This is a genomic window from Syntrophomonas palmitatica JCM 14374, from assembly GCF_001311885.1.
Classification (GTDB): domain Bacteria; phylum Bacillota; class Syntrophomonadia; order Syntrophomonadales; family Syntrophomonadaceae; genus Syntrophomonas_A; species Syntrophomonas_A palmitatica.
Genome location: NZ_BBCE01000001.1, coordinates 173,015 through 220,486, shown reverse-complemented (window position 1 = coordinate 220,486; position 47,472 = coordinate 173,015). Strand labels below are relative to the sequence as shown.

Here is a 47,472-nt window from a genome sequence, read left to right as displayed (position 1 = left end):
TTACTTCCCGGTAGGGCTGGGATACCAGGCTCATAAGATACGGAAGAGGCTGATTTTCTATAGGCAGCGATTTATCCAGCAGGATCAGACGTTTGTCATATCGTGCCATTTCACAGGCCAGATTCAAAGCTTGCAGAGTCATGCGGTTGGACTCATTGCTTCCCAGGTGGCTTATACAGTAATAACTATAAGGTATAAACTGGCAGGCTGCCAATAAAACAACCAGACTTAGACTTAGAGGCGCCAAGTATTTTCTGTCTCCGAGATATTGCGGCATCTGCCTAAATATGTGCGCCGCCGCCTGGCCTGCCAGAAGCATGCAGCAAATCAGAACCGGCATAGTATATCGGGTGGCCAGGTAAAAAACAAAACGCTTATTAACCAGCGGCATTATAATCAGAGTACCGGCAATAATCCAAACCGGAAGCAGAGCAGGGCTTCCTTTTTTTGCGGCCAGGCTTATGCCAAAAACAAGCAATAAAACAGCCAGCAGGAAAGTAGGGTGGTTAAGGTATTGCCATAAATGTTCATGGCTTCCGTAATTAGAACCCAGGCTGCGTAGTATTTGGGTAATCATATTTAAAACATTGGTCAGGTAGGATGATAAACTCAAATGCTGCTCCAGCGCATAACCCTTGTTGCTCAGCCAGCGAATACTTCCGCCATGACTGGTCAGGTTAAAATAAATCATATTGGCGTAACCCAGCAAAAAAAGTACGGCAGACAACCAGTACCACTTGAGATTTAAACCAGTATAGCTGCGGAAAGCGGGACGTGCCACATAAACAGAGACAATGGCGATATATATGATTACCGAAGAATGGGTTTGCAGGGAGCTGCCCATAATAAACCGGCTGCGGCCAGCCACCAGCCGTTTCTTTTTTGTTCCGCCAGAATGGTTGAAAGCATTGCCAGCGTGAAAAAAAACGGTGTAGTGCAATTAGCCCAGGCCATATGGCTAGTCAGGATGTTCATTCCGTTGAACATTAAGAAAACTGATGTCAGCAGCCCGGTGGTTCTTCCAAATAGTATACGGCCTAGAAGGTATACCACTATCACTGTCAAAGCCGAGCAGCAGGCCACATAGAGCCGGGGCCAGTATATTCCCGGCCCGAGCAATTTGAAGATAATGGCCAGGATATAGTTGTGCATGGCGCCTATGTCATGAGCGGCATTGTGCAGGGGCAAGGCCTGTCCGGTGAAAATAAGGTAGCTTAAACGTACTTCCTTCAGCTCATCGATAAAGCGAGGAATTTCCCAAAGCCACGGCAGCCGTAATGCCAGGGCAGCGAAAAATAGCGTCATGATCGTAGCGGCTTCACGTAAAGGCTGATAGCCTCCTGGCAGTCTGTACTCATTAATAAAAAAGGCCAATTTTAGATAAATGATGTCCACCGCCATTTGCAAAGGCGTTAAGATCCGGTTTACCGTACTGCCTGGACAATCCTTTACTCGAAGCGGCAGTTCTTTAATCGGTATTTTTAGAGCCCGTGCCAGGGCAAGTACTTCCACATCAAAGGCAAAACCATTCAAACGCTGACGGGAAAAAATTGGCCGCGCGGCCTGGTAATGAAAACCCTTTAAACCGCACTGGCTGTCCCGGATGCCAGGCAGTACCAGAGCCTGTACCATTAAATTGAAGGCTTTTCCCATTAGACGCCTAATAATCGATTCCCCGTCTGCACGTCCCAGACCTGCGGCCAAACGACTGGCAATTACCACGGAATGGCCTGATGGAGACATTCTGCCACTTGTTTTATATGTTCAATATCAAACGTAGAGTCCGCATCTGTGAAAATCAGAAATTCGCCCCGGGCGGATTTCATGCCGGTGCGCACCGCTTTGCCCTTGCCCTGATTGGGGAAATAAGAAAGGCATGATATGCAATCATAATGATGCCTGATCGCTTCGCAAAGCTGCCAGGTATTATCGCTGCTGCCATCATCAACAATGATTATTTCGACCGGGAAATAAGAGGGGAGTATGCGGGCCAGTTGTTCTAAACGGGCGGGAAGACGCTGGCTTTCGTTGTAGGCAGGAATGATGATGCTGGTCAGTCCCTCTACGGTCTCCTGTTTCCCCCAGGAAGCTTCGCTTCCGGCTGTTTGAAACACCCAGAAACGATAAGTCAAGAAGTTCCAGGATGCTGATAATATTGCCCCTAAAATTTTGCTGAGATTAAGGACTATATAGTTGGGATACGGGAATAGGTGCAGATTATGGGTCGCAAAGATGACAACCAGGGTGTTTATGAATAAGCCCATTATAGTTGCGGCGGCAAAACGCAGGCCCTGTGAGAAGTGGGATTTAGTCTTAGTTTGAAATGTGAAGCATTGATTTAAGAAATAGCTGTTAACAGCTGCCATACCTATTGCCACAATGTTAATGAGGCCAATGGCCAAACTGCTTGCAGCTCCGGTAAAAAACAACAGAATATTAAATATACCGAAATCCATTAACGTATTAATTAAGCCGGTAAGGCCAAAGCGAAGTAATTGTCCTGGCATGCTCCTAATCCTCCCTGGTTATAGGACAAGTATCTCCTGATTTTGGGCATCTAATGCTCCAGGGATGATTTTTTAGAGTGAAAATGGGAGGACTTTCAAAGCCGGTGACGAATAAAAATAAGTAATAATGTTCAAATACAAAATCAGGGGGCGGCTCTATGGCTCTTCCTCTCCAAGGAATCAAGGTATTGGATCTGTCCAGGGTGTTGGCCGGGCCTTTTTGCACACAGGTGCTGACTGATTACGGGGCTGAGGTTATCAAGATAGAAGATCCGCACGGCGGGGACCCTGCAAGATACCAACCCCCTCTTATTGAAGGGGTGGGGGCGCTTTTTTACCTGCTAAACCGCAATAAAAAGAGCATCAGCCTGGATTTGCGCCAAAGAGAAGGTCAGGAGATTTTTAAGAAGCTGGCGCTTGAAAGCGATGTGGTAATCGAGCAGTTCAGGCCCGGGGTGATGGACAGGCTGGGTCTGGATTACGAAACCCTCAGACAAATTAATCCTGGTTTAATCTACTGCGCATTGAGCGGTTTTGGGCAGAATGGTCCGTTAAGAGAATCTCCCGGACATGATTTGAATTTTCAAAGCCTTGCGGGAATGGCTCTGTTAAACGGGATAAAAGGCCAGAAACCAGTTGTTCCGCCTCTTACCATGGCTGCTCTGGCAGGTGGTTCAATGTATGCTGTAACCGCGATATTGATGGCGTTATTTCAGAGAGAAAAAAGCGGTCAGGGCCAGTTCTGCGATGTGTCAATTTTGGATGGGGCTATAAGTTTTATGGTTCAACCCCTGGCAGACTGGGCCGCTAACGGCAATATGCCTCAGCGGGGTGAATCTTTGCTGGGGGGAGCCTATGCCTGTTACAACATTTACCAGACGCAGGATGGCGGCTATGTTAGCCTGGCAGCGGTAGAAGGCAAGTTCTGGCAGGAATTCTGCATACGCATGGGTTATCCTGAATATAGTGAACAGCAATGGAATTTAAGCAGACAGGAGGGGATATATGCAGATATCCAAGCCCAGTTTTTAACTCGTAAGCGTGATGAATGGGAACAGCTTTTTTCTGATTCTGGTTTTTGTTTTAGTCCTTTATTAAATCTTGAAGAAATTTGTGTTCATCCGCAAATATTAGCACGGGACCTAATTAAAACCATACCCGATTTTCGTTCTTCTAACCATTCATTGCATCTTACCGGCCTGCCTTTCGTAATGTCTGAATCTCCGGGTGAAATTCATCTTATCTTTTCCGAACTGGGCCAGCACAATCAAGAAGTCCTAGGGGCTCTGGGATACAGAGAGAGTGAAATTCTAGACCTTAAAAGCCGCGGTATTATTTAACCTCGCTGTTACAGAATCACAGGCAAAGGAAGGGTAGATATTCTGGCCTTTAAATTGTCTATAAATTCATACAACTCATAGAAAGATAAAATTGATGGTTATGCGTACAGGTTTTGCCACGCATTCCATATAGAAAAATATTTTGGGGGGTTAGTATCATATGTATTCACAAGAGTATAAGCAAAAACTGGTCAGTGCAGACGAAGCAGTCAAAGTGGTCAAATCAGGAGACATTGTAGATTACGGTTTTTTTGCGGCAAACCTGTAGTTGTCGACCAGGCCCTGGCTCGCAGAACCGACCTCAGAGATGTGCAAATTTATTCAGCGGTTACCGTCCCTCCAGTCCCGGAAACCGCAAAGGTCAAGGACAGTTTTATCTACAACGACTGGCAATTCAGCAAAATTTCCCGTGTACTTCAATCCTATGGCCTTTGTAATTATGTCCCCATCCTCTATCATGATGCCTGCCGCCTGTACAGGGATGGTATAGCTCCGCACCGTAATGTGGCTATTGCCCAGGTTTGCCCTATGGATAAATACGGCTATTTTAACCTGGGACCTCAGAATTCTGAGACCCTTGCCAACATGGAAGTTGCGGATACCGTTATAGTAGAGGTAAACAAGAACCAGCCGAAATGTTTGGGAGGCGCTGAAGAATCGGTGCATATTTCCATGGTTGACTATATAGTAGAAGCGCCCGATGATCAAATGCTGCCCGATCTCCCAGGCATAAAACCTAATGAGGTTGACTGGGCTATTGCCAAACATATTATGGAGTTTATTCATGACGGCTGCTGTATACAATTAGGAATAGGCGGCATGCCCGGCGCGGTTGGAACCGCTATCGCTCAATCAGACTTAAAGAAGCTCGGCGGACATACGGAAATGTTTGTTGATGCTTATGTAGATATGATGGAAGCTGGACGCATGAACTGCATGGCCAAGAACATTGACCGGGGGCGCGTCGCCTACACCTTTGCCATCGGCAGCCAGCGTATGTATGATTTCCTGAACGAGAATCCCGCTTGCGCGTCATATCCCGTAACATATACCAATGAACCCAGGGTAATAGCGCAATTAGACAACTTTATTTCAATTGTAAACACGGTGGAAGTTGATCTGTTCAGCCAGGTAAACGCGGAAAGCAGCAATACAGCTCAGATTTCGGGTAATGGCGGAATGTGGGACTTTGTGCTCGGCGCCCAGTGGTCTAAAGGAGGAAAGAGCTTTATTTGCCTGGCTTCTACTTACAAGGATAAAGAAGGCAACCTGCGTTCGCGTATAGTGCCAACCTTTGCCCCGGCATCCATAACCACTGTTCCCCGTCAAATGGTGGATTATATCGTAACCGAATACGGCGCGGTCAGAATGAGAGCCAAACCTACCTGGTGGAGAGCTGAAGAACTGATAAAAATAGCCCACCCGCAATTCCAGGATGAATTAGTTAAAGAAGCCGAGAAGTTAGGTATCTGGAGAAAAACCAACAAGATCGAATAGGTTTCATATTTATAGAAAATTAAAGCCTGTGCCGCGACTTGAAAAGTCAACGCACAGGCTTTTTGTTTTTATCCAAAGGGCCGCTCTCTGCCTTTGTCCATGTTGTGCATAACCAGCAAGACCTGGTTGCGGTTCTCCATATCAAGAGCTCTTTCCAGACCTGCGCAGTCCAGGTTAGCGTTGATGGCTTCCTTGGTGAGCCTGATTTGAATAAATTCTTTGGCAACGATATCTTTGGCCATATCCAGGGCGGTGTCCAATAATTCTTCTTTAGGAACACAACGGGAAGCAAAGCCTAAATTCATAGCTTCTTCAGCGTTCATAAATCGCCCGGTGAGCAAGAATTCGTAAGCGCGCCCGGTACCGATATGACGGGGCAGGAAATAGCTCGAACTCATATCTGCTCCGCCCAGACCCACATTAATATAAAAAGCCGAGAACCTGGCATCAGGTGTGATTATTCTTATATCGGACGCCAGGGAAAAACTGAAACCGGCTCCGGCCGCCGCCCCGTGAATTAAGGCAATTATAGGCTGGGGAATCTTGCGCATTAGCAGCTGCAGTTCAGCCAATCGCACCTGGTATTCATAAAAGCCCGGCAGATGCATGAGATCTGGAGTTAAGCCTTCTTTCACATCCACCCCGCCGCAGAATCCTTTTTCACCTTCACCGCGCAGGATAACCACACGGGTTTTAAAATCGTTTCGTAGTTTTTTCCACAAATCCTCTAAGTCATCAAGCATCTGTTTGCTGACGGCGTTAAGTTTGCCCGGGCGGTTAAGGCCAAGCAGCATAATGTCATTATCCAGCATCTCGATCTTCAAAGTTTCATAGCTGTCATAGGACATTTTCTCATCTCCCCCGTAAATGTTTAATTAGGATATTCGACGTTTGTATAATATTACCTTTATCCATTCAACTTATTACTCTTCAGCCACGTCACGCCATCGGGATTTCAGGGAACGGACTTCGGGCAATAGTACAATCAAGGTAATTAAAGTGGCTATACCATCGGCTACCGGACCGGCGAACCATACCCCGTTCAGCTGAAAGAAACGGGGAAGTATTATCAATGCGGGAATCAGCACTATTACCTGCCGCAGCAGAGTCAGTATTAAAGCTTTGCGCGCCTTGCCGATGGCCTGAAAGAAGTTGCCGCTGATTATTTGAAAACCTACCACGGGCAGCATAGCTACAATAATACGCATACCATGAGTTCCGATTGACAGCAACTGCGCGTCCCTGGTGAAAAAACCTACGAGATGGCGGGGGAAGAGTTCCATTATTATAAAACCAGCGCTGGTTATCAAGGTGCCGGCGATAATCGCATCTTTTAAGGTTTCTAAAACGCGGTCGTAGCGCCGGGCTCCGTAATTGTATCCGATAATTGGCTGCGCGCCCATATTAATGCCTATAACCGGCATAACCAGAAAGACAATAATCGCATTGATGACACCGTATGCACCGATGGCGGCGTCTCCGCCATAACGCGCCAGATCCTGGTTGAAAAGGGTATTAACGATGCTGGCGGCCAGCTGCATAGCAAAAGGCGCCATGCCAATCGAGATTATTCCACGTATAATTTCAGGCTTAATTTTCATATTCTTCAACCGCAAGCGCAGAACGCTGCGGGAACTGCGAAAATGCCATAATACGATAGACCCGGAAATTGCCTGGGATATGATGGTGGCAATAGCCGCGCCGCGAACCTGCCAACCCAAAAAGAAAATAAAAACAAAATCTAATATAATATTAATTCCGGCGTTGATTAAGACTACATACATAGCCATGCGGGGATTGCCTTCGGCGCGAATAACACTTGACAGGCCAAAACTGATATACTGAAAAACCGAACCTAAAAGAACAATGCCTATAAACTGCCTGGCGTAAGGGAGAATGGCGGGGCTCGCGCCAAACAGGGTTAAGACCTGATTCAGAAACAGTAAAAACAGGCTGCTGACGACTACCGCAATAATTAAAACTAGAGAAAACGCATTACCCAGGATAGATTCAGCTTCTTCACGTTTGCCTTCGCCCAGGCGAATCGAAATAAGGGCTCCCGAACCTATTCCCACCAGCATACCAAAAGCCATTAATACAAAGGATATGGGCATGGTAACCGACATACCGGCAATAGCGTCAGCGCCTACCACCTGTCCCACAAAAACCCGGTCTATAATCACATATGCGGAACTGGCCAGAGTACCAACAATAGACGGCAGTGAAAACTGCCATAATAAATTCGATACTTTTTCTTCCCCTAAACGGCGCGTTTTTTCGTCCATAAAATTTACCTCGATTATAACAATTTAAATACCTGCAGTTTAACAGTATTATCAAATATTTCAACTGCGGGATAAGACAAAACGTTGCAGATTAAAACCAGATTTCAGCCCCCCTTTACCCAACGATACCGGACAGGGTTCGAGGCCGGCTGATAAAAAACGAAGCCCCCAGGTTTATAAGGGCAATTACCGCTGCAGCAATAAATACCCATTGATAACCGCAAACCGCCCACAGCAAGCCTCCCGCAAAAGGCACGCTCATGGAAACAGCGTGATCCAGGGTAAGACCCATCGATATGGTAGGACCCAAATCACCGGGGTCATCCACGATACGATTTAAAAAAGTAGTACGGGCAATAGTAACTGCCATCAGTACCTGATCGGTAACAAAGCAGACCATGATTATCAAGAGCCCGGTTTGGTGGCCGAAATAGCGAGGAGCGAGAGCATATAACAGGCAGATGGCAAACAAGAGCAATGATTCAATTGCAATTATAACCCGTTCTCCCCAGGCATCTATAGCCCGGCCCAGCAGGGGACGGAAAAACAGACTCAGGCCGGTTCCTATCAAGCCCAGGAGGGCGAAGGTCTTGACTCCCGAACCGAAAAGCTTAATCAAAACCCAGGGACCAAAGGTAAGAAAGACCTGTTTGCGCGCCCCGAAAAGCATACTCAGCAGATAATACAACCCATATTTTTTCTTAAACATCAGGTAACGCGGCGGACGTTTAATAGGTTGGGGATGGATGAAAAACAAGGCCAGGGCCGCCAGCAAGGCGCAGGTTCCCGAGATGCCAAAAATAACAGAAAAATCAAGATGAAACTTTGATACTCCCCAGTAGACCACCAGCATACCCGTCAGGGCCCCCCAGGATTCATAGCCTCCCAAACGACCCAGCAAGCGTCCTTCGCTGCCTTTATCCGCCAGGCGCAATCCGATGGAGGATTTTAAAACCATAAACAGATGTGTGCCGCAGCTCCATAAGAACATCCAGAACACAACGCTTTTTATCCCAGGAGCCAGAAAACCCTGCCCCCACAAAGACAATCCTACCAAACCCGCTGCCAGCAGGGCCAGGCGTGTATCGGGGAGAAAAGCCAGGGCGGAAAAAATGAAAACCACCAAAAAACCCGGCAGCTCACGGGGAAATTCCAACCCTCCGCGGGCTACTTCGCTGATATTATGCACTTGAGCCAGGTAGTTATTAAAAGAAGGATCATAAAGCCCCGAATACAAGCCCATAAAAAGACTGGCAATCACAAAAAGCCCCAGCGGTCCCAATAGTTTGTTATTTAGGCATGACATGGTCATTCTCCTCGGGAAAATCTTCAGCTGATAAGGTTTGCATTTTGTTATTGTAGTATTTATTGCAATAAATAGCAAAGAGTCATAATATAATGTTTTAATCAGCCTGCAGGTAATAATGACGGCAAAGCTTCAGCTATTAGCCATGCACAGTTAAACACCCTGGTGTATAATAATAATGCTGAACCTGTGATGATACGTGTTTGCTGGTTATCTAACGGGGAAGGGAGAGTACTATGGGTAAGATACGCCTGTATGCTGACAATGCCTGTGATCTTGACCGGGAGTTAGTCGAAGGGCTTGGGGTAAAACTTTTTTACATATCAACCACTATTAAAGATCAGGTTTATTATGACCGTCTGGATCTGGAACCGCCCGATTTTTATCAGATGATCGCCCAACCCGATATTATTCCTACCACCGCTCAAATACCGCCAGCCATTTATCAAGAGGAATTTGAAAAGGTTATGAGTGATGGCGATGATGAAATTATTTATATCGCTTTTTCTTCAGGTTTGAGCGGAACTTACCAATCAGCCTGCCTGGCCCGGGATATGGTAAACCCTGAACGGATTACGGTAATAGATTCCTTGAGCGCCTCGGTAGGTTATGGCCTGACAGTGGTGCGGGCAGCCCGAGCCCTGGCTGCGGGCAGGAACAAAGATGAGATTATAAACGAAATTCAAGATAATATCAGTCATATGCAGCACATTTTCATTGTAGGTAATTTTGAGATGCTCAAGCGCGGGGGAAGAATAAGCTGCTGCCGCGGCATTGGGCAGCCTGTTAAACATTAAATTGATTTGTCATTTTGTTGATGGGAAAATACATCCCCTGGAAAAGGTACACGGGGAGAAAAAGGCCAAAAAGAGACTTCTGGAGATAATGAAGGAGCGGGGCAGGAACCTTTCCGATCAGCTGATTGGCATCAACCATTCCGATGATTACGCCGGAGCTATGGAGATAAAGCATTTAATTGAGGAAAAGTTTGGGTGCCGTGAATTTTTGATATCAGAAATTGGGGCGGTAATCGGATCGCACGTGGGTGCCGGAACTTATTCGGTCTTTTTCCTGAGTTAGGGTAAATAGATGCGGATAACACGGACTGCTTGTGATTTGAATCATTGTTGGGGACGGTTAAAGTTCGTTGCATTGATCATACTGTTGACCGGGGCATAATAATGATGTGGCCGGGCAATATTTTCGGTCAGCAAATGCTCGTAGATATTTAGATAGTCATCGACCATACGTTCACGGGAAAAACGTTCTTCTACATGACGGCGGCAGTCTTCTCTCCTGATACCAGCTATAGCATCTATCATGGGGCAGGCTTCCTTAACATTGTTTACCAGGAAACCACTCTGCCCGTTTTTGATAACTTCCGGCATTGAACCTCGGTTAAAAGCTAAAACCGGAGTCCCGCAGGCCATCGCTTCTATAACCGACAATCCAAAGGGTTCATCGAAATGTATGGGGTGCAGCAGGGCATAGGCTCCGCCCAATAATTCATCGCGCTTTTCGGGACCTACCGAACCCAGATAGATTACATTTTTGTTATCAATATAAGGGGCCACGCGCTGGTTATAATAAGCCTTGTCCTGGATTATTCCGGCTATCAGCAGCTGCCTTCCGCACTGGCGGGCGATCTCAATAGCTTCACCTGTGCCTTTATCGGGATGGATACGGCCCAAATACAGCAGGTAGTCCTGGCTTTGAGCCTGGAAACTGAACTCGTCCAGGTCAATGCCGTGATAAACCGTAGCCAGGTAATCCAGATCGGGACTGCGGTCCGCATCGCTTATGGAACATAATAGTTGTCGCGGTTATATTCCCGGAATACGGGCAGGATTTTGCGCGAGGAAAAACCATGGATGGTGGTCAATACCGGAGTTTTAACTAAACGGCTAAAACAAAGCGGTAAGAAATCATAGTGATTATGAATCAAATCAAAATGATGAGATTGTTCAAAACAATGCGCTATATGCAGTCCTTCCCAGACTTTAGGGTCAATACCGGGGTTTTCCTCGTATGGAAAAGGACAAATATAATCCAGGCTGCCTGAAGTCATGGAGTCGCCGGTAGCAAAAAGCGTCACATCTATGCCTTTGGCCACCAGGCCTTCCGCCAGCAAAGAAACTACCCGTTCCCAGGGTCCATAGTGGCGCGGCGGGGTTCTCCAGGCTATCGGTGCTAAAAGCGCTATCTTCATACTCTAACTCCTTGTCTATCGCTCTAATCTCCACTCTGCTCCTCATCTTTGCAGATCACTACCGGAGATGATAATTGCTTGATCAGGGGCTGAGTGCGATAAAAACTGATAATCAGTGTTAACCTGCGGCCGTGCCTGAATCGGTCGCTAATACCCTGAGGGGCCGCTGCCATCAGGCTGTAAACGTGCAATAGCCATGACCACATAATTATTATAGACACGAGCCAGGATTTTTATTGCATAGTCCTGTGAATTCCGAAATTTTAAATCTGCGCTTCCATAAGAAACCGTGGCATCGTGATTGGGCGCGACATATTTCACCGCCAGCGAATGAGGATGTCTTTCAACTATTTTCATACCCGCTTGCAGGGCACTATTATAAAGAGTGGTAGAAGCCTGGCAGACACCGCCCCCTATACCGGTCACAATCTTCTTGCCGGAGAATACCGGCGCGGGCAGGTAGCCTGCCGCCGCGGTTCTATTTCCTACCACCGCATTGAAGGAAAAAATCTGCCCGGGCTTAATCACGCTGTCATTAAGCTTGCCGCAGGACAAAACGATATTGCTGTTACGATTAGCGCTGCTGTTGATGAGGGTGGTATAATATCCGCCTATAATTTCTTGATCGGGCCATAATCCTGACATAGCCGGAACAGCCTTCAAATCCCCCCAGATAGGGAGCTGAGGCGGCAGATTGGGTTGGTCGCTGACTACGGGACTTTTAGCTGTATCTGCGCCTGTATACGGAAATGTAAGTGTAACCCTGCCGTTAGCCGGATCGTACTGCATTTTTACATCCCAGGTTTTAGCTACCTTACTCAGAGGTAAATATATGATTTCCAAGCGTGATGCAGATATGCCCGGAAAATGCACCGGAGTGGCTGATGAGAAGAGAATATATTCGTCAGGTTTCAATATCAGCTCTTTATCTGCTTTATGTATGACAACCTGCTTCTGGTCATCAATTTGCATATCTGCATCAAAAAGCAGGCGGCAATCGGTTAAGGCAATCAGGGCATTCTCACTGGAATCAATAAAAGCCAGAAAACGCAGGGGATATTCGTCATGATTGATATAAATCTTCAGGGGTTTTTGCATCTGCACAGCCTGACCATTGTTTTGGTTTACCGGCTCTGGGGGAATATATTCCTCAGCTACAGCCAGCATATTGATACATGATAAGAGATAAATAATTAATAGGCAGGCGACAACTCTTTTTGCTCTCATTTTGGTCTCCTTCCGCAAAATTTAGCTCCCAAATTATATGCCGGGAAGGCAGAAATATTACGGGGCTGTTTTTAATTCTTGACAGGCAACAAAACGAATATTCATAAAAGGTGGGCGGAAAGGTCGCTGATTAAGACGACCTTTAATGTTTGTGCTATAATAAATAAATTAAACAATGGCTATTCAGAGGAGGCAGAACTATAAATAATGCTTGATTTCTACCAAATGGGATTGAAAACCGACCTGTTGAAAATGATAGATGAAAAGGGTTATGAAACCCCTACCCCAATACAGGTTCAGACCATTCCCCTGGCAATCGCGGGCCGGGATGTTATGGGTCAGGCCCAGACAGGCACAGGTAAAACAGCTTCTTTCGGCATACCTATATTAAACAAGGTGCAAAAGGGACAAGGCTTACAGGCCCTGGTCCTGTGTCCCACCCGGGAACTGGCGGTGCAGGTTTGCGAGGAAATCGCCTCACTGGGGAAAATCATGCGTATTAACGTCCTGGCGGTTTACGGCGGGCAATCTATTGAACTGCAATTCAGAGGCCTGCATAGACATCCGGAAATTGTGGTGGGTACTCCGGGACGTTTGCTGGATCACATGCGGCGTGGAAGCATTAATTTAGCGAGTTTGAAATACCTGGTTTTGGATGAAGCTGACGAAATGCTGGATATGGGTTTTTTGCCGGACATTGAAAAGGTTTTGGAAGAATGTCCCCGCGAGAGACAAACCTTTCTTTTTTCCGCTACCTTGGTTGAAGAGGTCCGCAATCTGGCCAGGAGATTTATGCTGGAGCCGGCGGTGGTGATGATTGAACCTGAGGAGAAAACTATCGCCATTCTGGAGCAATGCTATTATCTGGTGGATTACCGCCAGAAGGTACAGGTGCTTTGCCGTATACTTGATTTGGAACAGCCCCAGGTCAGCTTGGTTTTTTGCCGGACCAAAAAGGGTGCGGATCAATTGGCGCGTATTCTTAACCGTCAAGGATATCCCGCGGATGCCTTGCATGGAGATATGTCCCAAAAAGAGAGGGATAATGTAATGCTGCGTTTTCGTCAGGGAAGGACAAAAATACTTGTAGCTACTGATGTAGCGGCACGCGGATTGGATATTGAACATATTACCCACGTTATTAATTTTGATCTGCCAGAGGATCTGGATGGCTACATCCACCGCGTAGGCAGAACCGGGAGGGCTGGCCGCAGCGGCATAGCGGTCAGCCTGGTTGAACCGCATCAGATCAAGCTTCTAAGAAGTATTGAACATCATATAGGAAAGAAAATGCGCCGGACGGAATTACCGTCTTCTGAGACTGCCTGGCACAACCAAAAGGAGCGGCTTTTAAAACGTCTTAACCAGGCCAGCCAGAATCCGCTGGGAATTTACGACCAATTAGCGCAGGAAATAATCAATAGCGAAGAGGCCCAGCGTTTCATGGCGGCGGCTTTGAAAATGCTGGCTGAAGATGAACCTGAATTGGAAAGCATGGAATTGCACATGGAGATGGAAGAGGATATTCCTGATAATATGCGGGCCCATGTAGAACTGCCCCTGGGGCGTTCTCAAGGCATGAACCCGCGCCGCCTGGTGGAAATGCTGGTAAACGGCACTACGCTTAAAGCTGGTCAGATAGGCGATATCGAGATTCAACGCAATTGCAGTTATGTAGAAGTGCCAATGGACCGAATTGATGAGGTTTATGCCGCTTCCTACAAATTCAAAGGACCTCGAAAAAAACCGGCGGCCCGCAGTGGGCATCAAGGCAAGGGAACGCAAGAACATTTAAATTAGAACCATTTCGCCAGCCTGAAGGGGGAGTGGGGATGAATTCAGTTTTGAGGTTTGAAGACCTGCGGCGCTATTTTGAAGGCGGAGATGGGCGCTACGTCATGGAGACGGGAAACGTCCCCTCCGGCAGTGTACTTACCCTGAAGGGTGAATCGGGAAGCGGAAAATCAACCCTTTTGAAAACCCTGGCTCGGCTTTTGGAAGCGCAGGGTGGAACGGTTTATCTGAACGAACAGGAATGGCTTGGCTTTTCTCCCCAGGAATGGAGAACCAAGGTGCACTATGTTTCTCAGAAACCGGTGATTTTTAAAGGTACGATGGAGGATAATCTAAAAATTCCGTTCAGATTAAAAAGCCTGCAGGATAAAATTCTTGATATTAACAAACGGAATTTTACCTGGATGAATTAGGTCTGTCCCGTCAACTGCTAACTCAGGATGCCGCGACCCTTTCCGGGGGAGAGGCCGCTCGTATGGCTTTAATACGGGCCTTATTAATCGAACCCCAGGTCTTGCTTCTGGATGAGCCCGCTGCTTATCTGGACGGTAATAGCCGCATACGTTTGATGGCGTTGTTAAGATCGTGGGTTAGGGAAACAGATTCGCGCGCTATCGTTTTAGTATCTCATCAGGATGAAGCCCCGGATGAATTTGACAATAATATGGTTTTGACAATAAAGGCCAGGGGGGAGAGAACATGAGCAACAGCGGTTATGTTGCCATTTCATATTGGCAGTTGTTATTCAGTGTAAGTCTGGTTGTGATAACCGGTTTAATCTCCGTTTTTCTCAAGCTGGGACTGCTTAAAAATCTTGTCTGGGGAACAGCGCGGGCCTTTATCCAGTTGACCCTGATTGGTTATGTTTTAAACTACATATTCAAGCTGAACTGGCTGCCGGTGATTATTGCCGTATTATTACTGCAATGTTATATAGCCAGCCGTGAAGCTACCCATCGCATTAACAAAGCACCATATAATCCGGCCCTGGCATCGTTTTTTTCCCTTACAGCCAGTACTTTTGTCGTGGGCATTATAGTGGTGGCATTGATTATTTCCCCGCATCCCTGGTACTCAGCTCAGATTATGATACCTATTTTCGGTATGCTGCTGGGAAACTCCATGAATGCCATAGCCCTGTGCCTGGATCGCATGTATGCGGAAATCAACTCCCATGTGGATCAGGTCGAACAACTGCTGTGTTTCGGGGCCAGTCCCTGGGAGGCGGTAGTGCAATATGCGCAAAAGGCTGTGGCGGCAGGAATGATGCCCACTATTAACTCCTTGATGGTAGTAGGCATAGTGAGTCTTCCCGGCATGATGACCGGACAGATTTTAGCGGGTATGGACCCGGTTTCTGCGGTGCGCTACCAGTTTGTGGTGCAGGTTATGATTGCCGCTGCCGTAGCTATCGGCTGCCTGCTTATTGTGGGCCTGTCATATAAGCGTATGTTTAATATGGACCAGGCTTTGGTTGATACTATGCGGTAAAGTTAATAGAAAATAATAGTTGACACCATTATGTATGGAAAACCCGGGGTTTTTGACCCCGGGTTTTAATACTCTGTAATAATGTGGTGTGCTTTTTAGGAAATCTGGCCTTTTACCTGTTGTATTTCCTGAGAGCTGGCCTGAGCCGCACTCTTGTAAAACCCTTTTTGTTCAGCCATCTGGTACAGCTGCCACTGGAACTGTTCATCGGAATTTCTGATTTGTTGCAGGGTCTGCCGCAGCTGCTGATTGGATGACTGGCTTATCACAGTGGCGTAATTTGTCAAACTGCTGTTAATCATTGACAGCACGTCATTTACCATTTCTTTATCCTGCATATGGTTTGGCATCGTTTCATCTCCTTTAGCTTAAAAATGACATTAGTTTTTGACGAGTCTGGCTGGCTGATTGGGCCGACTGTTGGAACATTTGTCTCACCTGGGGATCACTGCACTGTTCGGCATAAAAGTTGAGCTTCTTCTCCGCCGTTTCGTGAGCGCCGATAAGATGACGCAGGTTCTGCAGTTCCAAGAGATTAACAGTCATTTTTCCATTGCTCCTTTCTAATGTTTGGATTTCTGCACAAATATAGCTTGTCTGTTTTCTGCATTCATATTCAGCCTGGGCAGAGAAAATATACAAAATTACTGCTACGAGAACAGGGAAATTGAGGCTGAAAAAGTGCCCATGGTCCTAATTGGCAACATTTACATAGAGGTATATTGGACTGGAAGTAGAACCATTAATATTAATACCTGGTGCAGTATCACAAGCCAGGTTTCCAAATGGCCATTTTGGAGTTTTAACGCAATAAGTATTAAAGCAGGTTTTATGCTCTATTTTTGGGAAGGAGGATACAGCATTGGCCAGGAAAACTATTGCTATGACTTTGGCATTATTAGCCTTATTGCTCTTCGTACCCGCCCCCGCGCTCTACGCTTATGACATTAATACCTCTGCAGGCGCTTCAGCCATATCTCAAACTGCGGTTACATTTCCTGATGGAACCGTCATACCCATCATTGACCAGACAGATTTTGACAATGGAGGACAGCAGGACGATCAGGTAATACCTGACAACGAGGAGGAAGAGGAACCGGTCGTTCTGGCCGCAAGCAGTATTTCGCCAGTGGCTGATACGACATTAGTATCTGCTTTCCGCGCCAATTATGACAATAGCCCCGCCCAGGCTCTGGTGGCCAGAGCCATATGGTATATGAAATATGGTTATATGGTTTATGGTCACAGCAAATATGCCACCAGCGGATATATTGATTGTTCAAACTTCGTATCCCTGGTTTACAAGGATTTTGGTTACTCGATAACCTCAGCGGCCCGCAAGTATAATACGGTGGGACGGAGTGTAAGCGGCGTATATGCAAAACACCAAACCGGCAGTTCCACGAAACATGTTTTGGTAGGAGTCGATAAACTGAAACCCGGAGATATTTTTACCTTCTGGAAAGAAGACAGTTCCGGCAACCGCTATATAGGCCACGTGGCCATCTATATGGGTAAGCTTAACGGTAAACCGGCCATAATACATACGGTTAAAGGAAATCCCACCGCCATAGGCATTACCACCAGCTTCAACTATTGGTACGGGCACCATTTAGAAGGCGTGCGCAGAGTGCTGCCGTCTTCAGCTTATACGGCAGGAGCTTCATATACGGCAACCGGACCGGTTATTCCGGCTGTTTATAAGATGACTCCGGGACCGGTAATCATGCCCCGCAATCTGCCGCAGGGATTCTAAACAAATGCAAAACAGCCCTCTATCATAAGGGAGGGCTGTTTTGCTATGAATATCCTACGCAAACTGATATCTATGAACGACTTTTAAGCTCGGCAATCATTAACGGCAGCACTTCATAAAGATCGCCCTCGATTCCGTAGTCGGCAGCACCAAATATAGGCGCCGACTCGTCATTATTTATGGCGCATATGGTCCTGGCATCACGCAGCCCGGTCAGGTGCTGTATTTGCCCTGAAATTCCAAGGCCTATATAGAAATCGGGTTTTACCTGCCGGGCTGAAAGGCCGATACATCTGTCTTCCGACATCCAGTGCATTTCCTGTGAAATGGGTCTGGTGCAAGCCAGTTCAGCTCCTAATAGCTCAGCCAGTTCCCTGGCCATAGCCAGGTCTGCTTCTTTTTCAAACCCGCGTCCCACGCACACTATCCGCTGCGCGCCGCCTATATCGCTGCCCTCTTTGGCTTTGGCGCGCTTTTCCAGTATCTTTACGGGAGATGTCCCGGAGGAAGAGAGCCTGGTTACTTTGCCTTCCCGGCCAGGCTGCGGGGACGCTTTCTCAAAGGCATGCAGCGCAATGGTAGCCATGGATGGTTTATTTGGACAGCAGACGGTTTCAACGCCGCTGCCGCCCAAAATGGACCTCTGGCCCTCCAGGCAGTTTAATTCAGAATTCCATTGCAAACGGTGGCAGTCGCTTATCAAACCCGTATCCAACCGGCTGGCGATACGGGCCGCCAGCACTTTTAACTGCAGCCGGGCTGCTACCAATATAACTTCCGGTTTGTCCTGCAAGGCATAATCGATTATGGGTTGAATATAAGCATCCAGGGATTCTCCTTCTCCCAGGGGCGGGAGGCACAGGACCTCATCAGCGCCGCAATCAATCATAGCCTGGTTATTTTCCTCCTGCCAGGAAAAAGCGGCCAGAGGATGCTTTATTTTTTCCGCCAGCAATTTCCCCGCAAATAATAATTCCTGGCTGTTTGTAAGATTATCTGCCAGAATCCATATACCTGCCACAGTCACACCCCCCTATACAATTCCCAGTTTTTTCATCTCAGCAACGAATTCTTTAATGCCTGAGAGGTCAGGACTGAACTTGCGCACATTGCGCCTTATGCTGGATGCCCTGGCGTTGATAGTCTGCAGGCGTGGGGAGTAATCACCATTAAGTTCACTCTTTTCAATATAAACCACTGGTTTTTTGCCGGCGGCCAGGGTATCACGCAATCCCGGTATGCGCGGGGTATTAATGTCAGGAACTACGGATACCAGCAACGGCAGGGGACAGGATACCAGTTCCGCTCCTTCATCTGTTTTCCGTTCAGCTACTACCGTATTGCCTTGTATCTCAATCTTTTGCACATAACAAATACAGGGAATCCCCAATTTATCCGCCAGGCGCGGGCCTACTTGCTGGGCATAAAGGTCGGCGGAACCTTCCCCGCAGATGATTAGGTCGTACTCAATCCGGCCGGAAATGGCCTGTGCAGGAGTGAAGCGGTCTGGGAAGGTTCCAGGCCGGAAAAATCAGCATCATTTATGAAATAAGCTTTTTCCGGTCCGCGGGAAAGGGCATCCTTAATACTTTTAGTGTCTTCGGGCAGGCCCACAGTAGCCACAGCCACAGTGCCGCCATATTTTTCCGCCAAAAGTACCGCTTCCTCAATGGCGTTTTTATCATAGTCACTGATTTTATATTCGGCAAAGGACAGGTCAAGTTCTCCGGAGGTGCTGGCTTTAACATAAGCCTCATCTGCTACCCATTTGAACAAACTTAAAATCCTCAGCACAGAATCACCCCTGTTTATTTAAAATAGACGCTGAGAACGCTGAATTAAATACAATTGAACCTGATCATTTTTATTGGTTTTCTTTTGCAGTTAAGCCATTCGGCAAATTGATGTTTAAAAAGAAACCATCTGTGTGTATCTGTGAAAAACCTGTGTTCATCTGTGGTTAATCACCCTATCTCAATAGGTTATTCGCGATTACCATCCTCTGGGCTTCGGAAGTGCCTTCATATATTTCGGTTATTTTGGCATCGCGCATCAGGCGTTCTACCTTTTGGCCTTTGATATAACCATAACCGCCATGGATCTGTACAGCCTTGATAGTGTGTTTCATGCACATTTCCGCCGCAAACACCTTGGCCATGGAAGCTTCTTTGGTAAACGGCAGTCCCTGGTCTTTGAGCCAGGCAGCCTGCATGTACAGGAAACGCGCGCAGGTGATGTCGGTGGCCATATCGGCAATCCACCATTGAACAGCCTGGTTTTTAGCGATCGGTTTACCGAACTGGACCCGTTCCTTGGCGTACCGGATGGATTCTTCCAGGGCGGCCTGGGCAATACCGACAGCTTGAGCCGCTATGCCGATGCGCCCGTGGTCGAAGCAGTTCATGGCAATCTTCAAGCCCTGTCCTTCTTCGCCGAGGAGGTTGGCTTTCGGGATGCGGCAGTCCTTAAAAATAATCTCGGAGGTCTGGGAAGCGCGGATGCCCATTTTCATGAAATGCTCGCCCACCCGCAGCCCCGGGGCATCCTTGGGGACGATAAAGGCGCTCATGCCTTTGGAACCGGCTGATTTATCAGTCCAAGCGAAGGTAACAAACGTGTCAGCCACTGGCCCGTTAGAGGTGAAGGTTTTGGTGCCGTTTAAAACATATTCGTCACCATCCAAAACCGCAGTGGTAGTTGCTGCTCCCACATCAGTACCGGCGCCGGGTTCGGTCAGAGCGAACGCACCCAGATGTTTACCCTGGCATAAGGGAGTCAGGAATTTCTTCTTTTGTTCCTCGTTGCCGAAATTATTGATTGGACCCAGTGCCAGGCTGGTATGCACCGACATGGTAAAACCAGTAGCGGCACACGATTTGGAAAGTTCTTCAACAGCCAGGGCATAGGTAACGTAATCGGTTCCGCTGCCTCCGAATTCCACCGGGTAAGGCATGCCCATGTAGCCCATTTCACCCAGTTTTGCTACTACCTCAGCCGGAAAACGACTGTTCTCATCAATCTCAGCGGCAATGGGATCTACATACTTCATGGCAAATTCCCGCATATTCTGGCGAACCAGTTCTTGCTCTTCACTTAGTTTAAAATCCATTGTCCCACGCTCCTTTATCATTCTTGCTTTGAATTTTAAGGCAAGAAAAAATACTTTGTCAACAATTAATTTGTATACCAACTAATATACCGAACAGATATTTTAGAGATAAAAGCCGGAGTCAGCTTGAGTCATTATTCTGGAACCCGTATTTACGACCCCGGGTTTAGTTTGTGCAGAAGGTTTTTGAGTGATTCTCCTTCAATATCGGAAAAATTAGCGAGGGCCTTCTGATTGGCTTCAATTATAGCCTGGGTTAATGGTTCTTCTAAATTGCGGCCGGATTCGGTCAGCATTACACGTATGGCGCGGCGGTCGCGGGGATCGACCTGTTTTACTATAAAGCCTTTTTGCTCAATACGGTCCAGGATGCCGGTTATGGTGGAGCCATCCAGAAAAAGCAATTCGGCTATTTGTTTGGCGGTTTTACCATCCTCGTCCCAGAGGCACTTAAGTACGGCATACTGCCCGGGAGTTACCCCAAAAGGCGCTAATTGCGCTTTGAAAAGCTGATGTATGGATTGCTGCGCTTTGGTTAAGACAAAATTTAAGCATTGATCCAGTTCCAAGCTGGTTCACTCCCTGCAGAGGTAATAAATTATCGGAATTTGTTCACTTTTTATTTTATCAATTTATATAGGGGACGGCAAACAAGTGTTTTTGGTGGTCATAACCTGAATGAATTTAACTCCCGGTTCTCATACTAGGACTAATAATATTAGCGGAGGTTTGGGAATGTATAAAAAACGGCGTAATCTGCTGGTCTTCACCAGCTGTATTATGATAATGGCATTTATATTTTCTTTTCAGGGCAATTTTACGGGTGCGGCAGTAAATGAAAAAAATAAGCCAAACTGCTCCTGCCCGCAAAAAACAAATTGTGAGCAAAAATGTCCGCCATGCAAGAACCAGGATAATGAAAAAAATTCAGTCAAGGATGTTGTTTCCCGCCAGGTTAAGCCAAAACAACCGACAGGAGTTAAGGAAGCACCACGTGTGGATCGAACGGATTTTCCGGCCCTTTACCTGACTGATCCCTGTATACAGGGGGAATCAGTCTGGATGGTGCAGGCCCGTCTGCGGGAATTGGGTTATGACATCATACCTGATGGGGTATATTCACCCGCGACAGCCCAAACAGTGCGTCTTTTCCAGATCGCTCATGGGCTTAAAGATGATGGTATAGTCTCTGAACCGGTATGGAAGGCTCTGATGTTTTCTCCGGAGGCAGAAGCCTGTATCAGCGATAAAGGGCAGGAGAAAGAGGCGCGTATGTTGATTGTGATAGATGTGGCTACGCGCAAGTTAACCCTTTATGATGAAAACAATAAGGTTGTGAAAGAATACCCGGTAGCGTAGGGAAAAGTGAAACCCCTACACCCCTGGGAGAATGGAAAGTGGCGCAAAAATGTGTGAACTGGGGCAACGGTTTTGGTACCCGCTGGATGGGGTTGAATGTTCCCTGGGGAATTTTCGGCATACATGGCACTAACAAGCCTTATTCTATAGGAAGTTATGCTTCTCACGGCTGCATCCGCATGTTTAACCGTCAGGTGGAAGAACTGTATCCCTTGGTACCATGGGGAACGACCGTGCGTATTGTTAATAACGGCAAAATGTTTTCTCCCAATCTCAAACCGGTTAAAATCAAAAAAGGTATGAGCGGACAGCGGGTAGTATACGTGCAAAGCCGTTTAAAAGAATTGGGAATCGTTATGGATCGAGCCGACGGGAGATACGGAAACATGACTGAACTGGCGGTGAAATACTATCAGGTCTGGCACGACCTGCCTGCCACCGGCGAAATGGATGAAGCTACTTATCGGGCTATGGGAATGATTCCGTAAGAAGTAAAATGTAACGTGTGATGTGAGACAGAAAATGTAAGAGACTCAATGCTTTTCATTTACCCGCTTGAAGGTGGCCGAAGCCTTAATCTTACAGGAAATGTTGACAGAAAAATAGCGTGTCAGTATAATAAATGCAATATGCAAAATGACGATGAAAGGGAATAGTAGGCTGATCCTTGGGCTGTAGAGAACCGCTGTTTGGTGTGAGGCGGTCGAAGAGGCAAGCAGAACTCACCCTGGAGTTGCCGACCGAAATCATTTCAGAAAGTAGCTCGGACGGTACTTTCGCCGTTAAAAGGAAGGGGATATCGGATCAATTGATCCCGCATCCTGATGGAGTGAACGGCATGGGCCGTTAATTTGAGTGGTACCGCGGAGTTAAACCCTTCGTCTCAGAGTTCTGGGCGAGGGGTTTATTTTTTTGTCAAGGAGGAGAAACATCATGTTAGAATTACGAATCAACGGGTTTGGGGGGCAGGGTTCTGTTACACTGGCCCATTTGTTGGCGCAGGCGGCACTGGAAAACGGTGAACAGGGACAGGCCCTGCCTTTCTTCGGGGTAGAACGCCGCGGAGCGCCGGTACGGGCAGCAGTGCGCATATCCCCCACCACTATCCATGCGCACAGCCAATGTGAACTGCCGGATTATGTGGTAGTAATGAGTGACAAACTTACTGAAGCTGCGGTTGGCGAAGGTATTATTGAGTCTGGCACCGTAATCATCAATGCTCCCCAGGCGGTGGCTGTGGATAAGCACCCTACCTGGCAGGTAGATGCTGAAGGTATTGCCCGCGAAGCCGGATTATTTTCCGCCGACGGTCCCCTGATCAATATTCCCTTGTTTGGCGCGGTATGCCGGGTGTTGAGTATCCCGCAAAATATTATGGAACAAACCATTATGAACAAATGGCCGGGCAAAAGCGGCGAACGCAATCTGGGGCCGGCTGCCAAGGCTTATAACAGTGTTAAACAGGTTAACGCATAGCGGTCCGTTTTATATTTGGATAAGTGAAAGGAATGGAAATAATGAAATCAGTTACAAAAGCCTACCGGCCCATTTCTTGGCCGATGATGGGAGCCGGCGGCGACACCGGTTCCTGGCGGGTACACCGTCCGGTTGTTAACGATCAGATATGCACCAAATGCCAATTTTGCTGGGTATACTGCCCGGAAGCGGTAATAGATCGCCACGAAATAACCATTGATTACCGCTACTGCAAGGGATGCGGCGTATGCGCCAAGGAATGTCCCACCGGTGCAATCAGCATGGAAAAGGAGGAGTAGGCCTATGAAAGCAGCACAAGTTATAATGGCTACCGGCGCCAATGCCGCCGCTCTAGCTGTAAAATACGCCCGCGTGGACGTTGTGCCAGGCTACCCCATCACTCCTCAGACCGCCATAATGGAATACATGGCCGACATGGCTGAAAAAGGAGAGATAGACGCCCGCTTCATTCCGGTGGAAGGCGAACACAGCGTTCTGGCAGCTGCCGTGGCCGCGTCAGCTGCTGGCGCAAGGGTTTTCACAGCCACCTCGGCCAACGGCCTGCTGTATATGCATGAAGTTCTACATATGGCTTCCGGCGGACGTCTGCCAGTCGTCATGTGCAATGTCAACCGCGGGATATTTGCCCCTTGGACGCTGTGGGCCGATCATCAGGATTCATTTGCCCAGCGCGATACCGGCTGGATTCAATATCACTGTTCCTCTAACCAGGAGGTATTCAATACGATTTTGCAGGCTTTCCGAGTAGCCGAACAGATTAATATCCCGGTCATGGTTAACTTTGACGGGTTTGCGATTTCTCACTGCCTTATGCCCCTTACCCTTCCGCCGCAGGAGGATATTGACCGTTTCCTGCCTTCGTATGAACCGGAATGGCGGCTTGACCCGGCTAACCCTTCTTCATTCAGCAATGTGACCATGGCGGCTGAATACGCACCTTTCCGCCAGATGCTGTCCGATGATATTATGGCGGCTATCCCGCTGGTCAAACAGGCAGCCCAGGAATACAAGGATATCACCGGTATGTGGGATGGTGACACTATTGACACCTATCGGCTGGAAGACGCTGAAGTGGTAGCCTTTGCGGTCAACAGTATGGCGGCAGAATTAAAACTTTCCATTGATATCCTGCGGGAGCAGGGTATTAAGGCGGGGCTGCTCAGACCAAGGCTGTATCTGCCTTTCCCGACCGAGGATATAATTAATGCTTTACCGAAAAATGCGCAGGTGATGGTCTTGGATCGCAACTATAACTTCGGCCATCCCGGAGGAATTTTGGCATCCGAATTGAAAAGCGTACTCTTTGGACGACGCAATGATGTTACAGTCAAAAACCGGGTAATGGGCATAGGCGGTATCGATTTGACCCGCCGTTTCATGGCCGCCGAGATTCGTGCCATGATGGAAGAATAATAAGGCATAGACCGTGAAAGGAATGGATAGATATGACTACCAGTATTAAACAGTTACCGGATAATGAGCAGGTTTTAAGCGGCAATGGAGCCTGCGGCGGTTGTCCTGCCACTATGGCCCTGCGTATCGTGGGCAAGGCTTTGGGACCAAACGCCATTATGCTTCTGACCCCTGCCTGCGCCGTAGCCAGTATGGGCATGACCCCACGGCTGGGCTACAACTGGCCCTGTATTAATATAACCTTTGCTTCGGCTGGCTCATCGGCTTCTGGTATTATCCACGCGGTGGAAATAATGAAGGAGAAGGGCCGTCTGCAGGGCGAGGTACCCACGGTGTTTAGCTGGGTGGGTGATGGGGGTACTTATGACATCGGTTTTCAGGCACTTTCTGCCGCTGCCGAACGCAACGAAAATATTATTCATTTTTGCTATAACAATGAAGCTTACAGCAACACCGGCGTGCAGCGCAGCGGAGCCACCCCGCGCGGCACGTGGACTACCACCACCCCTACCGGCAAGCGCCAGCCCAAGAAAAACATGGCCCGGCTGATGCTGGAGCATAATATTCCCTATGTAGCTACAGCCACCGTGGCTTACCCCGGCGACCTGTACGACAAGGTGGTAAAAGCCAAAAGCATTCGGGGCATGAAATACATCGAAATTCTCGCCCCCTGCTATTTGGGCTGGCAGTTCGATATGCCTGAAACCGTGCAGATGAGCCGTATGGCTGTGCGCAGCGGCGCTTGGTTGTTATGGGAAGCGGAAAATGGCAAGATCAGCTTTAATAACCCCACCTCGCATATCATCAGCGGTAAAAAAGAGGCTGAACCGGTGAACGAATACCTTATGAAACAGGGGCGTTTCAGCCGCCTGCTTAAAGGCCCTGACGCCGCGGAGCGCATGGCTGAGATCCAGGGTGATATCGATCGCGAAATCGCATTTATGCGGGAACGGGCCAAGATTACAATTTAGTTTTCGTTAATGCAAAATATTTAAAGGAAATTGTTAGCTTATGCTGAATATATATTTATTGCGACAAGTTATTGAGTTGTCAGTATAAGCTGTAAGGGGAGGCAAGTAATATGGCTGATGAAATTCAACTGGTGGTATTCGTATTAAAGGAAAATGAACTGATGTGCGAATATGGGGTTCCTATTACCCAGGTGCAGGAGATAATAACTATGGCCAAGCCTACAAAATTGCCTCAGGCCCCTGATTTTGTGGAAGGAATCATTAACCTGCGGGGGAAGATTATTCCCATAATTGATTTAAAAAAGCGTTTCCATATGGGGGCTTCAGAAATTACCAGTGACACCCGCAGTGTAGTCGTTGAGGTTGAGGGACAGACCGTTGGCATTATCGTGATGAAGTCAGCGAAGTTCTCAGGTTGTCAAAGGATAACATAGAACCTGCTCCTGCTATAATTGGGGGCATCAATGATGAATATCTGACCGGAGTAGGAAAACTGGACGGGCGTCTGTTAATTCTTCTTGATATGGATAAAATATTAAGTGACAGTGAAAAATCTGACCTGGTTGGGCTGGAAGGCGTCAAATAAATAGGAATGGTTTTAAATATGATTATACATGCCTTGAGGCCAGGAAAGGTTTCAAGGCTTTGTTTTTAGGAAGGTTTATGGGATGCTGATTGGTGTGGATATAATTGATATAGACAGGATTCAGGCTGCGGCAGCGAGAACCCCCCGATTTTTATATCGTTTGTTTACGGAACGGGAATTAAGCTATTGTATGAACAAGGCCAATCCCTATCCTTCTTTGGCGGCACGTTTTGCCGCCAAAGAAGCCTTTAGAAAACTTGATTCCGTTTTAAGTCGGGGCATAGGATTTCAAGATGTAGAGGTTATAGTAAATAATATTGGGAAACCTGAACTGGTGCTGCATGGTCAGGCTCTGGAAAAGTGCCGACAAGCAAACATAAGAAATTTTGCATTAAGTCTGTCCCATTCCAGGAATCAAGCCGTAGCAGCGCTTATTGCGGAGAAGGGGTGATAAACGGTGAAGTTGCTTTATGCTCAGGAGATGCGAGAAATAGACCGGAGAGCCAGCAGTGAATATGATATTCCCAGCATAATTCTTATGGAAAACGCGGGATTAAGAGTAGTGGAAGTTGTAGAAGAAATGCTGGGCGACCCCAGAAACAAACGGGTTGTAGTCCTGGCCGGGAAAGGCAACAACGGCGGCGACGGGCTGGTAGCAGCGCGTCATCTTATAAATTGCGGGGCGCAGGTCGAGACTTTCCTGTTGGGTAATGAAAATGAATTAACGCCTGATGCAGGCCGGAATTTTGCGATACTCTCTAAAATGAAAGCCGATATTTTTCCTTTGCTGGAGGAAACTGATTTGGATAACTTGATGTTGTCGCTTCTGGCCAGTGATATTATAGTTGATGCTATATACGGCATTGGCTTTAAAGGGAGCTTAAATGATTTTGTAGCCCAGGTGGTGCGCATGGTCAATTGGTGCCGCGCTCCGGTAGTGGCTGTGGATATACCTTCGGGGGTGGAAGCTGATACGGGCAAGGTGCATGGAGAAGCTATTCAGGCTGCCCACACGGTTAGTTTTGCCCTGCCTAAAGTGGGTCTGGTTTTGGAACCGGGGAAGGAGTATGTAGGGACCCTCAGCGTAGCGGATATTTCAATTCCCCGCGCCTTGCTGGAAGATCAGGCTTTAACAACCAACCTTATTAACGAGGCTATGGTGGCGCCATGGCTTAATCCGCGCCACCCTGATTCGCATAAAGGCAGCTATGGTCATACCCTGGTGGTGGGCGGGTCGCTTGGTTTGAGCGGGGCGGTTATCATGAGTTCCATGGCGGCTTTGCGCTGCGGCAGCGGCCTGGTTACTGCCGCTATCCCGGAATCCATTTTACCGATAGTAGAAAACGCTATGGTTGAAGTTATGACAACACCCCTAAGTGAAACCGGGCAGATGTCGATAGCCTTAGAAGCCCTGCCAGCCATTGAAAATCTCCTGGGGACAGCTTCGGTTTGTGCGATTGGACCTGGAATGTCCCGCTATACTGAAGCCGGCGCCATTGTGCGGTCGGTTTTACAAAAGGCGGGCATCCCGGTAATTATAGATGCAGACGGTCTGAATGCCCTGGCTAAAGACACCAGCATACTTAAGAACCGGCAGATACCTATAGTATTGACCCCGCATCCCGGGGAAATGGCGCGCCTGATCGGAAAAAGCATTGAAGAGGTTCAATCCGACCGCATTCAACTGACCCGGACCATGGCCAAGGAATGGGGGGTTAGTGTAGTTTTAAAAGGCAATAAGACCGTGGTGGCCAACCCCTGGGGTGAGGTTTATGTAAATATTACCGGTAATCCGGGTATGGCAACAGCCGGCAGCGGTGATGTGCTGACCGGCATAATTGCCGGACTAATTGCCCAGGGGGTGAACCCGCACCAGGCAGCTTGTGCCGGTGTATATCTGCATGGTCTGGCTGGAGATAAGGCGGCAGAATATAAAGGTGAGAGAGGCTTGATAGCAGGTGATCTGATTAATTGCCTGCCGGAAGTATTGAAACAATTTGAACAATAAATATAGGAGGTGGCATTATGCTGGCGCGAGATATTATGACGCGTGAGGTTATAACCGCGCATCCAGAGGAGAAAATAGAAGAAGTAACCCGTTTGATGCTGGAAAACAAAATCAGCGGCATTCCGGTAGTTAACCAGCAGGGGCATGTTCTGGGCATTATTACCGAAAAGGACTTGATGATCAAGGCCAGTGAATTAAAGGTTCCGTTTTATGTAACCCTGTTTGACAGCATTATCTTCCTGGAAAATCCTTTGCGCTTTAATAATGATTTAAAAAAATATACCGCTTCCCGGGTGAAAGATGTTATGAATACTAAAATACAGGCTGTAGAGGAAGATACTCCGGTCAGCAAAATAGTGGAGCTTATGCAGAGCCGGGGCATCAACCGGGTTCCGGTATTAAGGAACGGAAAACTGGTGGGAATTATCACCCGTAATGATATTTTAAAGTCTCTGGTGAAAACAAATGGATAATAGCAGGCCAACCTGGGCAGAAATAGATTTAACAGCTATCAAACACAACCTGAAGACCATACGCAAAGCGGCAGGTGATGCCGGGGTTATGGCGGTAGTCAAAGCCAACGCCTACGGGCATGGTGTTCTGGAAGTCAGCCGGGCCTGTCAGGAGGCAGGTATAGACTACTTCGGGGTAGCCAGCTTGCAGGAAGCTCTGGAATTAAAAGAATCTAAACTTGAAGCCCCGGTTTTAGTCCTGGGCCATATCCCCGAGGGATACGCCACGGCAGCAATCAAGGCGGGGGTAAGAACCTGCATATTCACACTGGATTCGGCGCAAGCCTTTTCAGAAGCGGCGCTGGCATTGGGGAGCAAAGCGCGGGTGCATTTGAAGGTTGATACCGGAATGGGCCGTTTGGGATTTGCTGTAAGCGAGGAAAGCCTGGAACAGATCATACAAATCAGCCGTTTGCAAGGTGTTGAACTGGAGGGCATATTTACTCATTTCGCAGAAGCGGACGCTGAAGATGAAAGTTTTACCAGGCAGCAGCTTGAGCAGTTTGCGGGGTTAATTGGCGAACTTGATAGCCGCGGAGTGTCAATCCCAATAAAGCATTGCGCTAACAGCGCCGCGGTTTTCCGCTATCCTGAAGCCGTTTTCAATCTGGTCAGAGCCGGTATTGTACTGTATGGACTAAATCCTTCGCCAGTTGTAGCCCGGCAGCGTTTCGATCTGATTCCGGCCATGACTTTAAAAAGCAGGATTAGTTTCGTAAAGGTGCTTCCTGGTGGTTGTCCGGTAAGCTACGGGCGCACGTACTATTGTCAGGGTGAGACTCGGGTAGCTACAGTACCGATAGGTTATGCCGATGGCTACAGCCGACTCTTATCCAACCGGGCCTGGGCGGTGGTCAGAGGGCAAAAAGTTCCTTTAATTGGAACCGTATGTATGGATCAGTGTATGTTTGATGTCAGTGGGGTAGAGGGAATTCAGGCAGGAGATGAAGTTATACTATTTGGCCGTGAGGAAGACGGGGTCACTGCAGACGACCTGGCGGCCATTATCGGGACCATTAATTATGAGGTGATTTGTTCACTGAGCCCCAGAGTAGCCCGAACATTCAAGGGTTAAAGGCTTAATGTAATTATTGGATTTGCGGGTTGGCAAGCTCATTCATTATAATAAACCTGACGGTATATATATGTGTGGAGGTGCTCATTTTGCCAGCCTCGAAAAGGATTATCATAACGGTCCCGGAAAACCTCCTCTGTGAAGTTGATGATATGGTGATTCTGGAAAGCAAAAATCGCAGCCAGCTTGTACGAGAGGCTTTAGGATTTTATCTTGGGGAGCGGAAAAGGAAATTGAAAATAGAATACATGAAAAAGGGATACCTGGAAATGGCGGAAATTAATCTGGGTATAGCCGGCGAAAGCATGTATGGGAAGAAGAGGCCCATGTAAACTGCATAGAAAAACTTTTGGAGTGATAATCTGAATGATCAAAAGAGGCGAAATATATTTTGCCCAGTTAAACCCTGTAATAGGTTCTGAACAGGGTGGAATCAGACCGGTGCTGGTTGTGCAAAATGATATCGGCAACCAGTACAGCCCCACAACGATAATACTGGCTATTACATCGCAGATCAACAAGGCCAAACTGCCGACTCATGTGGAATTAGACGCCAAAAGCTATGGACTAGAAAGGGATTCGGTTATTCTGGCCGAACAGATTCGAACCATTGACAAAAGCAGGCTGAAACAGCGCATCGCCGCCTTGAGCCATGAAACCATGGACAAAGTGGACCAGGCTTTAAAGATCAGTATGGGCCTGGAGGAAATCTGAGCTACATAGCTACATAGCAAAATAAGGTAGCATAAAAGGCAGGTTCTATTGCGGAACCTGCCTTTCTATATTGTTAATAAAAACATTGGGGTGGGAGAATGCGGCCCAAAATTGGTATAACGGCTGATTATCAAATGGAGGATAATGATTATACCCTGCGCGATTATTATGTCAGCGCTGTTCACGCGGCTGGCGGAGTAGCATTAATAATACCGCCCGCAGATGAATTAGGTTTGCTGGAGGATTACATTGGTTATTGTCACGGCTTTATCCTTTCCGGGGGCGGTGATATTGATCCCTTTTACTGGGGGGAATTGCCCGGAAATGAGCAGGGGGAAATTAATCCCCGGCGCGATACCTTCGAACTGGCATTGGCCCGTACTTTAATCGAGCGGGATGTACCGCTCATGGGTATATGCAGGGGATGCCAGGTAATAAATGTAGCCGCCGGGGGCAGCTTATACCAGCACATTACCGGTTCACTGGCTCATTGTCAAAAAGCCCCCAGGAATTATCCCTTTCATGATATATTAATAGCATCAGGTTCAATCCTGGCCAACCTGTTTGCGGCTGAAAATATAAGGGTTAACAGTTTTCATCACCAGGCCGTAAAACAAGCGGGTCAGAATCTCATAATAAGCGCCCAGGCTTTGGATGGAACAGTTGAAGCTGTTGAGGGCAGTTTAAACCTGTTCCTGTTAGGGGTGCAGTGGCATCCTGAATGTTTGGCTGACGAATATTCCGCGCGGCTTTTTCAGGCTCTGGTTGATGCCGCCAGGAGGTATATGCATAGATAACAGGTAGAATTACCCGTGAACAGATGGGTAAGCCTTGTCATAAGATATTGATGTAAGGGGAGAACTGCGATGATAGCAATTAAAGGCGGCAAAATAATTACCATGAACCAGGGCAAAACCATTGATAATGGGATTATCCTGATTGAGAATGACATTATAAAGGCGGTGTCCGGTAAACATCGCTTGCCTGCGGGATGTGAAATCATCGATGCCAGCGGCAAATGGATAACCCCAGGCTTTATTGACGCCCATACCCATATTGGCCTGGAAGAAGAAATTTACCGCGTGGAAGGCGATGATGTAAACGAAGTCAGCGACCCGCTTACCCCGCATTTGCAGGCTGTGGATGGAGTTAATTGCGCTGATTTAGCGTTCAGGGACGCTCTCCGGGGAGGAGTCACCCGTTCTATGAGTATGCCGGGCAGCGCTAATATAATTGGTGGTCAGGCGGTTCTTCTCAAACACCTGGCTCCAACTGCGGCGGCTATGGCAGACCGGAACCCCTGGGGTTTGAAAGCGGCCCTGGGAGAAAATCCTAAACGGGTTTATGCAGGACAGAAGAAAACCCCGATGACCAGGATGGCCAGCGCCAGTTTGCTGCGGGAATCTTTTTATAACGCGGCCCGGGCACTGGAAAAGGATGAAAAAGATAACAAGGATTATTACAAGCAGCAGCCATTGTTCAGGGTTTTGAAACATGAAATGCCGCTTTTGCTTCACGCCCATCGCGCTGATGATATTATGACCGCGATACGCATCAGGGATGAATTTGGGTTCAAACTGGTTATTCAGCATGGCACCGAAGCTCATTTGATAGCTGATGAACTGGTGAAAAGGGAGATACCTGTATGCCTGGGGCCGCTTCTGACCAATCGTGCCAAGGTGGAAATGAAGGAAGTCGCGTTTCGCAATGCCCGCCTCCTGGCAGAGAGAGGCGTAGAGTTCTGCCTCATAACCGATCATCCGGTAATACCTATCGAACATCTGCGGGTATGTGCGGCCCTGACCGTTAGGGAAGGTTTGGATGAAAACCTGGCTTTGGCAGCCCTGACCAGTAATGCCGCTAAAATTATAAGACTGGATGATGAACTTGGCAGTCTGCAGACAGGGAAAAAGGCAGACCTGGTTATATTTGACGGCCATCCCTTCGATTTTCGTTCCCGGGTTAAGATGGCCATGGTTGACGGCTTAATTTGGAGGGATGAAGGTGAATAAGGGGGACCTCTTTTCTATCTACCTGGATGGGGTAATGATGACCGTATGTGTGCTGGGTTTCTACAGCGAGGAATACAGTGGCGAAGAAATGGCCATACTCGCTATAGTCAGCCAGGAGAATATGGTGCACATGCCTTTGGAAGATCTGGAGGTTCTGTTTCCTAAGCGTAGATTCATAAACTAGAGTAAAACCAAGTGAAAAGGGGACCATTCAACACAGATGTGTCGTGGGGACGGTCTTTTTAACACGGCAAAGCCATGTTTAAAAGACCGTCCCCACAGTTTTCTCCCTTCCATAATTTGCTTCAAGGATTCACCGGATTTGCAGAGAATAGGTTTTAATTATAATATTTACTGCCTGTATAAATTTAATAGTTTAAGAGGTGAAGTTATTGAAAGGGAGATACCGGTTAGGGCCGGTTATTATAATCTTGGCCCTGAGTCTCTTCTGGGCCTGTACATATGCAACTGAAAACGCGCAAGGAGCAGCAGACCCTAAAGTCTCTATCAACGGCAGGCTGCGCCAATTTGAAACCCCGCCCCAGATTGCCAATGATCGTGTCATGGTGCCGCTGCGCTTTGTGATTGAGGATGAGGCCTTGCGGGGTCAGGTGTACTGGGATGCGGCACAGCAAAAGGTTGCCCTGGACTGCCGGGGAAAATACATAGAAATGTATATCGGCAACCGTACGGCTCGAGTTGATGGAAAAGACGTATATTTTGATTCCCCGCCGTACATTTTTAACAATCGCACTTATATTCCCCTGCGCTTCTTAAGCGAAAGTCTCGGTGCCAGCGTGTATTGGAATCAGGCTTTGTGGCAGGTGGAGATAAATATGCCTGGCAAACTGGAGGTCTTAGCTTATTACTATCTGCGGCCCGGGAAGAACTGCTGAGTAATGCACATCTTTTTACCGATGTAGCGTTTCGCTGGTTTAAGACTGATCCCCAGGGACATTTGAGTTATGAATATAAGGATGATTATGCGGGTATGCTGGCCCTGGCCCGGCAGCAGGGTCTAAAAACGCATGCCAGCGTTGTCTTGATGGGCAAAGATCCTCTGCATGAACTGCTGTCCCAGCCGAAGAACCGTGCCTTGCTTATCAGCAACCTCTTGGATGAGGTTAACCGCAACGGCTATGACGGGGTTAATATCGATTTTGAGTTGATGGGTTCTGCGGATGCGAATTTATTTACGAATTTTTTGCAGGAATTAAAAAACTCTCTGGGTAACAAAACCTTGTCAGTTGCCGTGTTTGCCCGCACCAGCAAGGACCGTTGGGCTACTCCCTACGAGTATGCCAGGATTGGCAAGATTGCTGACCGGGTTGTGGTTATGGCCTACGATTATCACTATGCCACCAGTTCGGCCGGAGCGGTGGCTCCCCTGTGGTGGGTTAAAGATGTAGTTAGCTATATGTGCTCTTGTATTCCCCGGGAAAAGATTTTACTGGGTATGCCTACATACGGTTATAATTGGCCGCAAGGGGCTAATGCCGCTACCGTAACCGCGAAAAAACTGGCCGATATAATGAACCGCTACCAGGTAACCGCAGATTTTGATCAGGAAACCATGAGCCCTCATTATGTGTATTGGGATGAAAATGGGATTAAACACGATATCTGGATGGAGAATGAACAGAGCCTGAAGGCCAAATGGGAACAGGCCGCCGCCAGTAATCTCGGGGGTGTATCCTTCTGGCGGATAGGAACAGGCTTTACTGATCTGTATAGGGTTTTGGAGCAGAATCAATGAGTTGAGAGCAACAGACTGCCACAGATTAACACAGATTATTAACTGTGGGGTAAGATAAAGAGTTGAAGTTAATTATGGAATTGAATTATCAGTTATCTTTAAGCCAATACCTGTGTGTGTGTTGGCTTTTACTCTGTATAGCACAATGAAAGCAGTGGAAATTAGCTCCGGGAAAGATTAGAATGAAGCCGGAGGGGAGAAAATGACTATTGAACAACCTGATCTGTTTGGCTTGGAGGAACCCAAGCCGGTAATGGAACCAACTCCGCCTGCAGACAATGCTGACAATAAAATATATGTTCCGTTTCTTCCCGGGGTTAAAGCCGAGGACTCCTTTCAGCAGCTGAACAGTTTGGCAGAATTAGCCCGGCAGGCCCAAAAATGTGAACGGTGTCGTCTTAGAAGCGGCTGCAGTCAGGTGGTCTTTGGCGAAGGTAATCCCCAGTCCCGTATTGTTTTTATCGGGGAGGGGCCGGGACAGGATGAGGATATACAGGGTCGGCCTTTTGTGGGCAAGGCAGGGCAGCTTTTAAACAAGATTTTAGAAGCTGCTGATTTTTCCCGCCCCGAGGTTTATATCTGCAATGTGGTTAAGTGCCGCCCTCCCGGCAATCGTTTACCCAACCCGGATGAGGTTAAAGAGTGCTCTAAATGGCTGGAGGCGCAAATACGGATACTTAAACCGCAGATTATTGTCTGCCTGGGCGCTATGGCCAGTAAGGTGGTCATCGATCCAAATGCGCAAATATCAAAGATTCGGGGTAACTGGTTTAACCGCCAGGGTGTACGAATTATGGCTACGTTTCACCCCGCGGCCCTTCTGCGTAATGAAGCCTATAAACGGCCTACCTGGGAAGACTTCAAACAGATTCGCGACCTGTATAAAAAAATGAACGCAAAAGAGACTGATATATAAAAGAGTTTAATTAAAAAAGTATTCTACTTGAGGTGTATATGTGGAGATAAAAGTGTACAGTGAAGGAGAAATGGAGAGTCTGGGAGAAGCTATATCCAAAGTCATTGCGCCAGGTGATTTGATTTATATTATAGGGGAACTGGGAGCGGGAAAAACTACGTTAACCAGGGGGATCGCCAGGGGCTTGGGTTACAGCGGCAGGGTGACCAGTCCTACTTTTACGTTGATGAATATGTATCCTGCTGATCCTGAAATTTGTCATTTTGATTTTTACCGATTGCAGGAAGAGGAATTAACCGACCTGGGCCTTAATGATTACCTGGAACGAGACGCGGTAAGCATTGTGGAATGGCCGCAGACCGGGACAGGAGTATTACCCGGCGAAGCTTTGTTTATTAAGATCGAATTATGTGATGATGATTATGAACGAGAAAGATTGGTATCGGTATCAGCTTGTGGTTTGCGTTATGAAAGGAAATTAGAGGAGTTACGGCAATATGCAGGTATTAGCCATTGACAGCGCTACTCCCGTGGCTGGAGTGGCGCTGCTTGATAACGGAATACTGATAAGGGAAGAGTTCAGCAACTATAAGAAAAACCATTCGGAAACCCTAATGCCCATGGTTGACCAGGTCTTGCATGAAACAGACCGGAAGCTGCAGGATATAACCGCTCTGGCGGTTACTATAGGACCAGGATCGTTTACAGGCCTGCGTATCGGCCTGGCGCTGGTTAAAGGGCTGGCCCTGGCAGCTAGAATTCCGGTGGTGGGGATTTCCACTTTGGAGGTTCTGGCTCATAATATTTGCGAGAGCAATGCCCTGATTTGCCCGCTTCTAGATGCGCGCAAAAATGAGGTTTATTGCGGGTTCTACACCAGCGAGAGTGGAGGAGGACCCCGCCGGCTGCTAAAAGACGCGGCCTGTTCGCCGCAGGAATTTATAGAAAAAGCCCTGGAGGTAACCGAGAAAAACGGGCTTCAAACCATAACCCTGTTGGGGGAGGGTTTTTACCCTTATGCGGAAGCGTTTGGCCAGGGGTTGGGAGAAAAAATGAGACTGGCGGGTGCGCATTTGATGCTGCCCCGAGCTTCGGCTCTGGCTGATTTGGCGGTAAAAAGGGTGATACAAGGAGATTTTGATAATCCCCTGGGATTAAAACCATATTATATAAGATTATCTGAAGCAGAATATCGGTTAGGGAGGGGAGAGCTTTGATGCTAAACCGCGATTTCATAATTCGCAAAATGACTGAGCAGGATATCGATGAAGTAACCAGGATAGAACGGGAGTCGTTTACCCTTCCCTGGTCTCGGGATTCCTACATAGGTGAGCTGAAGAACAGTTTTGCTTCATACCTGATTTGCGATTATGAAGGTGATGTTGCCGGATATGGAGGGGTGTGGGTGGTTTTTGAAGAAGCTCATATCACCAATGTAGCCGTGGCTCCAATCTATAGAAAGCGCGGCATGGGCCGGGCTCTTATGGAGGAACTGGAAAAGATCGCGAAAGATAAAAAAGCTGTTCGCATATTGCTGGAGGTACGCCCGTCCAATACCCCGGCTTTAAACATGTACCGCAGCCGGGGCTATTTGCCAACCGGCATACGCACCGCTTACTATTCGGATAACGGCGAAGACGCTATTTTAATGACCAAGTTATTGTTTTAAAATTTATGAAATCAACTTGCTCAACTTAACCCATGGAAAGCATAACGCTTTATCCCAACCAGGGTGTAAGGCAAGTATAAACCCGTAATGTCAAGCGGCACATTGCCGCATATCAATGATGAGCGCGAAAGCTGCATAATTAAGAAATGAAAACCATCATTTTCTTAAATAGTGCTGGGAGATTAATATGGAAGATGTTTTAATCCTGGGGATTGAGACTTCCTGTGATGAAACCGCGGCGGCTATTGTAAAAAACGGTCAAGAGATTATATCCAATGTGGTTAATTCGCAGGTGCCGGTCCACCAGCAGTTCGGCGGAGTCGTGCCAGAGGTGGCATCCCGCAAACATATCGAAAATATAGCCGTGGTAGTTGATGCGGCTTTTCAGCAAGCTGGATTGAATTATCATGACATTGACGCAGTAGCTGTCACTAATATGCCGGGATTGATTGGGGCTTTGTTGGTAGGGGTATCGTTTGCCAAGGCTTTTGCTTATGGGATAGAACGTCCTCTGATTGCAGTAAACCACCTGCGAGGTCATATTTACGCCAATTTCCTGGAGCATAATAATATAGAATTTCCCGCCGTCTGCCTGGTGGTTTCCGGCGGGCACAGTAGTATTCTTTGGATGCCTGATGATGATACCCTGGAAGTGATTGGTGAAACAAGGGATGACGCCGCAGGGGAGGCCTTTGACAAGGTGGCGCGTTTCCTGGGCCTGGGCTATCCAGGGGGCCCGGCTGTCCAAAAGGCTGCTGCACAGGGTGATCCCAACAAAGTAGTATTGCCCAGAGTATTTCTGGACCGCAGTGATTATGAGTTCAGCTTCAGCGGCCTTAAAACCGCAGCTATGAATGAATGGAAAAAGGCCGAGAAAAGAGGAACAGCTACGGTATATGACATGGCCGCCAGTTTTCAAGCTGCCCTGGTGGATGTCCTGGCTGAAAAGACAATTCGGGCGGCAAGACAGTACCGGGCTAAGAGCATATTGCTGGCGGGAGGAGTGGCAGCAAATACGGCCCTGCGCCTGCAGTTAAAACAAAGGTCCCAGGAACAGCCCTTTAGTCTGTATTATCCTTCGCTTTCGTTGTGTACGGATAATGCGGCCATGATCGCCGGCAGCGCCTACGCTTCTTTTATTAAAGGGTACTTTGCTCCCCTTACTTTAAATGCTCAACCCGGCCAGGGGTCCCTGTGAAAATTCACTGTGATAATGTGGATAAGTCTGTTGATAATTAATTTTAGGCACTTTCAGCGATTGGTCTGTAATCCCCGCTGGTCCCGGTTTTGAATAGGATAGGGCTGTATATCTGCAAAGTTGCCCTGTGGATAAAAAATAACTGAATTTAACGGATAATTTACAAATAATTAGGTAAAACGGAGGGACGGTTTTGCAACCAGTTTTATGGCAGTTGGGACCATAAAAATATTTTCCTGGGGATTTATGCTGGCCCTGGCGGTGTTAATAGCTATTATAGGTATAGGGCGTTGTTTGGAGCGGGAAGGCTTTAAACGCGAGATCGCGGCAGACCTTATTTTGCTGTGTGTAGTCGGCGGAGTACTCGGGGGAAGAATCGCTTATATAATCACCTATGAATGGATTGATTTTATACGTAATCCCCTGGCGGTTTTATCATTGCACGGAGAAGGAATCAGGGGTCTGGTTTGGTACGGCTCCCTGGCGGGGGGGCTGCTGCCTTTTGTCGTATATTTGCGCCGCAAGGAATTATCTTTTTGGGCTATGGCCGATATTTTTGCGCCTTTTTTGGCTTTGGGCTATGCTATAGTCCGCATCGGCTGCTTCCTGAATGGCTGCTGCTACGGAGCCATAACCTCCTCTAAATGGGGTGTGGTATTTCCTGCAGTCGATGGCTTTTACCGTTATCCTACCCAGCTGTACAGTTCTGCGCTTAATCTGGTGCTGTTTGCGATCTTGTTCTGGCTTTACCCGCGGCGCAGATTTAACGGGCAGGTCTTTACGGTTTATATTATCGGGTATGCCCTATATCGATTTATCGTGGAGTTTTTTAGAGACAGTCTCATAATGATAGGCGTACTTTCTCTGGGGCAAGTCTATACTCTGATTCTGTTACTGCTGGGGATAGCCTTGTATTACTACCTGCAAGCCCGTTATAAGAAAGGTCTGTAGTTTAATGGATGTTACTATAACTGATGTGCGGAAGGCTCTGCGCAGACAGATACAGGATGCCAGGGATAAATTGAGCCCAGAGGAAACAGCGGTTCGCAGCGCCAGGATTACGGCGCGGCTGGAAGAACTGCAGCCCATTAAAAATGCTCGGGTTATTATGGGCTTCAGCAGCATAAAGAACGAAGTAACCCTGGCGGCCTTTTTAGAAAAACTGCAGGGGCAGGGAAAGATTATTTTGCTTCCCCGGGTGGAAGAGAATGGGATAATGAATGCTGTCCAACTGCAAAGTTTCAAAGATACACAGACAAATGCCTGGGGGATAAAGGAACCTGCAGGAAGTCCCTATGATCCGCGATTAATTGACGTGGTATTGGTTCCGGGACTCGCTTTTGACCTGCAGGGATATCGTTTGGGATACGGAAGGGGCTATTATGACCGTTTCCTGCCCAGGCTTCGGCCTGATGCTTTTATTTGCGGGATATGTTACGGGTTTCAGATTGTGAATGATACATATCCTCAGGAACATGATGTGCCAGTCAATTGGCTCGTTAGCGATAGCCAGGAATAACCGTGAATCCGGACTTTTTTCCATAAACTGCTCCGGGTTGCTATTTATATGCTGATTTGTTGCGATTATCTAGAAAGCAAACATTCTGTAAACAATTGTCGAGCCTGTACTGCTGTTGTATAATGAATACTGTAATAAGAACTCCGATTTAGCTCACCTAAGGTTATAAGCGCTATGGTGGGTTAAACGTTAGGGTATACAGGGAAACTGGTATGCCTCCCTTTGGAAAGGAGTCTGTATATCTCTGAAACACTGCTCCCTTTCCAGGGAGTTTGATTATTTTTTGGGAGGTTATTTACTATGTCTGAAAAAATCGATAAAGAACAATTGGTACAAAAACTCAAGGAAACGTATCCCGGAGGGCGTATAAGCTGCACCGAGGCGAGAGAACTGGCGGAAAAACTGAATGTTGATCCGGGCGATATCGGTAAGGCTTGTAATGAAGCGAAAATAAAGATCTTTGCTTGCGAGCTGGGTTGTTTTTAGAATTAGAGAACGCGGACTATAACGACTTGTTATGAGATCTGTTAATCTTACGTTGTTTATATTTGCCGTGTTTTCTATTGTATAGTGCTCTGCGTTGTTTTGTTACCGGGGAGAGGGATGTAGATATGAGGGACAGGTTTGAACGAGAAATTAATTACTTGCGCATCTCAATAACAGACAGGTGCAACCTGCGCTGCCGCTATTGCATGCCCGAGGACGGCGTGGAGAAGATGGAGCACAGCTCTATTTTAAACCTGGAAGAAATGGCGCGGCTGGTTAATGTGGCTGCCCAGGCCGGCATACACAAAGTAAGGCTTACAGGGGGAGAGCCTCTGGTGAGACGCAATATAAGCCAGTTAATACGTTATATAGCGGGATTGTCCGAAATTGACGACATAGGCATCACTACCAACGGGATTTTGTTTGGCGCTGTGGCTGAAGAACTGCAGCAGGCCGGGTTAAAACGGGTTAATTTCAGCTTGGACAGCCTTAAATCAGAGCGTTTCAGATATTTAACCAGGTGCGGCGATCTTGAAGCAGTAAAAAAATCAATATTTAAAGCGATTGATTTGAATATGCATCCGGTAAAAATCAATACGGTTATTATTGGACAATTTAATGATGATGAAATTCTTGATTTTGCCGATCTGGCTTACAATTACCCGGTGCATATACGATTCATAGAATTTATGCCGGTTGGAGACCTGCGCTTCTGGAAAAAGGAACGGGTAGTCAGCAGCGAAGAGATCAAAAGCCGGATTGAGAGCAGGTATAAACTGATAACCGCAAGAAGGATTGCCGGCAATGGCCCGGCTAAATATTATCAAATTGAGAACGGCCAGGGTTCAATAGGATTTATCAGTCCGATGAGCAACCATTTTTGCGGAGAATGTAATCGTATCCGTTTGACCGCTGATGGTCGTCTGCGGGCTTGCCTCTATGATAAAACGGAGGTTGACTTAAAAACTCCGCTCCGTAACGGCGCCAGTGATGCTGAACTGCTGGATTTGTTCCGGAAATGCATCAGTAAAAAACCTGCGCATCATGAGATGAGCAGCGGCTGGGGAATTGAGAACGAGCGCAAGATGTATCAAATAGGAGGCTAGCCATGGACTTTACTCATATAAATGAACAGGGCCGGGCACGCATGGTGGATGTGAGCTCCAAGACCGACAGCGAGAGAGTGGCTGTGGCCCGGGCTGTGGTACGGATGCAAAGAAAAACTATAGAATTGATTAAAAGCGGCGGAATTAAAAAGGGTGATGTGCTGGCAGTGGCGCAGGTGGCGGGAATTATGGGCGCGAAACAGACTTCGAATTTGATTCCTATGTGCCACCCTTTGCTTTTAACCTCCGTAAATGTTGAATTTACTATTGATGAAGACAATAACTGTATTTTAATTGAAGCCCAGGTTAAAACTACAGGCAAAACCGGGGTGGAAATGGAGGCTCTCACGGCGGTATCAACGGCGGCCTTGACTGTTTATGACATGTGCAAGGCAGTTGACCGGTGGATGGAGATTACAGAGGTTCAGCTTATGGAAAAAGATGGCGGAAAAAGCGGGCATCTGAAGCGAGAACTTGATTAATATCGAGGTGATATGATGTACCGGGTAGGTATTCTGATTATGAGTGACAAAGGTTCCAAAGGTGAAAGAGAGGATCTTTCCGGGCAGGAGATCAGGCGGGTACTGGGTGAGGCCGCTAAAATTGACTATTATGAGATAGTTCCCGATGAAAAGGACCTGATTATCGATAAATTAATATATGCCTGCGATGAATTAAAACTGGATTTGGTGCTTACCTCGGGAGGAACCGGTTTTTCCAAGCGTGATGTCACGCCTGAAGCCAGCCTGGCGGTTATTGAAAGGATGGTTCCGGGAATTCCTGAAGCCATAAGGGCTTTTGGTATGCAAAAAACCTCGCGGGCTATGTTGTCCCGTGCCGTGGCCGGAATCCGCGGCAATACTTTAATTATTAATCTTCCCGGCAGTGTAAAAGGTGTGCGTGAATCGCTGGAAGCCATAATGGATGCCCTGCCTCATGGCCTGGATATATTGAAAGGTGAGGCTGCCGAATGCGGGCAGGGATAAAAAATAAAAATTTTTGATTTTTAAAGGTATAAATAGAAATAAGGCGTAGCATAATATTAATCGAACATATTGGGCGGATTCCGAGGATTATCTGTGTTGAACAGTCGAGGGGTCTTGCCTAATATTATAGATGTGTATTAGCACTCATGCTCATTGAGTGCTAACAAAATTTTAACTTAACGAAGGGGGTATACCTTTGAAGATCCAACCTTTAGCCGATAAGCTGGTCGTAAAAGTCATTGAACCCGCTGAGGAAAAAACCAAGAGCGGACTTTATGTGCCTGACACCGCCAAGGAGAAGCCTCAGGAAGGCGAAGTAATGGCAGTTGGTCCCGGTGCTATCAATGACAAAGGGGAACGTTTGCCGATGAACGTAGCTGTTGGTGATAAGATCATCTTCTCCAAATATGCCGGCACTGAAATCAAGCTGGATGGCGAAGATTTCCTGATTATGGCCGAACGTGATGTTCTGGGAATTCTGAAATAAGAAAAGGAAAAAGGAGGACTACATAGATGATCTCCAAAGAAATTAAGTTTGGTGAAGAAGCTAGAAGAGCCCTGGAAAGAGGCGTTGATACCCTGGCCAATGCTGTAAAGGTAACCCTGGGACCCAAGGGCCGTAATGTGGTACTGGACCGCAAATTCGGCTCACCTACCATTACCAATGATGGTGTAACCATCGCCCGTGACATAGATCTGGAAGACCCCTGGGAAAACCTGGGCTGCCAGCTTGTTAAAGAAGTTGCTATTAAGACCAATGATGTTGCCGGTGACGGAACCACCACCGCCACGGTATTAGCCCAGGCCATGATTAAAGAAGGTCTGAAGAATGTAGCCGCCGGCGCCAACCCCATGATTATGAGAAAAGGCATTGAAAAGGCTGTTCAAGCTGCCGTAGAAGACATCAAATCTATCAGCAAACCTATCGAATCCAAGGAAGCTATTGCTCAGGTAGCCGCTATTTCCGCTGACGATCCTGATATAGGCGCACTTATCGCTGACGCCATGGAAAAAGTGGGCCGCGACGGTGTTATTACAGTTGAAGAATCCCAGTCAGTAGGAACCTCGCTGGAAGTTGTCGAAGGCATGAGCTTTGACCGTGGTTATATTTCCCATTATATGGTTACCAACGCTGAAAAGATGGAAGCCGTATTGGATGACCCCTATATTCTCATCAGCGACAAAAAACTCACCTCCATTCACGAAGTCCTGCCCGTACTGGAAAAAGTCGTGCAAACCGGCAAGCCTATGCTGCTGATTGCTGAAGAAATTGAAGGCGAAGCTTGGCTACCCTGGTCGTCAACAAACTGAGAGGCACCTTTAACTGTGTAGCCGTAAAAGCTCCGGCTTTTGGCGAAAGAAGAAAGGCTATGCTGGAAGATATAGCTATCCTGACCCGGGGTCAGGTTGCCTCTGAAGACCTGGGTATCAAGCTGGAAAATGTAACTTTGGAGATGCTGGGCCGGGCCCGCCAGGTTGTTGTTAAGAAAGACGAAACCATTATCGTTGACGGCGCCGGTTCTGAGGAAGATGTAAAGGCCCGCATCGCTAATATCAAAACTCAGCTTGAAGAAACCGATTCTGAATATGACAGAGAAAAACTGCAGGAGAGAATGGCTAAATTGTCCGGCGGCGTAGCTATTATTCAAGTGGGTGCAGCTACCGAAACCGAACTCAAGGAAAAGAAGCACCGCATTGAGGATGCCTTGGCCGCCACTAAAGCCGCTGTCGAAGAAGGCATCGTATCCGGCGGAGGTACAGCCCTGATTAACGCTATTAAAGCGGTTGAAGCCATTCAGTCCGAGGGCGATGAAATGACCGGTGTAAAACTGGTTAAGAAAGCTCTGGAAGAGCCTCTGCGTCAGATTGCAAACAATGCCGGCGCTGAAGGTTCGGTAGTAGTAGAAAAGGTTAAGGACAGCCCTGTTGGTATCGGCTACAATGCCCTGACCGGAGCTTATGAAGATATGATCAGTGCCGGTATCATTGACCCGGCCAAGGTAACCCGCTCTGCGGTTCAGAATGCTGCCAGCATCGCGGCTATGGTTCTGACCACTGAGGCAGTGGTAACCGAGATTCCCAATAAGGATGAGATGAAGGCCATGGGCGCCGGTGGTATGGGCGGCATGGGCGGCATGATGTAAGTCAAATAAATTAGGGGCTGCCATAGCGGCAGCCCTTTTTTAGTCTTTAAACTGCCTGGAATTCTGCCAAGAGCTTTTCGAAAATTTTTGCTACAGGCAGGATTTCTTTGATTTTAAATACATTCTTACCGGAAAAGACCACCCCTTCATTGACCAGACCATTACGGGCATTGATTAAGGCCTGCATAATGCAGTAATCTCCGGAACAGTCTTTTAAGCAAGCCGAACACTCGTCCAGAGGGGCATTGCCTTCCTCTATCTCCTTAATAAATTTGTTCTTAATTGCCCGCCCTGGCAATCCTACCGGGCTTTTTATAATCACCACATCTTCTTCTTTAGCCTGCAGGTAAACCTGTTTAAATTCATCGGCTACAGAACATTCTTCACTCAAGACAAAACGGGTAGCCATCTGTACGCCGCTGGCTCCCAGATTGATCATTTCCGCCATATCTTTTCCGTCTACAATACCCCCGGCCGCAATGACCGGAATTTTTACCGTATCTAAAATCTCCGGGAGGATCTCCTTGATAGAGCGATCAGTTCCCAAATGTCCCCCGGCTTCAAAACCTTCGGCCACCACCGCCGCTGCGCCCGACTTTTCCGCCAGGCGCGCCGCTTTAGCCGAAGAGACTATTGGCACTATGGGAGTGTTGCTTTCCATACCCCAGCGGAAAATGTCGCGGGAAAAACCAGCGCCGGTAAAAATCAAATCGATTTTTTCTTTTATCGATGTGTGTACAAGCTCCGCAAACTGGCGCGCGGCAAACATAATGTTTACTCCAATAATGCCGCCTTCAGCCAGTTTGCGGGCGGCCTGTATCTCTTGAGCCAATTCAGCGGGACTTAACCCTGTAGCCCCAATAGTACCTATTCCGCCATTTTTAGCTACCGCTCCTGATAATGAAGCCGTGGAAACCCTAACGGCCATTCCCCCTTGGATGATGGGATAGCGGGGTTTTAAGTCTGCGATTTGTAATACGGGCAGCTGCATCATAATCCTCCCTGTTGATTTCACGCGGATGGTTCTTGCGTTTTCGTCTATTATTTGCGTATTTATCATGGTAAATACTTTAACACAAAACAGCAAAAATGCATGAATATTTTGAAAATTAAACCCAAATTAAAAGGCGTCCGGTAATCCGAACGCCTTTTAATAAGGCTTTTTTACAGGTCGTAATACATCTCGAATTCCAAGGGATGAGGTATATCATTTATTCTGCGGGCTTCTTTGCGTTTGTTTTCAATCCATATCTCAATTAAACGCTGGGGGAATACGCCGCCGGCCAGCAGGAATTCATGATCCTTCTCCAGGGCATCCAGGGCTTCGTCAAGGGATTTGGGCAGACCCTTGATTTTAGTTTGTTCTTCTTTGGACAACGTATAGAGATTAACATCATAAGGACCGAAACCTTCGGCAGTCGGGTCGATTTTACGTTTAATGCCGTCCAGGCCTGCCATTAGAATCGCTGAATAAGCCAGGTAGGGATTGCAGGTAGCGTCAGCGGAACGGAATTCAAAGCGCTTCTGATTAGGGCTCTTGGCATAGGCCGGTACTCTAATAACCGCGCTGCGGTTGGCAGTGGCAAAACAAACGCTTACCGGGGCTTCATAACCGGGAATCAAACGCTTGTAGGAGTTGGTGCTGGGATTGGTAAAGGCCAATACAGCCGGCGCGTGCTTTAATACCCCGCCAATAAAATTCAAGGCTTTTTTGCTTAAACCGGAATAACCTTTTTCATCATGGAAAATCGGTTTGCCGTTTTTAAACAGGTGCATATGCACATGCATACCGCTGCCCGCTTCGCCAAATAAAGGTTTAGGCATAAAGGTAACGGTTTTGCCTTCCTGGAAGGCCAGGTTTTTTATAAGGTATTTGGCCAGCATGGTTTTATCGGCCATTTCCCGCATTGGCCCAAATTCCACTTCGATTTCCAGCTGCCCGGGGCCGCCCACTTCATGGTGGTGATACTTGACCGGAATATTGTTTTCTTCCAATAAAACACACATGCGGGATCTCAGGTCATAGAGAATATCCTGGGGCGGTCCGATATGATAGCCGCCCTTTAAGGGAATCTTATACCCCAGGTTTTGAAATTCGTTTTCACCGCCATTCCAGATGGCCTGTTCAGCATCGATACTGAAACCGGTGCGATGCGGTGAGTTTTCATAAGTAACATGGTCAAATACATAAAATTCGTATTCCGGTCCGATACGCATCTCATCGGCTATACCGGTCGATTTCATATATTCTTCCGCTTTAAAAGCTATGGAACGGGGGTCCTGTTCAAAACGATAATTCTCCGGCTGCGCGATAACGAATACATCGCCAATCATGCTCAGGGTAGGAACTTCAGTGAAGGGATCGAAAACAGCGGTCGTAATATCGGGAATAAATACCATATCGCTGTTTTCCACGGGAGCGAAACCGTAATTGGAACCATCAAATCCTATACCGTATCTCAGGGTATCAGGTTTGAAGCGGCCTACGGGAATCCCGAGGTGGCGCCACCGGCCCATCAGGTCGATCATTTTAAAATCGATCATCTGTATGCCGTGTTCCTTACAAAAACTCATCACATCATCATAGGTCTTAAACACTCTTATATAAGCCTCCTTTGCCTTATACAATATTCCTGCAAATTATATCAAATCCAATATCCGGGGTAAAGAATATATAGTTCAGTATACAAGTATACAATAAACCAAACCTCTGTATGCGGCTTAATAACACCAGCAGTTGAATGGAATAAAATGCTATCATCAGGCGGTAATATATTAATTCTGCTTCTAATAATATATATTACCACAGGGCAAACGACAGTAAAAAATGAAGGCGGATTGGGCATTTAACCTCCAACAGGAGACTGCGGGGAGTGAGGAAGATCAATAAAAAATGGGTTGCAGTGATAGTTCTGGTTCTTATAGTTGGAACAACGATTTTATCATTGGATAAAATTAGAGATTATTATGTCAAATCCAAATTAGAACCACAAACTGAATTATTAAAAGCCAGTCAAAACATGG

55 protein-coding genes, 5 pseudogenes, 1 riboswitch and 1 other annotated feature (1 of these 62 running past the window's edge) are annotated in these 47,472 nt (G+C 47.4%); of the genes and pseudogenes, 42 read left to right on the top strand and 18 right to left on the bottom strand.

All coding sequences use genetic code 11. The features are described from left to right. The 3 genes from JCM14374_RS01245 to JCM14374_RS01235 form a co-directional block, all read right to left on the bottom strand. A partial coding sequence (locus JCM14374_RS01245; RefSeq protein WP_157048886.1) for a hypothetical protein occupies nt 1-844 on the bottom strand: 844 nt, incomplete at its 3' end. After that, nucleotides 811-1,722 carry a glycosyltransferase family 39 protein gene (locus JCM14374_RS01240; RefSeq protein ID WP_054692345.1) on the bottom strand — a complete coding sequence of 304 codons (912 nt, stop codon included), beginning with the start codon at nt 1,720-1,722 and terminating at the stop codon, nt 811-813. The genes JCM14374_RS01240 and JCM14374_RS01245, both read right to left, overlap by 34 nt. Continuing rightward, nucleotides 1,716-2,507 (bottom strand): glycosyltransferase, encoded by a 792-nt coding sequence (locus tag JCM14374_RS01235; RefSeq protein ID WP_054692342.1) that lies wholly within the window; start codon nt 2,505-2,507, stop codon nt 1,716-1,718. Before JCM14374_RS01235 ends, JCM14374_RS01240 begins: the two co-directional genes overlap by 7 nt. Nucleotides 2,508-2,665: 158 nt before the next feature. On the opposite strand from JCM14374_RS01235, the gene JCM14374_RS01230 reads away from it, so the two are divergent. Together JCM14374_RS01230 and JCM14374_RS01225 are read left to right on the top strand one after the other, a co-directional pair. Next, nucleotides 2,666-3,847: a CaiB/BaiF CoA transferase family protein gene (locus JCM14374_RS01230; protein ID WP_054692339.1), complete on the top strand. Its 1,182-nt coding sequence runs from the start codon at nt 2,666-2,668 to the stop codon at nt 3,845-3,847. Between the two features lie 309 nt (nt 3,848-4,156). After that, entirely contained in the window at nt 4,157-5,344 is a 1,188-nt protein-coding gene (locus JCM14374_RS01225; RefSeq protein WP_369397257.1) for an acetyl-CoA hydrolase/transferase family protein, read from the top strand. Between the two features lie 68 nt (nt 5,345-5,412). On the opposite strand, the gene JCM14374_RS01220 is transcribed toward JCM14374_RS01225, so the two are convergent. From JCM14374_RS01220 to JCM14374_RS01210, 3 genes are all read right to left on the bottom strand, one after another. Then, entirely contained in the window at nt 5,413-6,192 is a 780-nt protein-coding gene (locus JCM14374_RS01220) for an enoyl-CoA hydratase/isomerase family protein (protein ID WP_054692336.1), read from the bottom strand. A gap of 75 nt (nt 6,193-6,267) precedes the next feature. Then, nucleotides 6,268-7,629, bottom strand: coding sequence for an MATE family efflux transporter (locus JCM14374_RS01215; protein ID WP_054692333.1), 1,362 nt, complete (start codon nt 7,627-7,629; stop codon nt 6,268-6,270). 115 nt (nt 7,630-7,744) lie between these two features. Then, a complete protein-coding gene (locus tag JCM14374_RS01210) occupies nt 7,745-8,935 on the bottom strand; it encodes an MFS transporter (protein ID WP_054692330.1) in 1,191 nt (396 codons plus the stop codon). 236 nt (nt 8,936-9,171) lie between these two features. On the opposite strand from JCM14374_RS01210, the pseudogene JCM14374_RS01205 reads away from it, so the two are divergent. Then, a pseudogene (locus JCM14374_RS01205) lies at nt 9,172-10,015 on the top strand (DegV family protein). 41 nt (nt 10,016-10,056) lie between these two features. On the opposite strand, the gene JCM14374_RS14235 reads toward JCM14374_RS01205, so the two are convergent. After that, nucleotides 10,057-10,626, bottom strand: coding sequence for a glycosyltransferase (locus tag JCM14374_RS14235; protein ID WP_242848755.1), 570 nt, complete (start codon nt 10,624-10,626; stop codon nt 10,057-10,059). On the opposite strand from JCM14374_RS14235, the gene JCM14374_RS15030 reads away from it, so the two are divergent. Continuing rightward, complete coding sequence (locus JCM14374_RS15030; RefSeq protein WP_278279205.1) at nt 10,612-10,746, top strand: hypothetical protein; 135 nt, start codon at nt 10,612-10,614, stop codon at nt 10,744-10,746. The genes JCM14374_RS14235 and JCM14374_RS15030 overlap by 15 nt on opposite strands. On the opposite strand, the gene JCM14374_RS14230 is transcribed toward JCM14374_RS15030, so the two are convergent. Beyond that, nucleotides 10,734-11,144 carry a glycosyltransferase gene (locus JCM14374_RS14230; RefSeq protein WP_242848754.1) on the bottom strand — a complete coding sequence of 137 codons (411 nt, stop codon included), beginning with the start codon at nt 11,142-11,144 and terminating at the stop codon, nt 10,734-10,736. The two genes, JCM14374_RS15030 and JCM14374_RS14230, sit on opposite strands and share 13 nt — an antisense overlap. Nucleotides 11,145-11,291: 147 nt before the next feature. Then, nucleotides 11,292-12,371: a VanW family protein gene (locus JCM14374_RS01190; RefSeq protein WP_054692322.1), complete on the bottom strand. Its 1,080-nt coding sequence runs from the start codon at nt 12,369-12,371 to the stop codon at nt 11,292-11,294. 207 nt (nt 12,372-12,578) lie between these two features. Between JCM14374_RS01190 and JCM14374_RS01185 the strand changes: the two genes are divergently transcribed. The 5 genes and pseudogenes from JCM14374_RS01185 to JCM14374_RS01170 all read left to right on the top strand — a co-directional run bounded on the left by JCM14374_RS01185 (nt 12,579) and on the right by JCM14374_RS01170 (nt 15,656). Next, nucleotides 12,579-14,171 (top strand): DEAD/DEAH box helicase, encoded by a 1,593-nt coding sequence (locus tag JCM14374_RS01185; RefSeq protein ID WP_054692318.1) that lies wholly within the window; start codon nt 12,579-12,581, stop codon nt 14,169-14,171. A 32-nt stretch (nt 14,172-14,203) separates the two neighbouring features. Continuing rightward, complete coding sequence (locus JCM14374_RS15025; protein WP_054692315.1) at nt 14,204-14,578, top strand: ATP-binding cassette domain-containing protein; 375 nt, start codon at nt 14,204-14,206, stop codon at nt 14,576-14,578. After that, nucleotides 14,566-14,640 (top strand): annotated as a pseudogene (locus JCM14374_RS15905) (hypothetical protein); the annotation flags it as partial. The gene JCM14374_RS15025 and the pseudogene JCM14374_RS15905, both read left to right, overlap by 13 nt. After that, nucleotides 14,641-14,868 (top strand): ATP-binding cassette domain-containing protein, encoded by a 228-nt coding sequence (locus JCM14374_RS15020; RefSeq protein WP_054692311.1) that lies wholly within the window; start codon nt 14,641-14,643, stop codon nt 14,866-14,868. Then, nucleotides 14,865-15,656 carry an ABC transporter permease gene (locus tag JCM14374_RS01170; RefSeq protein ID WP_054692307.1) on the top strand — a complete coding sequence of 264 codons (792 nt, stop codon included), beginning with the start codon at nt 14,865-14,867 and terminating at the stop codon, nt 15,654-15,656. Before JCM14374_RS15020 ends, JCM14374_RS01170 begins: the two co-directional genes overlap by 4 nt. 95 nt (nt 15,657-15,751) lie before the next feature. On the opposite strand, the gene JCM14374_RS01165 is transcribed toward JCM14374_RS01170, so the two are convergent. After that, nucleotides 15,752-15,994, bottom strand: a complete 243-nt coding sequence (locus JCM14374_RS01165; protein WP_054692403.1) for a spore coat protein — start codon at nt 15,992-15,994, stop codon at nt 15,752-15,754. 25 nt (nt 15,995-16,019) lie between these two features. Then, nucleotides 16,020-16,202, bottom strand: a complete 183-nt coding sequence (locus tag JCM14374_RS01160) for a hypothetical protein (protein WP_054692400.1) — start codon at nt 16,200-16,202, stop codon at nt 16,020-16,022. A 316-nt stretch (nt 16,203-16,518) separates the two neighbouring features. Here JCM14374_RS01160 and JCM14374_RS01155 point away from each other — a divergent pair, with 316 nt between their 5' ends. Further along, nucleotides 16,519-17,412, top strand: a complete 894-nt coding sequence (locus JCM14374_RS01155; RefSeq protein ID WP_054692304.1) for a C40 family peptidase — start codon at nt 16,519-16,521, stop codon at nt 17,410-17,412. Between the two features lie 70 nt (nt 17,413-17,482). Here the strand turns inward: JCM14374_RS01155 and JCM14374_RS01150 are convergent, their stop codons facing one another. The 5 genes from JCM14374_RS01150 to JCM14374_RS01135 all read right to left on the bottom strand — a co-directional run bounded on the left by JCM14374_RS01150 (nt 17,483) and on the right by JCM14374_RS01135 (nt 21,090). Continuing rightward, nucleotides 17,483-18,433 (bottom strand): electron transfer flavoprotein subunit alpha/FixB family protein, encoded by a 951-nt coding sequence (locus tag JCM14374_RS01150; RefSeq protein ID WP_054692301.1) that lies wholly within the window; start codon nt 18,431-18,433, stop codon nt 17,483-17,485. A 12-nt stretch (nt 18,434-18,445) separates the two neighbouring features. Next, a complete protein-coding gene (locus tag JCM14374_RS15015) occupies nt 18,446-18,865 on the bottom strand; it encodes an electron transfer flavoprotein subunit beta/FixA family protein (RefSeq protein ID WP_278279208.1) in 420 nt (139 codons plus the stop codon). A 2-nt stretch (nt 18,866-18,867) separates the two neighbouring features. After that, nucleotides 18,868-19,206 (bottom strand): electron transfer flavoprotein subunit beta/FixA family protein, encoded by a 339-nt coding sequence (locus tag JCM14374_RS15010; RefSeq protein WP_278279204.1) that lies wholly within the window; start codon nt 19,204-19,206, stop codon nt 18,868-18,870. 175 nt (nt 19,207-19,381) lie between these two features. Next, nucleotides 19,382-20,521 carry an acyl-CoA dehydrogenase gene (locus JCM14374_RS01140; protein WP_054692298.1) on the bottom strand — a complete coding sequence of 380 codons (1,140 nt, stop codon included), beginning with the start codon at nt 20,519-20,521 and terminating at the stop codon, nt 19,382-19,384. A 152-nt stretch (nt 20,522-20,673) separates the two neighbouring features. After that, nucleotides 20,674-21,090, bottom strand: a complete 417-nt coding sequence (locus JCM14374_RS01135) for a MarR family winged helix-turn-helix transcriptional regulator (RefSeq protein ID WP_054692295.1) — start codon at nt 21,088-21,090, stop codon at nt 20,674-20,676. A 166-nt stretch (nt 21,091-21,256) separates the two neighbouring features. On the opposite strand from JCM14374_RS01135, the gene JCM14374_RS01130 reads away from it, so the two are divergent. From JCM14374_RS01130 to groL, 31 genes and pseudogenes are all read left to right on the top strand, one after another. After that, the gene (locus JCM14374_RS01130) at nt 21,257-21,880 is read left to right on the top strand and encodes a L,D-transpeptidase family protein (RefSeq protein ID WP_054692292.1); all 624 of its coding nucleotides are present in this window, start codon (nt 21,257-21,259) and stop codon (nt 21,878-21,880) included. Nucleotides 21,881-21,918: 38 nt separating this feature from the next. Next, nucleotides 21,919-22,368, top strand: a complete 450-nt coding sequence (locus JCM14374_RS01125) for a L,D-transpeptidase family protein (RefSeq protein WP_054692289.1) — start codon at nt 21,919-21,921, stop codon at nt 22,366-22,368. A 145-nt stretch (nt 22,369-22,513) separates the two neighbouring features. After that, nucleotides 22,514-22,769: a binding site (T-box leader), on the top strand. Nucleotides 22,770-22,813: 44 nt separating this feature from the next. Continuing rightward, nucleotides 22,814-23,356, top strand: coding sequence for a 2-oxoacid:acceptor oxidoreductase family protein (locus JCM14374_RS01120; protein WP_054692286.1), 543 nt, complete (start codon nt 22,814-22,816; stop codon nt 23,354-23,356). Nucleotides 23,357-23,397: 41 nt separating this feature from the next. Then, nucleotides 23,398-23,655: a 4Fe-4S binding protein gene (locus JCM14374_RS01115; RefSeq protein WP_054692398.1), complete on the top strand. Its 258-nt coding sequence runs from the start codon at nt 23,398-23,400 to the stop codon at nt 23,653-23,655. Between the two features lie 4 nt (nt 23,656-23,659). Beyond that, on the top strand, nt 23,660-24,790 hold the full coding sequence (locus JCM14374_RS01110; protein ID WP_054692282.1) for a hypothetical protein: 1,131 nt from the start codon (nt 23,660-23,662) through the stop codon (nt 24,788-24,790). A 32-nt stretch (nt 24,791-24,822) separates the two neighbouring features. Next, on the top strand, nt 24,823-25,761 hold the full coding sequence (locus JCM14374_RS01105; RefSeq protein WP_054692279.1) for a thiamine pyrophosphate-dependent enzyme: 939 nt from the start codon (nt 24,823-24,825) through the stop codon (nt 25,759-25,761). 110 nt (nt 25,762-25,871) lie between these two features. Beyond that, nucleotides 25,872-26,347, top strand: a pseudogene (locus JCM14374_RS01100) (chemotaxis protein CheW). Nucleotides 26,348-26,429: 82 nt separating this feature from the next. After that, on the top strand, nt 26,430-26,798 hold the full coding sequence (gene acpS, locus JCM14374_RS01095; protein ID WP_054692276.1) for a holo-ACP synthase: 369 nt from the start codon (nt 26,430-26,432) through the stop codon (nt 26,796-26,798). A 6-nt stretch (nt 26,799-26,804) separates the two neighbouring features. Next, a complete protein-coding gene (locus tag JCM14374_RS01090) occupies nt 26,805-28,355 on the top strand; it encodes a bifunctional ADP-dependent NAD(P)H-hydrate dehydratase/NAD(P)H-hydrate epimerase (protein ID WP_054692273.1) in 1,551 nt (516 codons plus the stop codon). 17 nt (nt 28,356-28,372) lie between these two features. Then, nucleotides 28,373-28,828: a CBS domain-containing protein gene (locus JCM14374_RS01085; protein WP_054692270.1), complete on the top strand. Its 456-nt coding sequence runs from the start codon at nt 28,373-28,375 to the stop codon at nt 28,826-28,828. Continuing rightward, nucleotides 28,821-29,942 carry an alanine racemase gene (gene alr / locus JCM14374_RS01080; protein WP_054692269.1) on the top strand — a complete coding sequence of 374 codons (1,122 nt, stop codon included), beginning with the start codon at nt 28,821-28,823 and terminating at the stop codon, nt 29,940-29,942. Before JCM14374_RS01085 ends, alr begins: the two co-directional genes overlap by 8 nt. Nucleotides 29,943-30,031: 89 nt before the next feature. Then, the gene (locus tag JCM14374_RS01075; protein WP_054692266.1) at nt 30,032-30,274 is read left to right on the top strand and encodes a CopG family ribbon-helix-helix protein; all 243 of its coding nucleotides are present in this window, start codon (nt 30,032-30,034) and stop codon (nt 30,272-30,274) included. Between the two features lie 34 nt (nt 30,275-30,308). Further along, nucleotides 30,309-30,656, top strand: a complete 348-nt coding sequence (locus JCM14374_RS01070; RefSeq protein WP_054692263.1) for a type II toxin-antitoxin system PemK/MazF family toxin — start codon at nt 30,309-30,311, stop codon at nt 30,654-30,656. Between the two features lie 98 nt (nt 30,657-30,754). After that, complete coding sequence (locus JCM14374_RS01065) at nt 30,755-31,453, top strand: gamma-glutamyl-gamma-aminobutyrate hydrolase family protein (protein ID WP_054692260.1); 699 nt, start codon at nt 30,755-30,757, stop codon at nt 31,451-31,453. 69 nt (nt 31,454-31,522) lie between these two features. After that, complete coding sequence (locus JCM14374_RS01060; RefSeq protein ID WP_054692257.1) at nt 31,523-32,668, top strand: amidohydrolase; 1,146 nt, start codon at nt 31,523-31,525, stop codon at nt 32,666-32,668. Then, complete coding sequence (locus JCM14374_RS01055; protein ID WP_054692252.1) at nt 32,661-32,852, top strand: hypothetical protein; 192 nt, start codon at nt 32,661-32,663, stop codon at nt 32,850-32,852. Before JCM14374_RS01060 ends, JCM14374_RS01055 begins: the two co-directional genes overlap by 8 nt. A 208-nt stretch (nt 32,853-33,060) precedes the next feature. Continuing rightward, nucleotides 33,061-33,564, top strand: a complete 504-nt coding sequence (locus JCM14374_RS01050) for a copper amine oxidase N-terminal domain-containing protein (RefSeq protein WP_054692246.1) — start codon at nt 33,061-33,063, stop codon at nt 33,562-33,564. Then, nucleotides 33,486-34,424 (top strand): glycosyl hydrolase family 18 protein, encoded by a 939-nt coding sequence (locus tag JCM14374_RS01045; protein WP_172674116.1) that lies wholly within the window; start codon nt 33,486-33,488, stop codon nt 34,422-34,424. Before JCM14374_RS01050 ends, JCM14374_RS01045 begins: the two co-directional genes overlap by 79 nt. A gap of 202 nt (nt 34,425-34,626) precedes the next feature. Continuing rightward, nucleotides 34,627-35,340, top strand: coding sequence for a uracil-DNA glycosylase (locus tag JCM14374_RS01040; protein WP_083453787.1), 714 nt, complete (start codon nt 34,627-34,629; stop codon nt 35,338-35,340). A 40-nt stretch (nt 35,341-35,380) separates the two neighbouring features. Beyond that, nucleotides 35,381-35,857 (top strand): tRNA (adenosine(37)-N6)-threonylcarbamoyltransferase complex ATPase subunit type 1 TsaE, encoded by a 477-nt coding sequence (tsaE, locus tag JCM14374_RS01035; protein ID WP_054692241.1) that lies wholly within the window; start codon nt 35,381-35,383, stop codon nt 35,855-35,857. After that, nucleotides 35,838-36,557: a tRNA (adenosine(37)-N6)-threonylcarbamoyltransferase complex dimerization subunit type 1 TsaB gene (gene tsaB / locus JCM14374_RS01030; RefSeq protein WP_054692237.1), complete on the top strand. Its 720-nt coding sequence runs from the start codon at nt 35,838-35,840 to the stop codon at nt 36,555-36,557. Before tsaE ends, tsaB begins: the two co-directional genes overlap by 20 nt. Then, on the top strand, nt 36,557-37,009 hold the full coding sequence (gene rimI, locus JCM14374_RS01025) for a ribosomal protein S18-alanine N-acetyltransferase (protein WP_054692390.1): 453 nt from the start codon (nt 36,557-36,559) through the stop codon (nt 37,007-37,009). Before tsaB ends, rimI begins: the two co-directional genes overlap by 1 nt. A 187-nt stretch (nt 37,010-37,196) precedes the next feature. After that, nucleotides 37,197-38,207, top strand: a complete 1,011-nt coding sequence (gene tsaD, locus JCM14374_RS01020; protein ID WP_054692234.1) for a tRNA (adenosine(37)-N6)-threonylcarbamoyltransferase complex transferase subunit TsaD — start codon at nt 37,197-37,199, stop codon at nt 38,205-38,207. Nucleotides 38,208-38,405: 198 nt separating this feature from the next. Continuing rightward, nucleotides 38,406-39,158: pseudogene (lgt, locus tag JCM14374_RS01015) on the top strand (prolipoprotein diacylglyceryl transferase); the annotation flags it as partial. A 4-nt stretch (nt 39,159-39,162) separates the two neighbouring features. Continuing rightward, nucleotides 39,163-39,726: a 5-formyltetrahydrofolate cyclo-ligase gene (locus JCM14374_RS01010; protein ID WP_054692229.1), complete on the top strand. Its 564-nt coding sequence runs from the start codon at nt 39,163-39,165 to the stop codon at nt 39,724-39,726. A 129-nt stretch (nt 39,727-39,855) separates the two neighbouring features. Next, a riboswitch (molybdenum cofactor riboswitch) is annotated at nt 39,856-39,975 on the top strand. A 51-nt stretch (nt 39,976-40,026) separates the two neighbouring features. Further along, nucleotides 40,027-40,212, top strand: coding sequence for a hypothetical protein (locus JCM14374_RS01005; protein ID WP_054692227.1), 186 nt, complete (start codon nt 40,027-40,029; stop codon nt 40,210-40,212). Nucleotides 40,213-40,337: 125 nt separating this feature from the next. Beyond that, complete coding sequence (moaA, locus tag JCM14374_RS01000; protein WP_054692223.1) at nt 40,338-41,318, top strand: GTP 3',8-cyclase MoaA; 981 nt, start codon at nt 40,338-40,340, stop codon at nt 41,316-41,318. A gap of 2 nt (nt 41,319-41,320) precedes the next feature. Continuing rightward, on the top strand, nt 41,321-41,800 hold the full coding sequence (moaC, locus tag JCM14374_RS00995) for a cyclic pyranopterin monophosphate synthase MoaC (RefSeq protein WP_054692220.1): 480 nt from the start codon (nt 41,321-41,323) through the stop codon (nt 41,798-41,800). A gap of 15 nt (nt 41,801-41,815) precedes the next feature. Next, nucleotides 41,816-42,304 carry a MogA/MoaB family molybdenum cofactor biosynthesis protein gene (locus JCM14374_RS00990; protein ID WP_054692217.1) on the top strand — a complete coding sequence of 163 codons (489 nt, stop codon included), beginning with the start codon at nt 41,816-41,818 and terminating at the stop codon, nt 42,302-42,304. A 196-nt stretch (nt 42,305-42,500) separates the two neighbouring features. Next, nucleotides 42,501-42,791 (top strand): co-chaperone GroES, encoded by a 291-nt coding sequence (gene groES / locus JCM14374_RS00985; protein WP_242848751.1) that lies wholly within the window; start codon nt 42,501-42,503, stop codon nt 42,789-42,791. 29 nt (nt 42,792-42,820) lie between these two features. Beyond that, nucleotides 42,821-44,448 (top strand): annotated as a pseudogene (gene groL / locus JCM14374_RS00980) (chaperonin GroEL). A 46-nt stretch (nt 44,449-44,494) separates the two neighbouring features. On the opposite strand, the gene JCM14374_RS00975 reads toward groL, so the two are convergent. Both JCM14374_RS00975 and glnA read right to left on the bottom strand, forming a co-directional pair. Continuing rightward, nucleotides 44,495-45,439, bottom strand: a complete 945-nt coding sequence (locus JCM14374_RS00975) for an NAD(P)H-dependent flavin oxidoreductase (protein ID WP_054692211.1) — start codon at nt 45,437-45,439, stop codon at nt 44,495-44,497. A gap of 173 nt (nt 45,440-45,612) precedes the next feature. Beyond that, on the bottom strand, nt 45,613-47,046 hold the full coding sequence (gene glnA / locus JCM14374_RS00970; protein ID WP_369397256.1) for a type I glutamate--ammonia ligase: 1,434 nt from the start codon (nt 47,044-47,046) through the stop codon (nt 45,613-45,615). A 275-nt stretch (nt 47,047-47,321) separates the two neighbouring features. Between glnA and JCM14374_RS00960 the strand changes: the two genes are divergently transcribed. Next, nucleotides 47,322-47,472 carry the start of a hypothetical protein gene (locus JCM14374_RS00960; RefSeq protein WP_054692205.1) on the top strand. 557 nt of this gene lie beyond the right edge of the window, so only the first 151 of its 708 coding nucleotides appear in the window; it begins with the start codon at nt 47,322-47,324; its stop codon lies off the right edge, out of view.

Bases quoted from the DNA above. Each gene is read 5' to 3' on its own strand.
- JCM14374_RS15020 (WP_054692311.1), top strand. From the start codon at position 14,641: ATGGCTTTAATACGGGCCTTATTAATCGAACCCCAGGTCTTGCTTCTG.
- JCM14374_RS01190 (WP_054692322.1), bottom strand. From the start codon at position 12,371: ATGAGAGCAAAAAGAGTTGTCGCCTGCCTATTAATTATTTATCTCTTA.
- JCM14374_RS01230 (WP_054692339.1), top strand. From the start codon at position 2,666: ATGGCTCTTCCTCTCCAAGGAATCAAGGTATTGGATCTGTCCAGGGTG.
- JCM14374_RS01165 (WP_054692403.1), bottom strand. From the start codon at position 15,994: ATGCAGGATAAAGAAATGGTAAATGACGTGCTGTCAATGATTAACAGC.
- JCM14374_RS01070 (WP_054692263.1), top strand. From the start codon at position 30,309: ATGATCAAAAGAGGCGAAATATATTTTGCCCAGTTAAACCCTGTAATA.
- moaA (WP_054692223.1), top strand. From the start codon at position 40,338: ATGAGGGACAGGTTTGAACGAGAAATTAATTACTTGCGCATCTCAATA.
- JCM14374_RS14230 (WP_242848754.1), bottom strand. From the start codon at position 11,144: ATGAAGATAGCGCTTTTAGCACCGATAGCCTGGAGAACCCCGCCGCGC.
- JCM14374_RS01140 (WP_054692298.1), bottom strand. From the start codon at position 20,521: ATGGATTTTAAACTAAGTGAAGAGCAAGAACTGGTTCGCCAGAATATG.
- JCM14374_RS15025 (WP_054692315.1), top strand. From the start codon at position 14,204: ATGAATTCAGTTTTGAGGTTTGAAGACCTGCGGCGCTATTTTGAAGGC.
- JCM14374_RS01110 (WP_054692282.1), top strand. From the start codon at position 23,660: ATGAAAGCAGCACAAGTTATAATGGCTACCGGCGCCAATGCCGCCGCT.
- JCM14374_RS01105 (WP_054692279.1), top strand. From the start codon at position 24,823: ATGACTACCAGTATTAAACAGTTACCGGATAATGAGCAGGTTTTAAGC.
- alr (WP_054692269.1), top strand. From the start codon at position 28,821: ATGGATAATAGCAGGCCAACCTGGGCAGAAATAGATTTAACAGCTATC.
- JCM14374_RS01115 (WP_054692398.1), top strand. From the start codon at position 23,398: ATGAAATCAGTTACAAAAGCCTACCGGCCCATTTCTTGGCCGATGATG.
- JCM14374_RS01215 (WP_054692333.1), bottom strand. From the start codon at position 7,629: ATGGACGAAAAAACGCGCCGTTTAGGGGAAGAAAAAGTATCGAATTTA.
- rimI (WP_054692390.1), top strand. From the start codon at position 36,557: ATGCTAAACCGCGATTTCATAATTCGCAAAATGACTGAGCAGGATATC.
- JCM14374_RS01060 (WP_054692257.1), top strand. From the start codon at position 31,523: ATGATAGCAATTAAAGGCGGCAAAATAATTACCATGAACCAGGGCAAA.
- moaC (WP_054692220.1), top strand. From the start codon at position 41,321: ATGGACTTTACTCATATAAATGAACAGGGCCGGGCACGCATGGTGGAT.
- JCM14374_RS01005 (WP_054692227.1), top strand. From the start codon at position 40,027: ATGTCTGAAAAAATCGATAAAGAACAATTGGTACAAAAACTCAAGGAA.
- JCM14374_RS01210 (WP_054692330.1), bottom strand. From the start codon at position 8,935: ATGTCATGCCTAAATAACAAACTATTGGGACCGCTGGGGCTTTTTGTG.
- JCM14374_RS01185 (WP_054692318.1), top strand. From the start codon at position 12,579: ATGCTTGATTTCTACCAAATGGGATTGAAAACCGACCTGTTGAAAATG.
- tsaB (WP_054692237.1), top strand. From the start codon at position 35,838: ATGCAGGTATTAGCCATTGACAGCGCTACTCCCGTGGCTGGAGTGGCG.
- JCM14374_RS01235 (WP_054692342.1), bottom strand. From the start codon at position 2,507: ATGCCAGGACAATTACTTCGCTTTGGCCTTACCGGCTTAATTAATACG.
- JCM14374_RS01170 (WP_054692307.1), top strand. From the start codon at position 14,865: ATGAGCAACAGCGGTTATGTTGCCATTTCATATTGGCAGTTGTTATTC.
- tsaD (WP_054692234.1), top strand. From the start codon at position 37,197: ATGGAAGATGTTTTAATCCTGGGGATTGAGACTTCCTGTGATGAAACC.
- JCM14374_RS01220 (WP_054692336.1), bottom strand. From the start codon at position 6,192: ATGTCCTATGACAGCTATGAAACTTTGAAGATCGAGATGCTGGATAAT.
- JCM14374_RS00990 (WP_054692217.1), top strand. From the start codon at position 41,816: ATGTACCGGGTAGGTATTCTGATTATGAGTGACAAAGGTTCCAAAGGT.
- JCM14374_RS01040 (WP_083453787.1), top strand. From the start codon at position 34,627: ATGACTATTGAACAACCTGATCTGTTTGGCTTGGAGGAACCCAAGCCG.
- JCM14374_RS01130 (WP_054692292.1), top strand. From the start codon at position 21,257: ATGTATAAAAAACGGCGTAATCTGCTGGTCTTCACCAGCTGTATTATG.
- JCM14374_RS01065 (WP_054692260.1), top strand. From the start codon at position 30,755: ATGCGGCCCAAAATTGGTATAACGGCTGATTATCAAATGGAGGATAAT.
- JCM14374_RS01160 (WP_054692400.1), bottom strand. From the start codon at position 16,202: ATGACTGTTAATCTCTTGGAACTGCAGAACCTGCGTCATCTTATCGGC.
- acpS (WP_054692276.1), top strand. From the start codon at position 26,430: ATGCTGATTGGTGTGGATATAATTGATATAGACAGGATTCAGGCTGCG.
- JCM14374_RS01120 (WP_054692286.1), top strand. From the start codon at position 22,814: ATGTTAGAATTACGAATCAACGGGTTTGGGGGGCAGGGTTCTGTTACA.
- JCM14374_RS00975 (WP_054692211.1), bottom strand. From the start codon at position 45,439: ATGCAGCTGCCCGTATTACAAATCGCAGACTTAAAACCCCGCTATCCC.
- JCM14374_RS15030 (WP_278279205.1), top strand. From the start codon at position 10,612: ATGGATACGGCCCAAATACAGCAGGTAGTCCTGGCTTTGAGCCTGGAA.
- JCM14374_RS01010 (WP_054692229.1), top strand. From the start codon at position 39,163: ATGGATGTTACTATAACTGATGTGCGGAAGGCTCTGCGCAGACAGATA.
- JCM14374_RS01085 (WP_054692270.1), top strand. From the start codon at position 28,373: ATGCTGGCGCGAGATATTATGACGCGTGAGGTTATAACCGCGCATCCA.